At 71.1% G+C, this 57671-nt stretch carries 43 protein-coding genes and 1 pseudogene (1 of these 44 cut by a window edge); 27 read left to right on the top strand and 17 right to left on the bottom strand.

Annotated features, from left to right (window positions below; all coding sequences use genetic code 11):
• From A6A29_RS34915 to A6A29_RS34875, 9 genes and pseudogenes are all read left to right on the top strand, one after another.
• A protein-coding gene (locus A6A29_RS34915) for an acyl-CoA dehydrogenase family protein (protein ID WP_073726748.1) crosses the window boundary here: on the top strand, positions 1 to 1737 show its 3' portion. 210 nt of this gene lie to the left of the window's left edge; only the last 1737 of its 1947 coding nucleotides appear in the window; its start codon lies off the left edge, out of view; it ends in the stop codon at positions 1735 to 1737.
• A gap of 92 nt (positions 1738 to 1829) precedes the next feature.
• Positions 1830 to 3065, top strand: coding sequence for a 3-phosphoshikimate 1-carboxyvinyltransferase (gene aroA, locus A6A29_RS34910; protein WP_073726746.1), 1236 nt, complete (start codon positions 1830 to 1832; stop codon positions 3063 to 3065).
• A gap of 28 nt (positions 3066 to 3093) precedes the next feature.
• Positions 3094 to 3588: pseudogene (locus A6A29_RS34905) on the top strand (nucleotidyltransferase domain-containing protein); the annotation flags it as partial.
• A gap of 167 nt (positions 3589 to 3755) precedes the next feature.
• Positions 3756 to 5009, top strand: a complete 1254-nt coding sequence (dxr, locus tag A6A29_RS34900; protein ID WP_073727360.1) for a 1-deoxy-D-xylulose-5-phosphate reductoisomerase — start codon at positions 3756 to 3758, stop codon at positions 5007 to 5009.
• Positions 5006 to 6316 carry a M50 family metallopeptidase gene (locus A6A29_RS34895; protein WP_073726744.1) on the top strand — a complete coding sequence of 437 codons (1311 nt, stop codon included), beginning with the start codon at positions 5006 to 5008 and terminating at the stop codon, positions 6314 to 6316. Before dxr ends, A6A29_RS34895 begins: the two co-directional genes overlap by 4 nt.
• Before the next feature lie 203 nt (positions 6317 to 6519).
• Positions 6520 to 7674, top strand: a complete 1155-nt coding sequence (ispG, locus tag A6A29_RS34890; protein ID WP_073726742.1) for a flavodoxin-dependent (E)-4-hydroxy-3-methylbut-2-enyl-diphosphate synthase — start codon at positions 6520 to 6522, stop codon at positions 7672 to 7674.
• 181 nt (positions 7675 to 7855) lie between these two features.
• Positions 7856 to 8698 (top strand): GNAT family N-acetyltransferase, encoded by an 843-nt coding sequence (locus A6A29_RS34885; protein ID WP_073726724.1) that lies wholly within the window; start codon positions 7856 to 7858, stop codon positions 8696 to 8698.
• 29 nt (positions 8699 to 8727) lie between these two features.
• Positions 8728 to 9333, top strand: coding sequence for a GNAT family N-acetyltransferase (locus A6A29_RS34880; protein WP_073726722.1), 606 nt, complete (start codon positions 8728 to 8730; stop codon positions 9331 to 9333).
• 36 nt (positions 9334 to 9369) lie between these two features.
• Positions 9370 to 11073 (top strand): proline--tRNA ligase, encoded by a 1704-nt coding sequence (locus A6A29_RS34875; protein ID WP_073726720.1) that lies wholly within the window; start codon positions 9370 to 9372, stop codon positions 11071 to 11073.
• A gap of 155 nt (positions 11074 to 11228) precedes the next feature.
• On the opposite strand, the gene A6A29_RS34870 is transcribed toward A6A29_RS34875, so the two are convergent.
• The 3 genes from A6A29_RS34870 to A6A29_RS34860 are packed head-to-tail and all read right to left on the bottom strand — an operon-like array spanning position 11229 to position 13203.
• A complete protein-coding gene (locus A6A29_RS34870) occupies positions 11229 to 12152 on the bottom strand; it encodes an aminoglycoside phosphotransferase family protein (RefSeq protein WP_073726702.1) in 924 nt (307 codons plus the stop codon).
• Between the two features lie 29 nt (positions 12153 to 12181).
• Positions 12182 to 12691 (bottom strand): ferritin-like domain-containing protein, encoded by a 510-nt coding sequence (locus A6A29_RS34865; protein WP_073726700.1) that lies wholly within the window; start codon positions 12689 to 12691, stop codon positions 12182 to 12184.
• Positions 12688 to 13203, bottom strand: coding sequence for a hypothetical protein (locus A6A29_RS34860; protein ID WP_073726698.1), 516 nt, complete (start codon positions 13201 to 13203; stop codon positions 12688 to 12690). The genes A6A29_RS34865 and A6A29_RS34860 overlap by 4 nt, the downstream gene beginning before the upstream one ends.
• Positions 13204 to 13380: 177 nt before the next feature.
• Between A6A29_RS34860 and rimP the strand changes: the two genes are divergently transcribed.
• The 10 genes from rimP to A6A29_RS34810 all read left to right on the top strand — a co-directional run bounded on the left by rimP (position 13381) and on the right by A6A29_RS34810 (position 26905).
• Positions 13381 to 13887: a ribosome maturation factor RimP gene (rimP, locus tag A6A29_RS34855; RefSeq protein ID WP_073726696.1), complete on the top strand. Its 507-nt coding sequence runs from the start codon at positions 13381 to 13383 to the stop codon at positions 13885 to 13887.
• A gap of 2 nt (positions 13888 to 13889) precedes the next feature.
• Positions 13890 to 14930, top strand: coding sequence for a transcription termination factor NusA (gene nusA, locus A6A29_RS34850; protein ID WP_073726694.1), 1041 nt, complete (start codon positions 13890 to 13892; stop codon positions 14928 to 14930).
• Positions 14931 to 15043: 113 nt separating this feature from the next.
• Positions 15044 to 15322 carry a YlxR family protein gene (locus A6A29_RS34845; RefSeq protein ID WP_073726692.1) on the top strand — a complete coding sequence of 93 codons (279 nt, stop codon included), beginning with the start codon at positions 15044 to 15046 and terminating at the stop codon, positions 15320 to 15322.
• A 148-nt stretch (positions 15323 to 15470) separates the two neighbouring features.
• A complete protein-coding gene (infB, locus tag A6A29_RS34840) occupies positions 15471 to 18632 on the top strand; it encodes a translation initiation factor IF-2 (RefSeq protein ID WP_073726690.1) in 3162 nt (1053 codons plus the stop codon).
• Between the two features lie 174 nt (positions 18633 to 18806).
• Positions 18807 to 19100, top strand: a complete 294-nt coding sequence (locus tag A6A29_RS34835; RefSeq protein WP_073726688.1) for a DUF503 domain-containing protein — start codon at positions 18807 to 18809, stop codon at positions 19098 to 19100.
• 37 nt (positions 19101 to 19137) lie between these two features.
• Complete coding sequence (gene rbfA, locus A6A29_RS34830; protein ID WP_073726686.1) at positions 19138 to 19635, top strand: 30S ribosome-binding factor RbfA; 498 nt, start codon at positions 19138 to 19140, stop codon at positions 19633 to 19635.
• Entirely contained in the window at positions 19632 to 20534 is a 903-nt protein-coding gene (gene truB / locus A6A29_RS34825; protein ID WP_073726684.1) for a tRNA pseudouridine(55) synthase TruB, read from the top strand. The genes rbfA and truB overlap by 4 nt, the downstream gene beginning before the upstream one ends.
• 202 nt (positions 20535 to 20736) lie before the next feature.
• Positions 20737 to 24555 carry a trypsin-like peptidase domain-containing protein gene (locus tag A6A29_RS34820; RefSeq protein WP_073727358.1) on the top strand — a complete coding sequence of 1273 codons (3819 nt, stop codon included), beginning with the start codon at positions 20737 to 20739 and terminating at the stop codon, positions 24553 to 24555.
• A gap of 43 nt (positions 24556 to 24598) precedes the next feature.
• Positions 24599 to 25555: a bifunctional riboflavin kinase/FAD synthetase gene (locus A6A29_RS34815; RefSeq protein ID WP_073726682.1), complete on the top strand. Its 957-nt coding sequence runs from the start codon at positions 24599 to 24601 to the stop codon at positions 25553 to 25555.
• 123 nt (positions 25556 to 25678) lie between these two features.
• Positions 25679 to 26905, top strand: coding sequence for an XdhC family protein (locus A6A29_RS34810; protein ID WP_073726680.1), 1227 nt, complete (start codon positions 25679 to 25681; stop codon positions 26903 to 26905).
• Between the two features lie 93 nt (positions 26906 to 26998).
• Here A6A29_RS34810 and A6A29_RS34805 read toward each other — a convergent pair whose 3' ends face one another.
• The 8 genes from A6A29_RS34805 to eccE form a co-directional block, all read right to left on the bottom strand.
• The gene (locus A6A29_RS34805) at positions 26999 to 27997 is read right to left on the bottom strand and encodes an oligopeptide/dipeptide ABC transporter ATP-binding protein (protein WP_073726678.1); all 999 of its coding nucleotides are present in this window, start codon (positions 27995 to 27997) and stop codon (positions 26999 to 27001) included.
• Positions 27994 to 29127, bottom strand: coding sequence for an ABC transporter ATP-binding protein (locus A6A29_RS34800; protein ID WP_073726676.1), 1134 nt, complete (start codon positions 29125 to 29127; stop codon positions 27994 to 27996). The genes A6A29_RS34805 and A6A29_RS34800 overlap by 4 nt, the downstream gene beginning before the upstream one ends.
• Complete coding sequence (locus tag A6A29_RS34795) at positions 29124 to 30044, bottom strand: ABC transporter permease (RefSeq protein ID WP_073726674.1); 921 nt, start codon at positions 30042 to 30044, stop codon at positions 29124 to 29126. Before A6A29_RS34795 ends, A6A29_RS34800 begins: the two co-directional genes overlap by 4 nt.
• A complete protein-coding gene (locus A6A29_RS34790; protein WP_073726672.1) occupies positions 30041 to 31132 on the bottom strand; it encodes an ABC transporter permease in 1092 nt (363 codons plus the stop codon). The genes A6A29_RS34795 and A6A29_RS34790 overlap by 4 nt, the downstream gene beginning before the upstream one ends.
• A gap of 3 nt (positions 31133 to 31135) precedes the next feature.
• The gene (locus A6A29_RS34785; protein WP_073726670.1) at positions 31136 to 33013 is read right to left on the bottom strand and encodes an ABC transporter substrate-binding protein; all 1878 of its coding nucleotides are present in this window, start codon (positions 33011 to 33013) and stop codon (positions 31136 to 31138) included.
• Between the two features lie 198 nt (positions 33014 to 33211).
• On the bottom strand, positions 33212 to 36154 hold the full coding sequence (locus tag A6A29_RS34780) for an SCO5717 family growth-regulating ATPase (protein ID WP_073726668.1): 2943 nt from the start codon (positions 36152 to 36154) through the stop codon (positions 33212 to 33214).
• A gap of 377 nt (positions 36155 to 36531) precedes the next feature.
• Positions 36532 to 37254, bottom strand: coding sequence for a hypothetical protein (locus A6A29_RS34775; RefSeq protein WP_073726666.1), 723 nt, complete (start codon positions 37252 to 37254; stop codon positions 36532 to 36534).
• Positions 37254 to 38615: a type VII secretion protein EccE gene (gene eccE, locus A6A29_RS34770; RefSeq protein ID WP_073727356.1), complete on the bottom strand. Its 1362-nt coding sequence runs from the start codon at positions 38613 to 38615 to the stop codon at positions 37254 to 37256. The genes A6A29_RS34775 and eccE overlap by 1 nt, the downstream gene beginning before the upstream one ends.
• Before the next feature lie 226 nt (positions 38616 to 38841).
• Here eccE and eccB point away from each other — a divergent pair, with 226 nt between their 5' ends.
• The 4 genes from eccB to A6A29_RS34750 all read left to right on the top strand — a co-directional run bounded on the left by eccB (position 38842) and on the right by A6A29_RS34750 (position 42630).
• A complete protein-coding gene (gene eccB / locus A6A29_RS34765) occupies positions 38842 to 40386 on the top strand; it encodes a type VII secretion protein EccB (RefSeq protein WP_073726646.1) in 1545 nt (514 codons plus the stop codon).
• 46 nt (positions 40387 to 40432) lie between these two features.
• Positions 40433 to 41662: a type VII secretion-associated serine protease mycosin gene (gene mycP, locus A6A29_RS34760; RefSeq protein WP_073726644.1), complete on the top strand. Its 1230-nt coding sequence runs from the start codon at positions 40433 to 40435 to the stop codon at positions 41660 to 41662.
• 259 nt (positions 41663 to 41921) lie between these two features.
• Positions 41922 to 42272: a WXG100 family type VII secretion target gene (locus A6A29_RS34755; protein ID WP_073726642.1), complete on the top strand. Its 351-nt coding sequence runs from the start codon at positions 41922 to 41924 to the stop codon at positions 42270 to 42272.
• A gap of 52 nt (positions 42273 to 42324) precedes the next feature.
• Positions 42325 to 42630 carry a WXG100 family type VII secretion target gene (locus A6A29_RS34750; protein WP_073726640.1) on the top strand — a complete coding sequence of 102 codons (306 nt, stop codon included), beginning with the start codon at positions 42325 to 42327 and terminating at the stop codon, positions 42628 to 42630.
• Positions 42631 to 42748: 118 nt separating this feature from the next.
• On the opposite strand, the gene A6A29_RS34745 is transcribed toward A6A29_RS34750, so the two are convergent.
• From A6A29_RS34745 to eccCa, 6 genes are all read right to left on the bottom strand, one after another.
• The gene (locus A6A29_RS34745; protein WP_073726638.1) at positions 42749 to 42982 is read right to left on the bottom strand and encodes a DUF397 domain-containing protein; all 234 of its coding nucleotides are present in this window, start codon (positions 42980 to 42982) and stop codon (positions 42749 to 42751) included.
• A 93-nt stretch (positions 42983 to 43075) separates the two neighbouring features.
• Positions 43076 to 44092, bottom strand: coding sequence for a hypothetical protein (locus tag A6A29_RS34740; RefSeq protein ID WP_073726636.1), 1017 nt, complete (start codon positions 44090 to 44092; stop codon positions 43076 to 43078).
• A gap of 3 nt (positions 44093 to 44095) precedes the next feature.
• Complete coding sequence (locus tag A6A29_RS34735) at positions 44096 to 46387, bottom strand: hypothetical protein (protein WP_073726634.1); 2292 nt, start codon at positions 46385 to 46387, stop codon at positions 44096 to 44098.
• Positions 46388 to 46461: 74 nt separating this feature from the next.
• The gene (locus tag A6A29_RS34730; protein WP_073726632.1) at positions 46462 to 47160 is read right to left on the bottom strand and encodes a hypothetical protein; all 699 of its coding nucleotides are present in this window, start codon (positions 47158 to 47160) and stop codon (positions 46462 to 46464) included.
• A 71-nt stretch (positions 47161 to 47231) separates the two neighbouring features.
• Positions 47232 to 47684 carry a hypothetical protein gene (locus A6A29_RS34725; RefSeq protein ID WP_073726630.1) on the bottom strand — a complete coding sequence of 151 codons (453 nt, stop codon included), beginning with the start codon at positions 47682 to 47684 and terminating at the stop codon, positions 47232 to 47234.
• A gap of 221 nt (positions 47685 to 47905) precedes the next feature.
• On the bottom strand, positions 47906 to 51865 hold the full coding sequence (gene eccCa / locus A6A29_RS34720) for a type VII secretion protein EccCa (RefSeq protein WP_073726628.1): 3960 nt from the start codon (positions 51863 to 51865) through the stop codon (positions 47906 to 47908).
• Positions 51866 to 52049: 184 nt separating this feature from the next.
• On the opposite strand from eccCa, the gene eccD reads away from it, so the two are divergent.
• From eccD to A6A29_RS34700, 4 genes are all read left to right on the top strand, one after another.
• Positions 52050 to 53528 (top strand): type VII secretion integral membrane protein EccD, encoded by a 1479-nt coding sequence (gene eccD / locus A6A29_RS34715; RefSeq protein WP_073726626.1) that lies wholly within the window; start codon positions 52050 to 52052, stop codon positions 53526 to 53528.
• 177 nt (positions 53529 to 53705) lie between these two features.
• On the top strand, positions 53706 to 53996 hold the full coding sequence (gene rpsO / locus A6A29_RS34710; protein WP_003965855.1) for a 30S ribosomal protein S15: 291 nt from the start codon (positions 53706 to 53708) through the stop codon (positions 53994 to 53996).
• A gap of 272 nt (positions 53997 to 54268) precedes the next feature.
• Complete coding sequence (locus A6A29_RS34705) at positions 54269 to 56482, top strand: polyribonucleotide nucleotidyltransferase (RefSeq protein ID WP_073726624.1); 2214 nt, start codon at positions 54269 to 54271, stop codon at positions 56480 to 56482.
• Positions 56479 to 57671, top strand: a 1193-nt coding sequence (locus A6A29_RS34700) for a M16 family metallopeptidase (RefSeq protein ID WP_241838768.1), incomplete at its 3' end; no start/stop codon positions are given. The genes A6A29_RS34705 and A6A29_RS34700, both read left to right, overlap by 4 nt.

Genomic DNA, 57671 nt, shown 5'->3' with positions numbered 1-57671 from the left:
CGGACGTTCTGCGAGACGAGCGTCGACAGCGCCCTGATCGAGCGCGAGGCGAAGATCCCCGACGAGGTGGTCAACGGGCTCAAGGAGCTCGGCGCCCTCGGCATGAAGATCGACACGAAGTACGGCGGGCTCGGCCTCACCCAGGTGTACTACAACAAGGCGCTCGCCCTCGTCGGCTCGGCCAACCCCTCGCTCGGCGCACTGCTCTCCGCCCATCAGTCGATCGGCGTACCGCAGCCGCTGAAGATCTTCGGCACCCAGGAGCAGAAGGACACCTTCCTGCCCCGGCTGGCCCGCACCGACATCTCGGCCTTCCTTCTCACCGAACCCGATGTCGGCTCCGACCCGGCCCGGCTCGCGACCTCCGCCGTACCGGACGGGGACGACTACGTCCTGGACGGCGTGAAGCTGTGGACCACCAACGGGGTCGTCGCCGATCTGCTGGTCGTCATGGCCCGGGTTCCCGAGTCCGAGGGGCACCGGGGCGGGATCACCGCGTTCATCGTCGAGGCGGACGCCCCCGGCATCACCGTGGAGAACCGCAACGCCTTCATGGGGCTGCGCGGCATCGAGAACGGTGTGACCCGCTTCCACCGCGTCCGTGTCCCCGCCGCCAACCGGATCGGCCCCGAGGGTGCCGGTCTCAAGATCGCCCTCACCACCCTCAACACCGGGCGCCTCTCGCTGCCCGCGATGTGCGTCGGCGCCGGGAAGTGGTGTCTGAAGATCGCCCGCGAATGGTCGGCCGTACGCGAACAGTGGGGCAGGCCGGTCGCCCGGCACGAAGCGGTCGGCGCGAAGATCTCCTTCATCGCCGCCACCACCTTCGCGCTGGAGGCCGTCGTCGACCTCTCCTCCCAGATGGCCGACGAGAACCGCAACGACATCCGGATCGAAGCCGCCCTCGCCAAGCTGTACGGCTCCGAGATGGGCTGGCTGATCGCCGACGAACTGGTCCAGATCCGCGGCGGGCGCGGCTTCGAGACCGCCGACTCCCTCGCCGCCCGCGGCGAACGCGCCGTCCCCGCCGAGCAACTGCTCCGCGACATGCGCATCAACCGGATCTTCGAGGGCTCCACCGAGATCATGCATCTGCTGATCGCCCGGGAGGCCGTCGATGCCCATCTGAAGGTCGCGGGCGACATCATCGACCCGGACAAGCCGCTGTCGGCCAAGGCGAAGGCGGGCGCGAACGCCGCCGGGTTCTACGCCCGCTGGCTCCCGGGGCTGGTCACCGGGGCGGGCCAACTCCCGCGTACCTACGGTGAATTCCATCCCTCGGGCCACCCCGACCTCGCCGCCCATCTGCGCTTCGTCGAACGCTCCGCCCGCAAACTGGCCCGGTCCACGTTCTACGCGATGTCGCGCTGGCAGGGCCGTATGGAGACCAAGCAGGGCTTCCTCGGCCGGATCGTCGACATCGGCGCCGAACTCTTCGCGATGAGCGCCGCCTGTGTGCGCGCCGAACTCATGCGGACCGGCGGCGAACACGGACGCGAGGCCTACCAGCTCGCCGACGTCTTCTGCCACCAGTCCCGGATCCGGGTAGAGGAGCTGTTCACCCGCCTCTGGTCCAACACCGACGACCTCGACCGCCGGGTGGTCGACGGCGTGCTGGCCGGGAGGTACACCTGGCTGGAGGAGGGCATCGTCGACCCGAGCGGCGACGGCCCCTGGATCGCCGACGCCACACCGGGAGCGTCCACGAAGGAGAACCTCCACCGGCCGATCGGCTGAGCGCCGGTCCGCCGAGCGAGGTACGTGCGGGGCGCGTCCAGCGAGTGGACGCGCCCCGCCCGGCTGCCCGGCGCACGGCAGGATGGGGGACCGTGACCGTCATCCACATCCCCGGCTCCAAGTCCGTCACCGCGCGCGCCCTGTTCCTGGCCGCCGCGGCGGACGGCACCACCACCCTGGTGCGCCCCCTGCGTTCGGACGACACCGAGGGCTTCACCGAAGGGCTGACCCGCCTCGGATACGCGGTCACCCGGGAGCCGGACCGCTGGCACGTCGAAGGCCGCCCGGCCGGACCCGCCGCCACCGACGCCGACGTCCACTGCCGCGACGGAGCCACCACCGCCCGCTTCCTGCCGACGCTCGTCTCCGCCGCCGCCGGGGGAACCTATCGCTTCGACGCCTCCGCGCAGATGCGCCGCCGGCCGCTCGCCCCGCTCACCGAGGCGCTGCGCACGCTCGGCGTGGACCTGCGGCACGACGAGGCCGAGGGCCACCACCCGCTGCGCATCCACGCCGGTGGCATCAGGGGCGGCGAGCTGACCCTGGACGCGGGGGAGTCCTCCCAGTACCTCACCGCCCTGCTGATGCTCGGCCCGCTCACCGCTGAGGGCCTGCGCATCGAGGTCACCGAGCTGGTCTCGGCGCCGTACATAGAGATCACCCTCGCGATGATGCGCGCCTTCGGGGCCGAGGTCGCCAGGGAGGGGAACACCTTCACCGTCCCGCCCGGCGGCTACCGGGCCACCACCTACGGCGTCGAACCCGACGCCTCCACCGCGAGCTACTTCTTCGCCGCGGCGACCCTCTCGGGCCGTGAGGTCACCGTCCCCGGGCTCGGCACCGGAGCACTCCAGGGCGACCTGCGCTTCGTCGACGTCCTGCGCCGGATGGGCGCCGAGGTCCGCACCACGGCTGACGCCACGACCGTCCGCTCCGACGGCACCCTGCGCGGGCTCACCGTCAACATGCGCGACATCTCCGACACGATGCCGACCCTGGCCGCCATCGCGCCGTTCGCGGACGCACCGGTACGGATCGAGGACGTCGCCAACACCCGGGTCAAGGAGTGCGACCGGCTGGAGGCGTGCGCCGAGAACCTGCGCCGCATGGGCATCACCGTCCACACGGGGCACGACTGGATCGAGATCCACCCCGGCATCCCCCGCCCCACCGCGATCGCCACCCACGGCGACCACCGCATCGTCATGTCGTTCGCGGTCGCCGGACTGCGGACGCCGGGTCTGACGTACGACGACCCCGGCTGCGTACGCAAGACGTTCCCGGAGTTCCACGAGACCTTCGCCGGGTTCGCCGCGGAGCGAAAATGACCGGACCCGTCGGCCGCGGACGGCTGGCCTCGCGTCCATGATGTCCCGTGACGGCCTGCTGTCCATCCTCGAACTGCTGCACCGTGCGGGCACCGAGGTGGTGCTCGCCGGAGGCTGGGGCGTCGATGCCCTGCTCGGTGAGCAGACCCGTGAGCACCGCGATGTCGACCTGCTGCACCACCGCGACCAGGAGCCCGCCGTCGTCGCCGCGCTGACGGCGGCCGGCTACACGGAGACGCTGGACTGGCGTCCCGCGCGCTTCGTCCTCAGCCACCCGTCGGGGCTGGAGATCGACCTGCACCCGATGGAGTTCGCCCCCGACGGCTCCGCGCTCCAGTCCTCGCTCGACCCCGCCGAGCCCTACCACTATCCGGCCGAGTGCTTCGTCACCGGCACCATCGGGGGCACCGAGGTGCGCTGCGTCTCGGCCGAGCAGCAGGCGCTGTTCCACCAGGGGTACGAACCGGCCGACCGCGACCGCCACGACATGGAACAACTGCGGCTGAGGTTCGGCATCGAGACCCCCGTCCGACCACCGCCGCGGAGCCCGGCGGCCCGCTCCGGTTCCGCTCCACGACCCGCGGCCGCGGAACGGGCGGACAGCGGACGCGCAACGGAATTCCCGCGCCGCGCACAGCGGATCGGGACGCACTGTCCGACCACACAGGTGAAGCGGCAACAATGGGGGGCATGAGCGACAGCCCTGCCCCCCTCGCCGACCCGCATCTCGTCTTCGACGCCGCTGAAGGACGCCGGGATCTCGTGATCCTCGGCTCCACCGGGTCCATCGGCACCCAGGCCATCGACCTGGTGCTGCGCAACCCCGACCGCTTCCGCGTCACCGCGCTCTCGGCCGCGGGCGGCCGGGTCGCCCTCCTCGCCGAGCAGGCGCGGACACTGCGGGTGCGTACGGTGGCGGTCGCCGCCGAGGACGCGGTACCGGCCCTGCGCGAGGCACTGCGGGAGCGGTACGGGGCCGGCGAGCCCCTCCCCGAGATCCTGGCCGGACCCGAAGCGGCCACCCGGCTCGCCGCGAGCGACTGCCACACCGTGCTGAACGGGATCACCGGCTCCATCGGGCTCGCCCCGACCCTCGCCGCCCTGAAGGCGGGCCGCACCCTCGCCCTCGCCAACAAGGAGTCGCTGATCGTCGGCGGCCCGCTGGTGAAGGCGCTCGCCGCCCCCGGCCAGATCATTCCGGTCGACTCCGAGCACGCCGCGCTCTTCCAGGCGCTGGCCGCCGGGACCCGCGCCGATGTCCGCAAGCTCGTCGTCACCGCGTCCGGCGGCCCCTTCCGGGGACGTACGCGGAGCGATCTGGCCGACGTCACCCGGGAACAGGCCCTCGCCCACCCGACCTGGGCCATGGGCCCGGTCATCACGATCAACTCCGCGACCCTGGTCAACAAGGGACTGGAGGTCATCGAGGCGCATCTCCTCTACGACATTCCGTTCGACCGGATCGAGGTCGTGGTCCACCCGCAGTCGTACGTTCATTCCATGGTGGAGTTCACCGACGGCTCCACGCTCGCCCAGGCCACCCCGCCGGACATGCGCGGCCCGATCGCCATCGGTCTCGGCTGGCCGCAGCGCGTCCCGGACGCCGCACCGGCCTTCGACTGGTCGAAGGCGGCCAGCTGGGAGTTCCACCCCCTGGACAACGAGGCCTTCCCGTCCGTCGGACTCGCCAGGCACGTCGGTACGCTCGGCGGCACCGCGCCCGCGGTCTTCAACGCCGCGAACGAGGAGTGCGTGGACGCATTCCTCGCAGGACGGCTGCCCTTCAACGGAATCATGGATACGGTCACCGCTGTGGTGTCCGAACACGGCACCCCTGCCCCGGGAACTTCGCTGACGGTCGCGGACGTCCTCGATGCGGAGACCTGGGCCCGTGCCCGGGCCCGGGAACTCTCGGCGAAAGCGACAGCGGAGGCGCGCGCATGAGTCTGACCACGATCCTGTTGACGATCCTGGGGATCGCCATCTTCGCCGTGGGCCTGTTGTTCTCGATCGCCTGGCACGAGCTGGGACACCTCTCGACCGCCAAACTCTTCGGCATCCGGGTACCGCAGTACATGGTCGGCTTCGGCCCGACCGTCTGGTCGCGCAAGAAGGGCGACACCGAGTACGGGATCAAGGCCATCCCGGCGGGCGGCTACATCCGCATGATCGGCATGTTCCCGCCCGGACCGGACGGACGCATCGAAGCGCGCTCCACCTCGCCCTGGCGCGGCATGATCGAGGACGCCAGGTCCGCCGCCTTCGAGGAGCTCGAACCGGGCGACGAGACGCGGCTCTTCTACACGCGCAAGCCGTGGAAGCGCGTCATCGTGATGTTCGCCGGACCGTTCATGAACCTGGTCCTGGCGATCGCGATCTTCCTCGGTGTGGCGATGACCTTCGGCTTCCAGACCCAGACCACCGAGGTCGCGGGCGTCCAGAAGTGCGTGATTTCGCAGAGCGACAAGCGCGACACCTGCAAGAAGTCCGACCCCGTCTCACCGGCGCAGGCCGCCGGACTGCAGAAGGGCGACCGGATCGTCGCCTTCGACGGCAAGAAGGTCGACGACTGGGCGACGCTCTCCGACCGCATCCGCGAGACCATCGGCCCCGCCACCCTCACCGTGCAGCGCGACGGTCGGGAAGTGACCCTGCACGCGGTGCTGCGCGAGAACGCCGTGGCGAAGAAGGACTCCAAGGGCGAGGTCGTGCCCGACCAGTACATCAGGGCGGGCTACCTGGGCTTCGCCGCGCAGTCCGAGATCGTGCCGCTCTCCTTTGGCGACTCGGTCGACCGCATGGGCGACATGATGGAGAACGGCGTCCACTCGATGATCGCCCTGCCCTCCAAGATCCCGGATCTGTGGGACGCGGCCTTCGGCGACGGAGACCGCGCCGACGACTCCCCGGTCGGGGTGGTGGGCGCGGCCAGGATCGGCGGCGAGGTGATGACGCTGGACGTCCCGGCGCAGAACCAGATCGCGATGATGCTGTTCCTGCTGGCCGGTTTCAATCTCTCGCTGTTCCTGTTCAACATGCTCCCGCTGCTCCCGCTGGACGGCGGACACATCGCGGGCGCCCTGTGGGAGGCCGTGCGCCGCAATGTGGCCAAGGTCTTCAAGCGTCCCGACCCGGGCCCGTTCGACGTGGCGAAGCTGATGCCGGTCGCCTATGTCGTCGCGGGGATCTTCATCTGCTTCACCCTGCTCGTCCTGGTCGCCGACATCGTGAACCCGGTGAAGATCTCCTGACCGCACCGTCCGCCCCGGCAGTCGCTCAGGTGGCCGCCGGACACCCACCTGGTGTCCGGCGGGCCGTCACCGGATTGCCCTGGCGACGTGATGCGTCCGCCCCGGCTCCGGTGCCGTAACCTCGAAGGCCGGGGCCCGCCGATCCCGGGACCCCTGCCCACCTTGATCCGCACCTTGATCCACACCTTGGGGATGCTCAGCGCATGACTGCGATTTCTCTCGGAATGCCGGCCGTTCCGACCAAGCTCGCCGACCGAAGGGTCAGTCGAAAGATCCAGGTCGGATCGGTCGCGGTCGGCGGGGACGCACCCGTGTCCGTGCAGTCGATGACGACGACGCGTACGTCGGACATCGGTGCGACGCTCCAGCAGATCGCCGAGCTGACGGCCTCCGGCTGCCAGATCGTGCGGGTGGCCTGCCCGACGCAGGACGACGCCGACGCGCTGGCGACGATCGCGCGGAAGTCGCAGCTCCCGGTCATCGCGGACATCCACTTCCAGCCGAAGTACGTCTTCGCGGCGATCGACGCGGGCTGCGCGGCGGTCCGGGTGAACCCGGGCAACATCAAGCAGTTCGACGACAAGGTCAAGGAGATCGCGAAGGCGGCCGGTGACGCGGGTACGCCGATCCGGATCGGCGTGAACGCGGGCTCGCTGGACGCGCGGCTGCTGAAGAAGTACGGCAAGGCCACCCCCGAGGCTCTGGTGGAGTCGGCGCTGTGGGAGGCGTCGCTCTTCGAGGAGCACGGCTTCGGCGACATCAAGATCTCGGTGAAGCACAACGACCCGGTCGTCATGGTCAACGCCTACCGTCAGCTGGCCGCGCAGAGCGACTACCCGCTGCACCTCGGTGTGACGGAGGCGGGCCCGGCGTTCCAGGGCACGATCAAGTCGGCCGTCGCGTTCGGCGCGCTGCTCTCGGAGGGCATCGGGGACACGATCCGGGTGTCCCTGTCGGCGCCGCCGGTCGAGGAGGTCAAGGTCGGCCTGCAGATCCTGGAAGCGCTGAACCTGAAGCAGCGGCGGCTGGAGATCGTGTCCTGCCCGTCGTGCGGCCGGGCGCAGGTGGATGTGTACAAGCTGGCGGACCAGGTCAGTGCCGGTCTTGAGGGCATGGAGGTCCCGCTGCGGGTCGCCGTGATGGGCTGTGTCGTCAACGGTCCCGGTGAGGCCCGCGAGGCGGACCTCGGGGTGGCCTCCGGGAACGGCAAGGGCCAGATCTTCGTGAAGGGCGAGGTCATCAAGACCGTACCGGAATCGAAGATCGTCGAGACCCTCATCGAAGAAGCCCTGAAGATCGCCGAGCAGATGGAGAAGGACGGCATCCCGTCCGGCGAACCCGAGGTCTCCATCAGCTGACCCGCAGCTCCTTCCCGTTGCCGTGCCCCGCCGGACCCCGTGTCCCGCGGGGCGCGGCCGTCTCCGGGCGGGCCCGTGCCCGGAGCACCGCCCGGTCCCGTACCCCCATGCGAGCGGCGCCCCACAGCCTTGTTCGGTACAGTGCGGAAATCAGCAGACCGTATGGTGAGGCCCCCTCGTGTTGACGCAGACCACCACCCGGGTCCTCGAACCCAGCGACCTCGGCGCAGCGCTCGCCATCCTGGAGAGCGAGCCCGTGGCCAATGCCTTTGTGACCTCGCGCGTGCAGGCCGCCGGACTCGATCCCTGGCGCCTCGGCGGTGAGATGTGGGGCTGGTACGCCGACGGCAGGCTGCGCTCGCTCTGCTACTCCGGGGCCAATCTCGTCCCCGTCTGCGCCGGACCGGAAGCCGTCAGGGCCTTCGCCGACCGCGCCCGCAGGGCCGGCCGCCGCTGCTCCTCGATCGTCGGCCCCGCCGGGCCCACCGCCCAGCTGTGGCGCCTGCTGGAACCCGGCTGGGGCCCCGCCCGCGAGGTCCGGGCCAACCAGCCGCTGATGGTCACCGAGAGCCTGTCCGCCGAGGTGGCGCCCGACCCCTTCGTACGCCGCATCCGCAAGGACGAGATGGACATCGTGATGCCGGCCTGCGTGGCGATGTTCACGGAGGAGGTCGGGATCTCCCCGCTGGCGGGCGACGGCGGGCTCCTCTACCAGGCACGCGTCGCCGAACTGATCGGCTCCGGCCGCTCCTTCGCCCGTATCGAGGACGGCAAGGTCCTCTTCAAGGCGGAGATCGGCGCCACCACCACCCAGGCATGCCAGATCCAGGGCGTCTGGGTCGCCCCCGAATTCCGTGGCCGCGGCCTCTCCGAGACGGGCATGGCGGCCGTCCTGGCCCATGCGCTGGCCGATGTGGCACCGGTCGTCAGCCTGTACGTGAACGACTACAACACCCCCGCACGCAAGGCATACAGCCGCGTGGGCTTCCGCGAGGTCGGCGCCTTCATGAGCGTGCTGTTCTGACCGTGCGAACGGGCCAGTAGGGTTCGCGCATGGCAGCAGCAGTCCCCGGGAACGACCCCGGAATCCCCGGCATCGTGATCGGCCCGCTCGATCTGGCCGCACGGGTCGACGAAGCCCTGCTCGTCCAGGCCGTCGCCTTCGGCCTCAGCCAGGACGAGATCGACGTGCGCCGCCACATCGTCCTCAGACACCTCGACCATCCCTTCGCGCGGGCCCTCGGCGCCACCACCCCCACCGGGCGGCTCGTCGGCTTCGTCTACGGCCTGCCCAACAGCCGCACCCACTGGTGGTCCACCGTCGTCGAGCCCTATCTCCGGGCCACCGGCTCCGACGGCTGGCTCGACGACTCGTTCGTGATCACCGAGCTCCATGTCCACCCGGACCACCAGCAGCGCGGTATCGGCCGGGCCCTGATCACCACCATCACCGACGCCGTCGACCACCCCCGCTCCATCCTCTCCGCGATCGACACGGAGAGCCCGGCACGCGGTCTGTACCGCGCGCTGGGCTATCAGGACCTGGCCCGTCAGGTGGTCTTCCCGAGCGCTCCGCTGCCGTACGCGGTGATGGGAGCACCCCTGCCGCTGCGCCGCCCGGACCGAATCGATTTCCGCCCGCACGGGGCGCCCGGCTAATCTCGGCCACACCACCCTTGCGAGCAGGAGTTCACCATGGCCCAGGTCCAGCGCATGTCCCGATTGATGATCAAGACACTGCGCGACGACCCGGCGGACGCCGAGACGCTCAACCACAAGCTGCTCGTCCGGGCCGGATACGTACGTCGCACCGCCGCCGGCATCTGGTCCTGGCTGCCGCTGGGCAAGAAGGTCCTGGAGAACATCACCCGCGTCGTCCGCGAGGAGATGGACGCCATCGGCGGCCAGGAGGTCCTGCTGCCCGCGCTGCTGCCCAAGGAGGCGTACGACGCCAGCGGGCGGTACGAGGAGTACGGCGACCTGCTCTTCAAGCTCAAGGACCGCAAGGGCGCCGACTATCTGCTCGGCCCCACGCACGAGGAGATCTTCACCCAGGTCGTCAAGGACATGTGCTCGTCCTACAAGGACCTGCCCGTGATCCTCTACCAGATCCAGACCAAGTACCGCGACGAGGCCCGCCCCCGCGCCGGTGTGCTGCGCGGCCGCGAGTTCCAGATGAAGGACTCGTACTCCTTCGACACCACCGACGAGGGTCTGGCCGAGGCGTACCAGCTTCACCGCGACGCCTACATCCGGATCTTCGAGCGCCTGGGCCTCGACCACCGCATCGTCTCCGCCGTCTCCGGCGCGATGGGCGGCTCCGCGTCCGAGGAGTTCCTCGCCCCCGCCCCGGCCGGTGAGGACACCTTCGTCGACTGTCCCGCCTGCGACTACGCCGCCAACACGGAGGCCGTGACCTTCAAGGCCACCGCCGTCGACAGCTCCGCGACCGGCCCCGTCGAGGAGCTGGACACCCCCGACACCCCGACCATCGAGACCCTGGCCGCCCACCTCGGCGTCCCGGCCTCCGCCACGCTGAAGAACCTCCTGGTCAAGGTCGACGGCGAGATCGTCGCCGTGGGCGTCCCCGGTGACCGCGAGGTCGACCTGGGCAAGCTCGGCGAGCACCTGGCCCCCGCCGTGGTCGAGCTGGTCACCGCCGAGGACTTCGTCGACCGCCCCGACCTGGTGCGCGGCTACGTCGGCCCGCAGGGTCTGGAGAAGGTCCGCTACATCGCCGACCCCCGCATCGCCGCGGGCACCGCCTGGATCACCGGCGCGAACAAGCCCGGCACCCACGCGAAGAACGTCGTCGCGGGCCGCGACTTCGAGGTCGAGGACTACCTCGACGTCGTCGTGGTCGAGGCGGGCGACCCCTGCCCCAACTGCGGCACCGGCCTCCAGCTGGACCGTGCCATCGAGATCGGCCACATCTTCCAGCTCGGCCGCAAGTTCGCCGACGCCTTCCAGCTCGACGTGCTCGGCCGGCAGGGCAAGCCGGTCCGGGTCACGATGGGCTCGTACGGCATCGGCGTCTCCCGTGCGGTGGCCGCGCTCGCCGAGCAGACCGCCGACGACAAGGGCCTGTGCTGGCCCCGCGAGATCGCCCCGGCCGACGTCCACGTCGTCGCCGCGGGCAAGGCCCTCCAGACGGAGCTGGCCCTCGACGTCTCCGAGAAGCTCAACGCGGCGGGCGTCCGGGTCATGGTCGACGACCGCGCGGGCGTCTCGCCCGGCGTGAAGTTCACCGACGCCGAGCTGATCGGCGTACCGAAGATCCTGGTCGCGGGCCGCCGCTCCGCCGAGGGCGTCCTGGAACTGAAGGACCGCCGCACCGGCGAGCGCGAGGAGCTGACCGTCGACGAGGCGATCGCCCGCCTCATCGCCGACCAGGGCTGATCCGACCGCCCGCACGGACGACGAAAGCCCCCGCGCACCTCAGGTGCGCGGGGGCTTTTCGCAGCGATCGGGCGGCATCGGGGCCGGGACCCCGCCGGCCGGCAGGGCAGCGGGCCGGGGCGCACCCCCGGTCGGCGCCCTGCCGGGGCGGGTGCCTACAGCCACCCCGCGAACTCCAGCGTCAGCTCGCCCGTCTGCCGCCGTCCCTCGGACAGCGCCCGGGTGCCCGACTCCACCGCCCGGAACAGCGTCCAGCCGTGCAGCCGTTCCTGCTCCACATCCAGCGACTCCGCGAGCTTCTTGACCCTCCGGCGGGCCGTCACCGGGCCGCCGGGCGAGGCGATCAGATCCTCCACCCGGTCGCGCACCAGCCGCGCCAGGTCATAGGCGCGCTCACCCACCAGCGGCTCCGGTCCGACCGTCAGCCACGGCGCGCGCTCACCCGACAGCACCTTGCTCTGGCGGAAGTTGCCGTGCAGCAGCAGGAGTTCGGGGGCGTGGGCGACCAACTCCTCGCGAGCGGCCAGGGCCGCGGAGACGAGCGGGGCCAGTACCGGGTCCGCCTCGGCGGCGGCCCGCATCGGGCCCGCCTGACGGGCGGTCCGCTCGGTGACCGTCTCGAAAGCGTGTCCGGCGGGCGGTTCGACCCACAGCCGTCGCACCGTGCCCGCCGCCTCCAGCAGGGCCTTCGCCTCCTGCAGCGAACGCAGCGACACCTCGTGGTGCAGCCGCTCCAGCAGCAGCCCGCCGGACGGTGCCGCGCCGGCGCCCGGAAGGTCCAGGAGCTGTACCGCGCCCCAGCCGTTCCAGTGGGCCAGCGCCGCCCGTTCGTGCTCGGGCCCGGCCGCCGGCGGGGCGATCTTCAGCACGGCCGGGGTCCCGTCGGGCCGCCGCACCAGCAGCACCAGGCCGCTGCGTCCACCGGGGGCGACCGCCCGTTCGACGGACAGATTCCGTCCGTTCCCGGTCAGTGCCTCCTCGGTGAGTGCGGGGAGCCGGCCGAGCCAGTCGGCGGCGACGGCGTCCCCGTACATCTCACCGAGCGCTCGCACCAGACGCTGCGGCGGTTCGAAACCCATACGTGCCTTGTTCCCTTTCAGAGCCTTCTTCAGTGCGTCCCGTCGGCCCCGGCGGCCTCCACGGGCGCCGACGCGACCGGTTCGCGGCCGGTGGCCCGCTCGGCAAGCCCAGGAAAGGCTACGCCGCTGCCCCGCCAGCGGGCCGCGCGCACGGCGGCCTCGCGCAGGGCGCCCGCGGCCTCCCGCCGCAGCGGCCCCTCGGCGGCGCGTACGAGATCGGAGTAGACACCGGCGACCCGGTCCTCGAGCACCGCGGCCAGCCGCACCGCCGACGCCGAGTCCGCCACCGCGAACGGCAGAGCGTACGCGGCGTCCGCCGCGACCGGCGTACCGCCCAGGTCACGCACGGTGCGCACCAGTGCGTCACGGCGGGCCCGGTGGCCGTCGTGCGCCGCCCCGGCCTCGCCGCGCCGCTTCCCGGCGACCCGGCCGCCCAGCGCCCCGTAGCCGTACACCGCGGCGTGCTCGGCGGCGAGCGCGGCCTGTGCGGCGGCCAGGGCGGGTGCGGGCTTGTCCTCGTTCCCGGGCTGCGTGGTCATGACGAGGTCTCCTTGGCCAGTTCGGTGAGCAGATACGCGTGGGCCGCGGAGGCCGCGGCGACCGAGGCCAGCAGCCGGGCCAGCTCCGGCTCCGCCGTCAGCAGCGCCTTGGTGTGGGCGTCGGCTGCCCGCCGTTCCGCCGCGGCCAGCTCCTGCACCGCACTCTTCGCGTCGGTCACGGGGGGCGTCCTGACGAAGGAGAGCGACTGCGCCTTCCCGGCGCCCTCCAGGAGGGCCTTCACGTGTGCCCCCACGGCCGCCCGCAGGGGGGCGAGCCCCGCCGCGGTCGCCGGGTGGGCCGTGGCGACGTCCTCGTACCGGGCGAGCAGCTCGGCACCGGTCCGGGCGGCCGTCGCCCGCCGGGTCCGTTCGGCCCGGACCGCGGCGGCACTCACGGCGCCCCCGCGGCCCTCGGTTCCGCTGTCGCCGCCGCAGCCGGCCAGCACCGCTCCCGCTGCCAGCGCCCCCGTCGCGGTGAGCGCCCCCCTGCGCGTCGTCCCCGTGCGCCGCACTTTTCTCCTTCGAGCCGGGACCGGTCCTGACCGGATCTGTCCTGAAGTGATCACCGCAGGCGAGCGTACCCGTGGGAGGCGGGGCCGGCGGACGGCAACACCCCTCGGGACCGGATACCCTTTGACCTGACGCACGACGATCCCCACAACAGCACACGCGGCCGAGGAGTCACCCGGATGAGCACCACCCAGAGCGAGAGGCTGAGCGGACTGCTCGAACCACTCGTCAGCGCGAAGCAGCTGGATCTCGAAGAGATCGAGGTTTCCCGGGCAGGCCGCCGTCGCGTGCTGCGGATCATCGTGGATTCCGACGAGGGCGTGGAGCTCGACACCTGCGCCGAGCTGAGCCGCGAGATCTCCGAGAAGCTCGACGAGACCGACGCGATGGGCGAGGACGAGTACGTCCTCGAAGTGAGCTCTCCGGGCGCCGACCGCCCGCTGACCGAGCACCGCCACTACGTACGCGCCACCGGCAGGCTGGCCAAGTTCCAGCTGTCCGCCGAAGCGGGCGCCGACGAGCTGGTCGCCCGCATCCTGGCCGTCGACGACGAAGGACTCGACCTCGAAGTGCCGGGCGTCAAGGGCCGCAGGCCCACGTCCCGCCGGGTCGCCTTCGCCGACATCGCCAAGGCGCGCGTGGAGATCGAATTCAACCGCAAGGACAAGAAGGAAGAGGAGGCGTAGCCGTGGACATCGATGTGAAGCTTCTGAAGGGCTTGGCGCAGAGCAAGGAGATCCCCTTCGAGGTGCTCGTCGGGGCGATCGAATCGGCCCTCCTCATCGCGTACCACCACACCCCCCACAGCCACCGCCGGGCACGCGTGAAGCTGGACGACTCCGGCCACGTCACGGTGTGGGCGAAGGAGGACCCGGCCGACCTCGAAGAGGGCCAGGAGGCCAAGGAGTTCGACGACACCCCGTCCGACTTCGGCCGTATCGCCGCGTCCACCGCCAAGCAGGTCATCATGCAGCGGCTGCGCGACGCGGAGGACGACAAGACCTTCGGCGAGTACGCGGGCCACGAGGGCGATGTCGTCACCGGCGTCGTCCAGCAGGGCAAGGACCCGAAGAACGTCCTGGTCGACATCGGCAAGATGGAAGCGATCCTGCCGGTGCAGGAGCAGGTGCCGGGCGAGGAGTACACCCACGGCCTGCGCCTTCGCACGTACGTCGTACGGGTCGCGAAGGGCGTGCGCGGTCCGTCCGTGACGCTGTCGCGCACCCACCCCAACCTGGTGAAGAAGCTCTTCGCGCTGGAGGTCCCGGAGATCGCCGACGGTTCCGTCGAGATCTGCGCGATCGCCCGCGAGGCCGGCCACCGCACGAAGATCGCGGTCCGTTCGACCCGTTCCGGCCTCAACCCCAAGGGCGCCTGCATCGGTCCGATGGGCGGCCGTGTGCGCAATGTCATGGCCGAGCTGCACGGCGAGAAGATCGACATCGTGGACTGGTCGGACGACCCGGCCGAGATGGTCGCCAACGCCCTGTCGCCCGCCCGGGTGAGCGAGGTGGAGGTCGTGGACCTCGGTGCCCGGTCCGCACGGGTCACCGTCCCGGACTACCAGCTGTCGCTGGCGATCGGCAAGGAGGGGCAGAACGCCCGTCTCGCCGCCCGTCTCACCGGCTGGCGCATCGACATCCGGCCGGACACCGAGACGGACGCCGAGCGCGACATCGCCGACCGCGAGCGGGCCGAGCGGGCCCGGGAGCGCTCGGAAAGGCGTTGACCCGGACCCGCTCGACGGAATAGATCTGGGTGGCAAGCCGCTGAGATCACGACAACATCCGTTCGATTCTTGCCCCAAAGGGGTGGGGTCGTTACGGGGAGGTAGACTTAGCCGTGTCTGGCCGGACGCAAGCCCGCGCTTGCCCCGAGCGAACCTGTGTGGGATGCCGGGAGCGAGCGGCCAAGAGCGAGCTGCTGCGCATCGTGGTGGACGAGGGAGTATGCGTCCCTGATCCACGCGGTACGCTGCCCGGCCGGGGTGCTTATGTGCACCCCGCATCTGTCTGTCTCGACCTGGCGGTTCGCCGCCGGGCATTCCCCCGGGCCTTCAAGGCCAAGGGGCCGTTCGACTCCGCCGCACTGCAGCGGTTCGTCGAGCGGGTGACACCGTAGGAAAGTGAACGGCACGGGTCCCCGTGCGGTCAGGTACCTCGCGAGTTGGAAGTAGGTCGAGATTGCGATGAGCACTCGATGAGTACGCGATGAGTACGCCCATGAAGTAGCGACGGTCCGGCGGTAACCCGGACCTAAAAGGAGCGAAGTGGCTAAGGTCCGGGTATACGAACTCGCCAAGGAGTTCGGCGTCGAGAGCAAGGTCGTCATGGCCAAGCTCCAAGAACTCGGTGAATTCGTCCGTTCGGCGTCCTCGACGATCGAGGCGCCGGTTGTACGCAAGTTGACTGACGCACTGCAGGGGCCCGGCGGCAACGCCGGCAAGTCCGCTGCCAAGCCCGGCGCGCCCCGCAAGGCCGCGCCCGTAAAGCCCGCAGCGCCCTCCCCGGCCGCCGCGGCACGTCCCGCTGCCCCGAAGCCCGGCGTCCCGGCCCCCAAGCCGGCCGCAGCCGAGGCCCCGGCGAGCAGCACCCCCGCGAGCACCGCACCGGCAGCGCCTTCCGCGCCGTCGGCCGGCCCGCGTCCGGGCCCGAAGCCCGCGCCCAAGCCCGCCCCGGTGACTCCGGTCCCCGCTGCCGAGTTCTCGGCACCGGCTCCGGCTCAGCAGGCCGCGCCCGCGCAGCAGCAGGCCCCCCGCCCCGCAGGCGCCACCCCCGGCCCGCGTCCCGCCTCCCGTCCGGCTCCGGCCGGCGGTCAGCGTGACGGCGGCCGCGACGGTGGTCAGCGTGAGGGTGGTCAGCGTGACGGCGGCCGCGGTGGCGAGCGTGGCGGCGACCGCCCCGCACGTCCCGCCGGCCAGGGCGCCCCGCGCCCCGGTGGCGCACGTCCGGCGGGTCCCCGTCCGGGCAACAACCCCTTCACCTCCGGTGGCTCCACCGGCATGGCGCGTCCCCAGGCCCCCCGGCCCGGTGGCGCCCCGCGCCCCGGTGGCGGTCAGGAGCGCCCCGGCGCCCCGCGTCCGCAGGGCGGCCCCGGTGGCGCCCCGCGCCCGCAGGGTCAGGGTGGCGCACGTCCGAGCCCCGGCGGCATGCCCCGTCCGCAGGCTCCCCGTCCGGGCGGTGCCCCGTCCGGTAACCGTCCGAACCCCGGCATGATGCCGCAGCGTCCCGCTGCGGGTCCGCGTCCCGGCGGTGGCCCCGGCGGTGGCCGTGGTCCCGGTGGTGGCGGCGCAGGCCGTCCCGGTGGCGGTGGCGGCGCGGGCCGTCCCGGTGGCGGCGGCTTCGCAGGCCGTCCGGCCGGTCCCGGTGGCGGTGGCGGCGGCTTCGCCGGTCGTCCCGGTGGTCCCGGTGGCGGTGGCGGCGCAGGCCGTCCCGGTGGTGGCGGCGGCTTCGGCGGTCGTCCCGGCTTCGGTGGACGTCCCGGCGGCCCCGGTGGCCGTGGTGGCACACAGGGTGCGTTCGGCCGTCCCGGCGGTCCGGCGCGTCGTGGTCGCAAGTCGAAGCGGCAGAGGCGCCAGGAGTACGAGGCCATGCAGGCCCCGTCGGTCGGCGGCGTCATGCTGCCTCGCGGCAACGGACAGGCTGTCCGGCTGTCGCGCGGTGCCTCGCTCACCGACTTCGCGGAGAAGATCAACGCCAACCCGGCGTCGCTCGTCGCCGTGATGATGAACCTCGGCGAGATGGTCACGGCGACGCAGTCCGTCTCCGACGAGACGCTCCGGCTTCTCGCGGACGAGATGAACTACGTCCTGGAGATCGTCAGCCCCGAGGAGGAGGACCGCGAGCTGCTCGAGTCCTTCGACATCGAGTTCGGCGAGGACGAGGGCGGCGAAGAGGCCCTGGTCTCCCGTCCGCCGGTCGTGACCGTCATGGGTCACGTCGACCACGGTAAGACCCGACTGCTGGACGCGATCCGCAAGACGAACGTCGTTGCGGGCGAGGCCGGCGGCATCACGCAGCACATCGGTGCGTACCAGGTCTCCTCCGAGGTCAACGGCGAGGACCGCCGGATCACCTTCATCGACACCCCGGGTCACGAGGCGTTCACCGCCATGCGTGCACGTGGTGCGAAGTCGACCGACATCGCGATCCTCGTGGTGGCGGCCAACGACGGTGTGATGCCCCAGACGATCGAGGCGCTGAACCACGCCAAGGCGGCCGAGGTGCCGATCGTGGTCGCGGTCAACAAGATCGACGTCGAGGGTGCCGACCCGACCAAGGTGCGCGGTCAGCTCACCGAGTTCGGTCTGGTGGCCGAGGAGTACGGCGGCGACACGATGTTCGTCGACATCTCCGCGAAGCAGGGCCTCAACATCGAGGCACTGCTGGAGGCCGTCGTCCTCACCGCCGACGCCTCGCTCGACCTGCGGGCCAACCCGGAGCAGGACGCGCAGGGTATTGCGATCGAGTCCCACCTCGACCGCGGCCGCGGTGCCGTTGCGACCGTCCTGGTCCAGCGAGGCACGCTGCGGGTCGGCGACACGATGGTCGTCGGCGACGCCTACGGCCGAGTCCGCGCGATGCTCGACGACAAGGGCGAGAACGTCGAGGAAGCGGGTCCCTCGACCCCCGTCCTCGTGCTGGGTCTCACCAACGTCCCGGGCGCCGGCGACAACTTCCTGGTCGTCGACGAGGACCGTACGGCCCGTCAGATCGCCGAGAAGCGTGCCGCTCGTGAGCGCAACGCCAACTTCGCCCGCAAGGGTGTCCGGTTCTCCCTGGAGAACCTGGACGAGGCGCTCAAGGCCGGTCTGGTCCAGGAACTCAACCTCATCATCAAGGGCGACGCGTCCGGTTCGGTGGAGGCTCTCGAGTCCTCGCTGCTCCAGCTCGACGTCGGTGAAGAGGTCGACATCCGGGTCCTGCACCGCGGTGTGGGTGCGGTCACCGAGTCGGACATCGACCTGGCGACCGGCTCCGACGCCATCGTGATCGGCTTCAACGTGCGCGCCGCAGGGCGTGCCGCGCAGATGGCCGAGCGCGAAGGTGTGGACGTCCGGTACTACTCGGTCATCTACCAGGCGATCGAAGAGATCGAAGCGGCCCTCAAGGGCATGCTCAAGCCGGAGTACGAAGAGGTCGAGCTCGGTACGGCGGAGATCCGCGAGGTCTTCCGCTCGTCCAAGCTGGGCAACATCGCCGGTGTGCTGGTCCGGTCCGGCGAGGTCAAGCGCAACACCAAGGCGCGCCTGCTGCGCGATGGCAAGGTCATCGCGGAGAGCCTCAACATCTCCGGTCTGCGCCGCTTCAAGGACGACGTCACCGAGATCCGCGAAGGCTTCGAGGGCGGTATCAACCTCGGAAACTTCAACGACATCAAGATCGACGACGTCATCGCGACGTACGAGATGCGCGAGAAGCCGCGCGGCTGATCCGTACCTCAACAGTCGGGGCCGGTCGACGGGTCATATTTCCGTCGATCGGCCCCGGCCGTTCCGGTACGGTTCTGGTGTCCCGGCCGAGTACCGGCAGGGCACGCTGTGCCGGTCCGGGGGGTGGCCTCCGGGCCCTTTCCGAACCCGAACCGGCGGGACATCCGGACATACATGTATGTGGGGACACTGTCCTTCGATCTGCTCCTCGGCGACGTACGGTCGTTGAAGGAGAAACGCTCCATCCTCCGCCCGATCGTCGCCGAGCTGCAGCGCAAGTTCGCGGTGAGTGCGGCGGAGACGGGCGGGCAGGATCTCCATCGCAGGGCCGAGATCGGCCTTGCCGTGGTCTCCGGGGACACCGGACACCTCACAGACGTACTGGACCGGTGCGAGCGGCTGATCGCCGCGCGTCCCGAAGTGGAGCTGCTGTCGGTTCGACGGCGGCTGCACAGTGACGAAGACTGAACCGTAAGCAAAAACCAGAAGGAAGAGTGACGGACCGGTGACCGACAACGCGCGGGCCCGCAAGCTGGCCGATCGCATCCAGGTCGTGGTCGCGGAGACCCTGGACCGGCGTATCAAGGATCCGCGGCTCGGATTCGTGACGATCACGGACGCCCGTGTCACCGGCGACCTGCGGGAGGCCACGGTCTTCTACACGGTCTACGGCGACGACGAGGAGCGCGCGGCCTCCGCCGCGGCGCTGGAGAGCGCCAAGGGCGTCCTGCGCTCCGAGGTCGGCCGGCAGATCGGGGTCCGGTTCACACCGACCCTGGCCTTCGTCCCGGACGCCCTGCCGGACAACGCCCGCACCATCGAGGACCTCCTCGACAAGGCGCGGGCCAAGGACGCCGAGGTGCGCGAGGTGTCGACCGGCGCGAAGTACGCGGGCGACGCCGACCCGTACCGCAAGCCGGAGGACGAGGACGAGGCCGCCGAGGCCGAGGGGTCCGACGAGCCCGAGCGCCCCAGTGGGAACGAGGGCTCGGCCTCCGCATGACACAGCAGAACAACAGGACGCCGGACGGCCTTGTCATTGTCGACAAGCCGTCCGGCTTCACTTCGCACGACGTCGTCGCCAAGATGCGCGGCATCGCCCGTACCCGACGCGTCGGGCACGCCGGCACGCTCGATCCGATGGCGACCGGTGTGCTCGTGCTCGGCGTCGAGAAGGCCACCAAGCTCCTGGGCCATCTCGCGCTGACCGAGAAGGAGTACCTCGGCACGATCCGGCTCGGGCAGGACACCATCACCGATGACGCGGAGGGCGAGATCATCTCGTCCACCGATGCCTCGGGTGTGACGCGGGAGGGCATCGACGCCGGGGTGGCCGCGCTGAGCGGCCCGATCATGCAGGTGCCGTCCAAGGTCAGCGCCATCAAGATCGACGGCAAGCGTTCGTACGCGCGGGTGCGCGGCGGCGAGGAGTTCGAGATCCCGGCCCGTCCGGTGACCGTCTCGTCCTTCGCCGTCCACGACGTCCGCGAGGCGGTCGCCGAGGACGGGACCCCGGTCGTCGACCTCGTCGTCTCCGTCGTCTGCTCCTCCGGTACGTACATCCGCGCCCTCGCCCGGGACCTCGGTGCCGGGCTCGGTGTGGGCGGGCACCTCACCGCGCTGCGGCGCACCCGGGTCGGCCCGTACGGGCTGGACGCGGCGAGGACGCTGGAGGCGCACCAGGAGGAGCTGACCGTGATGCCGGTCGCGGAGGCGGCGGCCTCCGCGTTCCCCCGCTGGGACGTGGACGAGAAGCGGGCCAAGCTGCTGCTCAACGGCGTCCGGCTGGACATGCCCGCGTATCCGCCGGGACCGGTCGGGGTCTTCGGGCCCGACGGGCGGTTCCTGGTGCTGGTCGAGGAGCAGAAGGGCAAGGCCAAGAGCCTCGCCGTCTTCGTCTGACGGGCTCCGCCACCGCTTCACCGTGGAGCGGGCACAGCCCCGGTGCCCGCTCCACGATCCCCCTCCCGCGGTGGGCCCTGTCCATCCAGCCCCGCGAATTCACCCCAATGGACGGGCGCTCGGAGTGAACGAGGGGTGCGCAGGGGGGCGCTTTCGCCCCTTGCGCTTCTCGCGCCGATCGTTGCCGACCTACCGTCTGACCATGGGCAGCGGGGACCGGTCGAAGCTGGTAAGAATCTGCGATCAGGCCGGCCGGCCGAGAGGTACCGGATTCGTCGCGGACGATCGCGGGACGGTCGTCACCAGTCACCGGGCCGTCGCCTCCGACGTGCCTCTGGTGCTCCACGGGAGCGACGGCCGCACCTGTCCCGTCGGTCCCGACAGCATCACCGCACTGCCCGCGCTCGGCCTCGCCCTGGTGCGCACCGGCGGACCCGAAGCGCTCGGCACCGACCCGCTCCCCATCGCCGCACGGGACCGGATCGAGGCCGGGACCTACGTCCGCATCGCCGCGCACGGCTGGCGCGAGGCCCGGGTGCTCGGTACGGCCCCCGCCACGTACACCGCGGACGGCCGCGGCCACCCGATCGGGGCGGCGCTGGAACTGGCCCTCGGCACGGACGGGCGCGACGCGCTGCGCTCGGGCGGGGCGGCCGTCGGCGGCCCGGTGACCGACCCCCGGTCCGGTGCGGTCCTCGGTGTGCTCTGCACCGCTCTGCGCGCCGCCCATGAGGCGGCCGGGCTCGCCCTGCCGCTCGCCCCCGGCTCCGGCGGCGAGTTCGACGCCCTGCTGCGGCGCAACGCGATGAGCGTCCCCGGTTACGGACCCGACCTCAACCTCGCCGGTGCCCTCCAGCTCACCGCGACCTCGGTCGGCTCGGCGGGCGGCACGGGCGCCCGCACCGAACGGGTGGAGCGGGACGAGGTCCGGGCGGAGTTCACCGCCTTCGAGGACGGTACGGGGACGGTCCTGGGCCTCGTCGGGGCACCCGGCACCGGTCGCACCACCGAGCTGGCCGCCCTGGCCGCCCGCCGTGCCGGGGGCGAGGCGCCCGCGCTCACCCTGTGGCTGCGCGGCGCCGATCTGCTGGCCGACGACACCTCCGTCGCCGAAGCCGTCGCCCGTACCCTCGCCCGGTCCGCACGGATCGTCACCGCCGCCGGGGCCCGGGGGGACATGGGGACGGCCACCCCCGAGCGGGTGGCCGCGCTGGCCGTGGCGGCGGGACACCCGCTGCTCGTCGTGCTGGACGGCCCCGAGGAGATGCCCCCGCTGCTGGCCCACCGGCTGGCCGAGTGGACGGCGGGCACGGCCGACTGGCTGCGGCACCACGGGGCACGGCTCGTCGTCGCCTGCCGCCCCGAGCACTGGGAGCGGGCCGGGTCGTTCCACCCGCCGGACACGCTGCACCGCCCCGGGCGGCCCGCCCGGGGGCTGCCGCCCGCGCTGCGTCTGGGCGACCTGACCGCGAGCGAGGCCGAGCGGGCCCGGGAGCGCCACGGCATCCCCGCCGGAGCCCTCGCCCCCGGCCACGACCGGCACCCGCTCACGCTCCGGCTGCTCGCCGAGGTACGCGCGGCGCTGCCCCCGGACGTGGCGGGCCTGCCCGACACCGAGGACGTCTTCGGCGCCCACCTCGACCTCATGTGCGTCCGCGTCGCGGTCCGGATCGCGGCGGCGGCCGATCCGCAGCCCCGTGGCACCGCCGTACGCAGGCTGGCCGCCCGGGTGGCCGGGCAGGTCCACGAGGCGGCCCGGCGCTGTCTCGGGCCGGGCCAGGGGGAGCTGGACCGGGCGGCGTTCGAGGAGATCTTCCCCTGGCGCACCGGCTGGGCCTCGGCGGTTCTCACCGAGGGCCTCCTGGTTCCGGCGGGCGCGGGCTACCGCTTCGCCCACGAGGAGCTGGGGGACTGGGTGCAGGGCGCGCACCTCGACCTGGACGCGGCGCTGCGGTCGCTGGTCCACCGCTGGCACACGGGGGAGGAGCCGACAGCGGCGTCGGTCCCGGCGGCCTCGCCGACGGCCCCGGTGGGCCCGGTCGGCGCGGCGCCGGTGGTCTCCGGGCGGGGGTCTCTGCCGCGGCCCCGGCGGTCACGGCAGTCCCAGCCCCGTCAGCGGCCTCAGCCCCGCCGGCAGTCCCAGCAGCCCCAGTCTCCTGAGCAGTTCCGTGAGTCGCGGTCGGTGGGGTCGGCCCAGCAGCTTCATCGGCCCCCATTGCTGCAAGTGCCTCACCAACCCCAGCAGCCCCAGGCGCTTCAGGAGTCCCCGGCGTCCCCGGCGTCCCCGGAGACGCCGGAGCCCCGGAGCCTGCCCGTGCCGAGGCATCGCATCGGACCGGTGATCCAGGCGATGCTGCTGCTGGGCCGCCGTCAGGGCACCTCCGCGCTGGCGCACCGGATGGCCGACCTGATCGAGGCGCTGGACCGGCTCTCCCCTGACGACGGGCGGACGCGGGCGGACGAGGACGCGGGCTGGTGGGCCGCCCACCTCCTGGGCCAGTCACTGCTCGAAGTGCCCGACGCCCGCCCCTATCTGGGCGTGCTGCGGGTGCTCGCCGGACGGATCACCCGGCGGTCCGCCGCCGGGGCGGGACCGGCCGGGCTGGGGGCCTACACGGAGTTCGGGCCCTGGTTCTGGCGGCGGCTGCGGCTGCCCGAGGAGGACCGGATCGACCTCCTGCGGCGGCTCGTGCCCGCCGACGGAATCCCGCGCGCCGACGGGGACGAGCGGTATCTGGACGCCGTGGCCCGGCGGCTCGCCCTCGACCCGCCCACCGTGCAGCGGCTGCTGTGCCGCTGGTTCACCGACGAGCGCCCGCTGCCGGCCGGACAGGACGTGCCCCTGCGTCCCACGGTGGCCGCCGCCGCACAGGCTCTTCTGTACGCCCGCCGGGACCTGGCCGTGGACGAGCTGACCGACGCCCTCGTGGTGACGCCCCATCCGCGCGCCGCCGAACTCCTCGCCGCACTGGCCGAGGACGAGCCCGCCGCGCTCTGCCGGGCCGTGGAGCGCTGGGCGCGCGACGAGGACCGGCCGGCCCGGCGCCCGGCGGCCGCGCACTACGCCGTGCTGCTCGCGGAGCGCACCCTCGCCGGCACCGACCGGGCCCTCCTGCGCGCCGCTGCCCTCACCCTGCTGGCCCGCCGCTCCGACGACGCCCTGCACGGCCCGGCGCTCACCCTTCTCGTCCGGGACCCGGAGACCCGGGACCGGTATCTCGCCGAGGCCCTGCGGGTGTTCGCCGCGGCGGATCCCCGGCTGCCGGTGGCGCTGCTGGCCGAGGTGTTCCCGGCCCGCCCGGAGCCGGTGCTCGCCGCCCTGCGTACCCGGCTGGCCCGCCCCGGGGACGGTGCGGGCGAGGTGCTGCGGGAGCTGGCAGCGCTGGACGCGCCCGCCCTGGCGCTGCACGCCGCGGGGCTGGTACGGACGTACATCGACAGCCACCCCGACGACGGCACGTACGCCGGTGAGTACGTGGACCTGCGGCTGGAGCACGGCCCCGCCGCCCGTGCCCTGCTGCTGCCCCTGGTGACGGGCCTGCTGCGGGACCGCCCCGTACCGCCCGCCGTGCGCGGCGCGCTCGCCCGGGTGCTCGCGGGGCCCGGAAGCACCGCCTCCAGGCCGCTGCGGGCCGAGCTGCTGGAGGTCCTGCTGGAGTTCGAGCAGGACAGGGGGCGGGACCCGGAGGTGCTCGACGCGCTGCTGCGGGCCGCCGCGGCGGGGTCGGGCCACCGGCCGGAAGTACGGACGAGGGCGCTGGTGCACCGCACCGGAATGCTCCTGGTGCGGACCCCGGAGGGTGCGGCACGCTTCGACCGGAGCCTCGTCGAGCTCGCTCGTGACGTGCCCGGTTTCGCCGCGCTGGTCATCGGCTGGCTGGCCGACGCCCCGCAGGAATGGGCGGCGGTCGTGGGCCCGAGCGCGCGGCGGACGGTGGAGGCGCTGGAGGCATCACGGCCCGCGATCCCGATGCCGATGCAGGCCGCGGGACGTGAGCATGGCAGTCTTAGACCTGCGTAATCGACATACACACGTACACAGGTTCGGGCGAGGAGCGGTCACAGTGCAGCGCTGGCGTGGCTTGGAGGACATCCCCCAGGACTGGGGACGCAGCGTCGTCACCATCGGCTCCTACGACGGTGTGCACCGCGGGCACCAGCTGATCATCGGCCGGGCCGTGGAACGGGCGCGCGAGCTGGGCGTTCCGTCCGTCGTCGTGACCTTCGACCCGCATCCCAGCGAGGTCGTCCGCCCCGGCAGCCACCCGCCGCTGCTCGCCCCGCACCACCGGCGTGCCGAGCTGATGGCGGAGCTGGGCGTGGACGCGGTGCTGATCCTGCCGTTCACGACCGAGTTCTCGAAGCTGTCGCCCACCGACTTCATCGTGAAGGTGCTGGTCGACAAGTTGCACGCACAGGCCGTCATCGAGGGGCCGAACTTCCGTTTCGGCCACAAGGCGGCGGGGAACGTGGCGCTGCTCACCGAACTGGGCGCCACCTATGACTACACCGTCGAGGTCATCGACCTCTATGTGAGCGGTGCGGCGGGCGGCGGTCAGCCGTTCTCCTCCACGCTCACCCGCCGTCTGGTCGCCGAGGGCGACGTGGCGGGCGCCGCCGAGATCCTCGGCCGGCCGCACCGGGTCGAGGGCATCGTGGTCCGCGGCGCGCAGCGCGGCCGTGAGCTGGGCTTCCCCACGGCGAACGTGGAGACCCTGCCGCACACCGCGATCCCCGCCGACGGCGTCTACGCGGGCTGGCTGCACGTGAACGGTGAGGCGATGCCCGCCGCGATCTCCGTGGGCACGAACCCGCAGTTCGACGCCACCGAGCGGACCGTCGAGGCGTACGCGATCGACCGGGTGGGCCTGGATCTGTACGGGCTGCACGTGGCCGTGGACTTCCTCGCGTACGTACGCGGCATGCTGAAGTTCGACTCGATCGACGACCTCCTGGTGGCGATGGCCGCCGACGTGAAGCGTTGCAGCGAGCTGATCGCGGCGTACGACCGCACCGTCTGATCGCGCGTACGGCCACACCGCCGCCCGCGCGTACGGCCACACCGCCGATCGCGCTCACGACGGCACCGCGCGACCCCGTCCCGTCGTCGCGCGTTCCGCCGCCGGGCGGCGGATGCTGGCAGGGTGCGTGACATCCTTCCCGAACTCCGCGACTGGCACACGGCCGGTACGCCCTTCGCCCTGGCGACCGTGGTGGCCGTCCACGGCAGCGCGCCCCGCGCGCCCGGCGCCGTGATGGCGGTGAGCGCCGACGGCGCGGTGCTGGGCAGCGTGTCCGGGGGCTGCGTCGAGAGCGATGTGTTCGAGGTGGCCGGTGAGGTGCTCGCCTCGGGCCGTCCACAGCTGCGGTCGTACGGGATCAGCGACGACGAGGCCCTCGGTGTCGGTCTGACCTGCGGCGGCTCGATCGAGGTCCTGGTGCGGGCCTGTGTCTCGGCCGCCGACCGGGACCGGCTGCGGGAGGTCATGGATCTCGTGACCGCCCACGAGCCGGTGGCCGTGGCCACGCTCCTGCCGAGAGCCGCCCCCGACGGGAGCTCGGGCGCGGCACCAGGAGAGGCCGGGGCACCGGGAGAGGCCGGTGCGCCCGCGGCCACGCTGGTGGTCCTGGAGGACCGTACGGCGGGCTCCCTCGGCGCCGAGGGGCTCGACGCGGCCGTCACCGACGACGCCCGCGGACTGCTGGCCCAGGGCGTCACAGGGGTGCAGCGGTACGGGGCGCACGGACAGCGCCGGATGCAGGAGGTGTCCGTCTTCGTCCAGACGTACGCCCCGCCGCCCCGCATGCTCGTCTTCGGCGCCATCGACCATGCCGCGGCCACCGCGCGGATCGGATCGTTCCTCGGCTACCGGGTCACGGTCTGCGACGCCCGTCCGGCCTTCGCCACCCGGGAACGCTTCCCGGCCGCCGACGAGGTCGTCCGGGCCTGGCCCCACACCTATCTGGAATCGACCACCGTCGACGCCCGCACGGTGATCTGTGTGCTCACGCACGACCCGAAGTTCGATGTCCCCCTGCTGATCGCCGCGTTGCGGACGCCCGCCGCCTACATCGGGGTCATGGGCAGCCGCCGTACCCACCTCGACCGGACCGCCCGGCTGCGCGAGGCCGGGGTGGGCGAGGCGGAACTGGCCCGCCTCGCCTCACCCGTCGGCCTCGATCTCGGGGGCCGTACTCCGCAGGAGACGGCGGTCTCCATCGCCGCCGAGATCATCCAGCACCACTGGGGCGGCACCGGCCGTCCGCTGGGCGAGCTGGCGGGCGCCATCCACCACGGAGCCCCGGACGGCCCGGAAGCCCCGGACGGCCGGAACGGCCCGGACGGTTCGTCAGGCCCGTACGACGGCTGAGGGTTCCGCCCGCGCGCCGGTCGGGCCGGTCGCGCCGTCACGCCGGTCGCGCCGTCACGCCGGGCGCACACCGTCACGCCGGGCGCACCCCGGTCAGGCCGTGGACGTCGCCTTCGAGCCCGCCGCGGCCCAGTGGCACGCCACCTGGGTGGCGGCGCCCCCGTCGAGGACCGGCAGATCCTTTGTACGGCACGCGTCCGCCACTCCCGCCCGTTCGGCCTCGCCCGAGGCGAGGACCTGGCAGCGGGCGTGGAACCGGCAGCCCGACGGCACCCTGGACGGGTCCGGCGGCTCACCGGTCAGAATCACCGGCTCGCCCTCCGCCTCCGGCAGCACCGACAACAGGGCCTTGGTGTACGGATGCTGAGGAGCTGTCAGGATCTGTTCGACCGCGCCCGTCTCGACGATCCGGCCCAGGTACATCACCGCCACCCGGTCCGCGATGTTCCACGCCAGCCCCAGATCGTGCGTGACGACCAGTGCGGAGAGCCCCAGTTCGTCGCGCAGCCGCAGCAGCAGGGCCAGGATCTCGCCGCGCACCGACGCGTCCAGCGAGGCCACCGGCTCGTCGGCGACGATCAGTTCGGGTTCCAGGACGAGGGCGCCCGCGATGACGACGCGCTGGCGCTGACCGCCGGACAGCTCGTGCGGATAGCGCAGGAAGAACCGTTCGGGAGGCCGCAGCCCCGCCCGGGACAGCGCCTCGGCCACCGCGGCCCGCTCGTCACCGGCGTACCCGTGGATGCGCAGCCCCTCCGCCACCGCGTCGTACACCGTGTGCCGGGGGTTGAGCGAGCCGCTGGGGTCCTGAAGGACCAGCTGCACCCGCTTGCGGTACGCCTTGAGCGCGCGGCCCGAGTAGGCGAGCGGTGAGCCGCCGAACGTGACCCGGCCGGAGCTGGGCGGTACCAGGCCCAGCAGGGAGCGGGCCAGGGTCGTCTTGCCGCAGCCCGACTCGCCGACCAGGGCGACGATCTCGCCGGGCCGGATGTCCAGGTCGACGCCGTCCACGGCACGCGCGGTGGCCGCTCCGCGCCGGCCGGGGAAGGTGACCTTCAGCGCCTCGGCGCTGAGCAGGGGGGTGATGGTCATGTCGTGCTCCCGACTTCCTCGGCTCCGGGCCGGCCGGAATCCGCACCCGGCGCCGCCGACTCGGCCCCGGGCAGGCCCACCGGCGCCACGGACTCGGCACCCGGCAGGCCCAACGGCACCGCCACGGCCCCCGGTTCCACCAGCACACAGGCCGCCCGCCGCCCGGCCCCGGCGTCCCTCAGTTCCTGGTCCCCGGTGGCGCAGGAATCCAGCGCGACCGGGCACCGGGGATGGAACGTACAGCCGGACGGCAGCGCCGCCGGGTCCGGCGGGTCGCCCGGCAGCCCGCGCGGGGCGTGCCGGGAGGCGAGGTCGCCGATCCTGGGGAACGCGGCGGACAGGGCCTTGGCGTACGGGTGCCGGGCGTTCTCGTACACCTGTTTGGCCGGACCCTCCTCGACGACCCGGCCCGCGTACATCACGGCCAGCCGGTCACAGGTGTCGGAGAGCACCGCCAGGTCGTGGCTGATCATGATCAGCCCGAGGTCCTGTTCGGCGACGAGCTGTTCGATCAGCCGCAGGATCTGCGCCTGGATCATCACGTCGAGCGCGGTGGTCGGCTCGTCGGCGACGATCAGGCGCGGGTCGCAGGCCAGCGCCATGGCGATCATGACGCGCTGGCGCTGACCGCCGGAGAGCTCGTGCGGATACGCCTGCGCACGGGCCGCCGGCAGCCCCACCTGCTCCAGCAGCTCACCGGCCCGCTTCCTGGCCGCCGCGGCGGTGGACTTCTTGTGCAGCAGGATCGGCTCGGCGATCTGGTCCCCGACGCGGTGCACGGCGTTGAGCGAGTGCATCGCGCCCTGGAAGACGATCGACGCCCCGGCCCAGCGCACCGCCCGCAGCCGGCCCCACTTCATGGTGAGGATGTCCTCCCCGTCCAGCAGGATCTCGCCGGACAGGGAGGCCGAGGCGGGCAGCAGCCGCAGCAGGGCGAGCGCCAGCGTCGACTTCCCGCAGCCCGACTCCCCGGCGATGCCGAGCTTCTGGCCCGCCTCGACGCGCAGATCGATGCCGCGCACGGCGGGCACGGCCGAGCTCCCGGAGCCGTAGGTGACCCGCAGGTCCCGTACGTCGAGCAACGGCTGCCCGGCCGTGGGCTTCGTCGTGATGGTGGTCGTGGCGGTCAACGGGTCACCCCCAGCTTGGGGTTGAGCACGGTCTCGATGGTGCGGCCGCACAGCGTGAACGCGAGGGCGACGACCGCGATGGCGAGTCCGGGCGGGGCGAGGTACCACCAGTTGCCGGAGCTGACGGCACCGGCCTCACGGGCGTCCTGGAGCAGCCCGCCCCAGGAGACGATCGTGGGATCGCTGAGCCCGAGGAAGGCGAGGGTCGCCTCGGTGAGGATGGCGGTGGAGATGACCAGCGTGGTCTGGGCGAGCACCAGCGGCATCACATTGGGCAGCACATGGCGGGACATGATGTGGCTGTGGCCGCCACCGAGCGCCTTGGAACGCTCGATGTACGGCCGGGACTCGACGGACAGCGTCTGTGCCCGCACCAGCCGGGCGGTCGTCGGCCAGGTCGTCACGCCGATCGCCAGGATCGTCGTCCAGATGGACCGCGACAGGACCGTGGCCAGCGCGATGGCGAGGACCAGGGTCGGCATCACCAGGAACCAGTCGGTGATCCGCATGATGACGGTCCCGTACCAGCCCTTGAAGTGTCCCGCCGTGATCCCGACCAGGGTCCCGATGGCCACCGACAGGAACGCCGCGAGCAGTCCGACGGTCAGCGAGACCCTCGTACCCCACACCAGCAGCGCGAGCAGGCTGCGCCCGAACTGGTCGGTGCCCAGCGGGAACTGTCCGCTCGGTGACTCCAGGGGGCCGCCCGGCGCCTGGGTGACGCTCTGCGAGTCGGCGCCCACCAGCAACGGGGCGGCGAGCGCGATCAGGGCGATCACGGCGAGGACGGCCAGGCCGACGAGGCCCGCCCGGTGGCTGCGGTACTGCTGCCAGAAGGCGGCCGCCGCCCGGCGTCTGCGGGCCCGGTCAAGCGCGCGCGGGCTGCTGTTCTGCACGGCATCGGTCGAAGTCGTCATCGGCCCACCCGGGGATCGAGCAGCGGATAGATCACATCGGCGAGCATGTTCATGATGATCACCGCGGCGGCGAAGACGAAGAACAGCGCCTGCACCAACGGCAGATCGGGCACGCTCAGTGCCTGGTAGAAGAGCCCGCCGAGCCCCGGCCAGGAGAACACGGTCTCCACCAGGATGGCACCCGCGACCGTCGTGCCCAGGTTCACGAAGAGCAGGGTCACGGTCGGCAGCATCGCGTTCGGCACGGCATGGCGGCGGCGTACGAGGTCGTCGCGCAGCCCCTTCGCACGGGCCGTCGTCAGATAGTCGCTGCCCATCTCGTCGAGCAGCGAGGAACGCATCACCAGCAGGGTGCGCGCGTACTCGACGGCGACGAGAGTGACGACCGGCAGCACCATGTGGTGGGCGACATCGAGGACGTAGCCGAAGCCGCTCGTGTTGCCGGACTCCATGCCACCGGTCGGGAAGAGCCCGGGGATCGGGCCGATGCCCACCGACAGCGTGATGATCAGGAGCAGGCCGAGCCAGAACGACGGCACGGAGTAGAGGGTCAGCGCGAGGGCCGTGTTGGCGCGGTCCCCGACGGAGCCGCTGCGCCAGGCGGACCGGGCGCCCAGCCAGACGCCGATCACCGTGTAGAGCACGAAGGCGGTGCCGGTGAGCAGCAGCGTCGCGGGCAGCGCCTCGCTGATCTTGTCGATGACGGGAGCGCGGAACTGGTACGACGTACCGAAGTCCCCGGTGAGCGCCTTGCCGCAGTATTCGGTGAACTGCTGCCAGAGCGGCAGGTCGAGGCCGAACTCGCGGCGCATCGCGGCGATCTGCTCCGTGGAGACCTGCCGGCCGCCGGTCATCTGCTTGACCGGGTCGCCGGGAATCAGCCGGAACAGGAAGAAGCTCGTGACGAGTACGGCGAACAGGGAGACGGCCGCGCCGGCCAGCTTGCCCGCCACATAGCGGAGGTAGGCGGCCGTGCTGCGGGACCGCGGACCGCGGCCCGACGGCCCGGCCGGAGCCGGGCCGTCGGATTCCGCACGGTCCACGCCCGCCGCGCCCTTCATGAGCGCGGGAGTGCTTTCTGTGCTCATGGACTATTCACGGTCTTCCGCGGTGGAACGACGACGCATGGCGAACAGCAGTCCGCCACCGGCGAGGACGACGACGGCGACACCGACACCGATGAGCACCCCGGTGGAGCTGCCGCCGGAGTCGTCGGAGTCGGCGGAGGCGGCATCGGCCGGAACCGCCGACCACCAGCTCCAGTACCCGTCCTGGCCGTAGATGTTGCCCGCGTCCGAGGGCATCGTCGTGATCGACTTGATCTGGTCGGTGCGGTACGCCTCGACCGCGTTCGGGTACGCCATGACGTTCATGTACCCCGTGTCGTACAGCCGCGACTCCATCTGCTTGACGAGAGCGGCGCGCTCGACCGTGTCGTACTCGACGTTCTGCTTCTTGTAGAGCTCGTCGAACTGCTTGTCGCAGATGAAGTTGTCGGTCGCTGCCGACTCCTTCGGCTTGGACGGCAGCGCGGCGCAGGTGTGGATCGACATCACGAAGTCGGGGTCCGGGTTGACGGACCAGCCGTCGAAGGCGAGGTCGTACTCACCGGCGTACCAGGGGTCGGACACGTTGTCGATGCAGTCGACCTTCAGGCCGATGCCGAGGTCGCCCCACCACTCCTGGAGGTACTTGCCGACCGCCTTGTCGTTCGGGTCGGTGGCGTGGCACAGGATGCGGAAGTCGAGCGGCTTGCCGTCCTTGCCGACGCGCTTGCCGTCGCTGTTCTTCTTGTAGCCGGCCTGGTCGAGCGTGGTCGCGGCCTTCGCCGGGTCGTACGCCAGTTCCTGATCGGCGGCGGGTTTCCAGAAGTAGTCGGAGAAGCGCGGCGGGATGTAGCCCTCACCCTCCACGGCGTGGCCCTGGAAGACCTTGTCGATGATGGTCGCGCGGTCGACGGCCATGAAGAGCGCCTGACGGACCTTCTGGTCGAGCAGGGCGGGGTGGCCGTCGCCGAACTTCACGCCGTCCTTGGTGCGGGCGCCCGGGTTGACGGCCAGCGCGTAGAACCGCCTGCCCGGTGCGTCGTTCACCTTGATGTCGGCGGCGTTCTTGAGGGACGCCGACTGGGCGGGCGTCAGACTGGGACTGCCCGCGACGAAGGAGACCTCACCCTTGCGCAGGGCGGCGACGGCCGCGTCCTGGTCCTTGTAGTAACGGAAGACGATCTCGTCGAACTTCGGCGAACCGCGCCAGAAGTCCTTGTTGGCCTTCAGCTTCACATAGCTGTCGACCTTGTAGTCCGTGAGGATGAACGGCCCGTTCCCGACGATCGGGAACTCGGTGTCGTTGTTGAACTTGGAGAAGTCGGAGACCTTCTCCCAGACGTGCTTCGGGACGATCGGCACATCGAGCGCGGCCATCGTGGCCTGCGGCTGCTTCAGTTGGATGACCAGCTTGTCCGCACTGGGCGCGGTCACCTTCTTGAAGTTGGCGACGAAGTTGCCGTTGGCCGTGGCGGCGCCCTCGTCGGTCATCATCTTGTTGAAGGTCCATGCGGCGTCCTCGGCGGTGGCCTTCTGACCGTCGGACCACTTCGAGTCCGACCGGATCGTGTACGTCCAGGTCAACTTGTCCGCGGACGGCTCCCACTTGGTGGCGAGCCCCGGGATCGCGTGGTTGTCCTTGGGGTCGTAGTTGGTCAGGTAGTCGTACATAAGCCGGTAGACGCTCGTGCTGACCAGGCGCTGGGCGAGGAACGGACTCAGGGAGTCGACGCTCTGCGCGACCGCGACCGTGAGCGTCGTCCTGCCGCTGTCGGCGGCCTGCGCCTGCGGGGGCGCGGGTGTGAGGGGATTCCCGGGAACTACCGATCCGGCGGCGAGCGCCAGTGCGGCGGCGCCGGAGGCCAGAAGAACCCGCATGCGGCGGCGTGGCCGGGAGGAGCGTGGTGGAACTCTTGTGACCATGGGACGTGGACCTCGCGTCATGACTCGCTCGGAGAAGGCGGGTAGAGCTCTGGTTCGCCAGCTGGTGAAGCGAAGGTTTATCAGCGGTGGCCGAGTCGCGTCAACGGTCCGCCAAACCGCGTGTGGGCTGCGGGAATACGCGCAGGGCCCGCACCGTGGGAACGGTGCGGGCCCTCATTGGTTTAGACCTCTACTGCCTTACTGCTGGGGCGCCGGCGGTGGCTGCGGAGGAGTCTGCTGCCAGCCCGCGGGCGGTACGGGGCCCTGCAGTTCGCTCTGACCACCGGGCTGTCCGGCCGGCGGGGGCGGACCGGCCGGGCTCGCGCCCGACTGGGCCTGCGAGGGCAGCGACTGCTGCTGCCAGCCGTTCTGCTGCCAGTTCTGCTGGGCGCCGGGGCCCGGCTGCGGGGGATACGGCTGCTGCGGGGGCTGCTGCTGAGGGGCTTGAGGTCCCCCGTACGGCGGCTGCCCGCCATAGGGCTGTTGGGGGTACGGCTGTCCCGGCTGCGGCTGCTGCGGCGGGTAGGGCTGCTGTCCCGGCATGGGCTGCCCCGGCTGCTGCTGACCGGGCATCGGCTGTCCGGGCATGGGCTGACCGGGCTGCTGCTGTCCGGGCATCGGCGGGGCGAACTGCGGCGGCATGGAGCCGTCCGACGTCCACAGCCCCTGCTGCTGCTGGGCGCGCGAGAAGTCCTCGGCGACCATCGCGGAGAGGTGGAAGTACGCCTCGCGGGTCTTCGGCCGCATCATGTCGAGGTCGACCTCGGCGCCCGCGGACAGATGCTCGTCGAACGGTACGACGACGACGCCCCGGCAGCGTGTCTCGAAGTGCTGCACGATGTCGTCGACCTTGATCATCTTGCCGGTCTCGCGCACCCCGGAGATGACCGTGATCGAACGCTGCACCAGGTCCGCGTAGCCGTGCGCCGACAGCCAGTCCAGCGTGGTCGACGCGCTGGACGCGCCGTCGACGGACGGCGTCGAGATGATGATCAGCTGGTCGGCGAGGTCCAGCACTCCCCGCATCGCGCTGTAGAGGAGACCGGTGCCCGAGTCGGTGAGGATGATCGGGTACTGCTTGCCGAGCACCTCGATCGCGCGCCGGTAGTCCTCGTCGTTGAACGTCGTGGAGACCGCCGGGTCCACGTCGTTGGCGATGATCTCCAGCCCGGAGGGTGCCTGCGAGGTGAACCGGCGGATGTCCATGTACGAGTTGAGGTACGGGATCGCCTGCACCAGGTCACGGATGGTGGCCCCGGTCTCGCGGCGCACCCGGCGGCCGAGGGTACCGGCGTCCGGGTTGGCGTCGATGGCGAGGATCTTGTCCTGCCGCTCGGTCGCCAGCGTCGAGCCCAGCGCGGTCGTCGTGGTGGTCTTGCCGACACCGCCCTTGAGGCTGATGACGGCGATCCGGTAGCAGGACAGCACCGGAGTGCGGATCAGCTCCAGCTTGCGCTGACGCTCGATCTCCTCCTTCTTGCCGCCCAGCTTGAAGCGGGACACCCCGGACGGAGTACGGCTGCTCTTGGCCTTCTGCTTGCCCCGGACCAGGCGGTCGGAGGAGAGCTCGACGGCGGCCGTGTAACCGAGCGGTGCGCCGGGCACGGAACGCTCGCGCTGGTCATGGGTGACCGGCGTGGGCCAGGAGGTGCCGGTACGCGGGTCGACGGGCGGAGCCTGCGGACCGGGCTGCTGCGGTGCCTGTTGCTGCGGTGCCTGCTGCTGGGCCGGGAGGTGCTGCTGCGGCTGGTACGGCTCCGGCGGCTGCGGTGCCCTCGGGGCGATCGGCGCGGGCAGGTTGGGCGAGCCCTGCCCCGGCTGCTGCGCGGGAAGCGGGGCGGCCCCCTGGGCGGGGAACGAGGGGTGGGGCGCTTGGGGTGCCTGGGGCGCCTGGGGTGCTTGCGGTGCCTGAGGGAACCCGTATCCGCCCTGCTGCTGCGGGAATCCGTACCCGCCGCCGGCCTGCGGGGCCTGCGGCGGCAGCGGTGCGCCCTGGCCGGGGAACTGCTGGAACTGCTGGTGCTGCGGGGGCTGCTGGGGTGCCTGCTGCTGCGCCGGGAGGTGCTGGTGCGGCTGCGGTGCCTGGTGGGCCTGCGGTGCCTGGTGGGGCACCTGGGCGGGCTGCGCCGTCTGGGCGGGCCGGGGGAATCCGTACCCGCCGGGCGCCTCGTTCGCGGGTACCGGGGAGGGCCACTGCGCCGCGGACTGCGGTGCGGTGGGCTGTGGCGCCGCGGGCTGGAAGGCGGGCGGCAGCGGCGGCAGGGCGCCAGGGGCGGGCGGTGCGGGGGACCACGGCGCCGGAGCGGCGGCCTGCGGTACGTCCTGGGGCACCGCGTCCGTCACGGCGAGCGGGTGAGCGTCGGCCGGCGCCGTCGGGTCCGTCACGGCCGGGGCCTCGTCCGCCGGGGCGTCGGGGCTGTCGGCGTTCGCGGACTCCTCCGTGCCTCCGGCGCTCCTGAGGTCATCGGCCACCGCGTCGGCATCCGTACCCGAGTCGGGGGCGTTCTCGTCGCGGTCCGCCGCGCTCGTCGCGTCCGGCGCCCCGTTCTCCTGGGCACCGGCCTCGGCGGCCTCCCGCGTACCGCTGTCGGGAGCACCGCCGTCCGGCCCGGAGCCACCGGCATCCGGTGACGGGGCGGCCGCCGCCTCGCGCTCCGCGATCTCCCGCTTCAGCGCGGCGGGGGAGAACCGCATCGTCGTACCGCTCTCCAGATCACCGCCACCGCCCCCGGCCTCCTCGGAAGGGGCCGACGCGGACACCGGCGCGACAGGAGGGACGGCCTCGGGAGACGGCACCGAAGAAGTCGGCACCGAGGGAGGCGGCACCGAAGAAGCGGGCGCCGTAGGCGCGGGCACCGGAGGAGACGCCGCCGGAGCGGGCGGCGCGGGCGCCCAGTTGGGGTCGAAACCACCCGCGGCCGGCGGTCCCGGTACGGACACCGGCGCCCCGTGGGGCGGCGGAGGCGGCGCCAGATGCGAACCGGAACCGCCCGCCGAATCCCCCGTCGCGTTCTGCGTGTACCAGGCGGGCGGGGTGTAGTCGATGGTGAACTCACCCGTCATCTCGGCGGGATCCGCGTCGGACGACTCGTCGACGGGCGTGTTCCATCCCCCGCGGATCTCGTCCCGATCGCCGTTCACTTTGCCTCCTGGTGTGGTCGAGCACCCGTGTGCCGTGGGGGGTGGGGGTGTCCGTTCCCGGCGTTCGTTCCGCCCGGCTCTCCCCCTGGGACGCGCAATGCCTGTCCGCAGGTTCTGCTGCCACGCCCGGACCCACCCTAATCGCCATCGGGCGCTCTACGGCAGGCCGTACGGCAAGGCAAGGTCTGTCCCGTGCGTCACCCGCCATTCCTGAGTGCACAGGAAGGGATACGGGGCACGAACCGAAAGCGGTACGAATGCGGAACGTTCCGTGCAAGTCGATCGCGTGAATCCACGCCGTGCCGTGCAGTGCCAGGTCATCCGGCGAGGCATGACACAGCGCATCACCGCACAACACGGCACATCACGACCGGATATCAGTCCATCCGGCGGGCGCTGCCCAGCAGTCCGGTCTCGGCATCGGTCGCCTGCGTCATCACGAACTGCCGGTCCCGGTCGGTGCACCACAGCGTGACGCCGTCGGCCAGCGTGGACAGCGCCTGCGCCTCGGCGGGCTGCAGATTCATGATCCGGCCGATCTGCGCCGCTTCGTCCGGGGACACCCGCTGGATGCCGACGAGCGCCGACTTCTCCATCAGCCGCGGTGCCACCGGGCTGAGATAGGGCAGCAGCGTCACCACGGACTGCCAGGGCCCCGACACCACCCGGCCGCGCGGCGGCCGCATCCCGCAGTCACGCACCACGACGACCGGCGAACCGGCCGACGCGCCCTGCGGCGGCACCCGTCCCACGTCGTGCAGCGAGACACAGGGCTGCCCGCCGCCCGCCGCCTGGGCGAGCCCGGTCCAGGCCTGGGCCCGGCCGGTCTCCACCGCGATCCGCGCTCCGGTCGCGGCGGCGCGCAGCGCCAGTACCTGCGCCGTCCACAGCCCGCCGATCAGCGTGACCTCGTACGGAGTGGGCCGGTTGATGCCCAGTACCGCCGGGCGTCCTTCGGCGTCGACCCCGATCACCGTGCCGTCGTCGCCGACCGGCAGGCCGAGCGAGGCCAGTTCGTCGAAGGAGATGGCGTGCCGGCCGCGGCGCGGACCGATGAGCCCGAAACCCAGCCGGGTCCGATTGCCGGTAGAGGTGGACATCAGCGGGTTCCTCCGAGCGGCAGGGTGGCCAGCACACCGGGCAGCTGTTCACGGTCCAGCCGCACCAGCGCCGTCTTCACACCGCGCGCGGTGCGCTCCAACTCATGGCGGGCGCCCAGGAGTTCCTCGTCGCTGCGGCCCGTGATCCGGATATGTCCGGTGACCGAGACCTCCGAGCGGTCCCCGTGCCCGAGCGTCAGGCTGAACGTGGTGGCCAGCGCCGGGATCGAGGTGAGCAGGGCCACCAGCTGCGGCATCGACGCACCGCCGCCGCCCAGCTGCGGCCAGCGGCCCACCCAGTAGGTGGTGTGCCGCCGGTCGTCGCAGCGCCAGGTGCGCGAGGTCTCCTCGGTGCGCCGTCCGGGCGTCTCCGCCCGGCTGGCCTGTGCCATCGCCAGCGGGCTGACACACGCCGATGTCGCGATGGCCGACGTCAGCTCCTGCTCGGTGAGCACCGTCGCCCGGAATCCGGCCCCGGTCAGTCGGCTGGCCAGCTGATCGGCGGCCCGCACCACGCACTTCTGGGCGCCGACGATTCCGCCGCCCCGCGCCTGGACGGCCTCCGGGCACAGTTCCGGGTCCAGCTTGAGCGCGATCCAGGTGATCCGGAGCGCCGGGGAACCCGTCTGGGCCTGCAGCGGCGCGTAGTTGCGCGCGGCGACGGACTGCTGGGGCAGATGCGGCGCGGGCGCGGGCTGGGTGTGCTGGACGATCTGCGCGGACTCCAGCCGGATGCCGTCGACCTCCAGTACGTCCCGTACGAGCGTCAGGGGCAGCGGATGTGCCGACCGGTCGGGCCGCAGTGCCGTGGCGTCCGATTCGACCTGGACGAGCGCCGTGACGAACGTACCGTCACCGATCATGCCGACCGGCCGCCGGTCGCGGTCGCTGAAGGAGTAGGTGCGCAGCGCCGGGTCGCACTCGACGGCGGGCGCGAGTCCGGGCTCGGTGTCCGGGGGCAGCACGAGTGCGGCGGCCCGTCGGGTGCGGGCCCGCAGCGCGAAGACCGTACCCAGCCATTCCGGCAGCGAGCGGCGGTGTCTGCGGACCACGGCGAGCACCACCAGCAGCGCGGCGAGCACTCCGGCGGGGGCGAGCAGCAACGGCTCGATCACCCAGGCGGCGAGCAGCAGCGCTGCGGCGATTTCGATCAGTACGAACTGTTGCAATCGGAACGAACCGAAGTGTCCGGCACGTCCGTTCAGTCGTGGTGCGGCCGGTCCGCCGGACCCCGCGGGGTCACCGGAGGACCTTCGGGACGAGGAGCGCGAACCCCTGCGCGAGGCCGGTGGCTCCCCTGCTCCGGGGGCCCCGGAGGGCCCCCTGTTCCCGGCCGGACGTGTCCGCGTCGCGGAAGCCATCATTCCGGCATTCCCCCGTTCATAAGGCCCCCACTCAACCCGATCGCCCCTGTACCACCGGGGGCTTGGAGGCTGGATCACCCTACCCGCCCCACAGGCACTCGCCTTCAGCAGGCATAGTAGGGGGCCGGTCCGGCACCAGGGTCCGGTATCGGGGGTCCGGCACGGCGGCAGGGGTGTGTCCGCTCCTGGGCCGCGCGGGGAGACACGGGAGACAGACAGACTCATGGCATCACGGCGGGATGAGCTCAACGCGTACACCTTTGCGAAGAAGCGCACGGTCGCGGCATTCCTCCAACCGTCGCCCACAGGTACCGAGGAGGGCGCCCCGCGGCCGTTGCGGGCGGTCCTCCCGAGCCTGATCGTCGGCGCGCTGATCCTCGCGGGATTCGGGGCCTGGGGCATGTTCAAGCCCACGGCACCCAAGGACTGGGACAAGCCGGGCACCAAGGTGATCGTCGGCAAGAGTTCCACCACCCGCTACGTGGTACTCCCCACGGGCAAGGGCAAGAACAGGAAGAACCTGCTCCACCCGGTCCTCAACCTCGCCTCGGCCCGGCTGCTGCTCACCCCGCAGCAGTTCGCCGTGATCCAGGTCGCCGACAAGATCCTGGACAAGGGCCAGCCCCCGCGCGGGCCGATCCTCGGCATTCCGTACGCCCCCGACCGGCTCCCCGAGGCGACGGACGCGGGCACCGCCAAGCAGTGGGCCGTCTGCGAACAGCCCGGCGGCAAGGGCAACACGGTGCAGAAGGCGGCGTTCGTCCTCGCCAAGCGCGACCACAAGCTGACCGGTGGCAAGAAGCAGCTCGGCGGTGGACAGGTGCTGTACGTCCAGGGTCAGGACAGGACCCGCTACCTGGTCGACGCGAGCGGCACGAAGTACCGCGTCAACGAGGTGGCCACGGACAAGGGACACCTGACCAACGCCCTGGTCGGTACCAGGCAGCCGCAGTCCGTCACCGACGACTGGCTGGCCACCCTGCACGAGGGCAGCCCCATCGTCTTCCCGCAGATCCCCGGCACCATCGGCGCCCCCGCGCACATCGAGGGCCAGCTGTCCGCCGAGGAGAACAAGGTCGGGATGGTCCTCAAGACCCGTACCGGCGAAGGCACCGCCCACTACGTGGTGCTTGAGGGCGCGGTCCAGCCCATCTCGGAATTCACCGCCTGGCTGCTGATCAACTCCCCGCAGACCGCCACCCTGAACCTGGCCAGTGAGGCCCGCTCCGCCGATCTCCAGGACTTCGTCCCGGACGCCCGGACCTTCGCCGGACAGGCCCCGCGCTGGCCCGCCCACAAGGCCCAGCAGGTCAACTCGACCGGGGGCGGCGGCAGTCGGGACACCGTCTGCAGTGTGCTGCGCAAGGTCGACGACCGCGGCCGTACGACGCTGAGCACCTGGGCGGGCACCGAATACCCCGCCTCCATCAACGCCGGTGGCACCAGCACCTACGTCACCCCCGGCAGCGGCCTCCTCTACACCCAGGTCCAGGGCAAGCAGACCCGCCCCGACGGTTCGCTCTTCCTGGTCACCGACACCGGGCTGCGGTACGCGGTCCAGGCCAACGGCGACAGCGACGCGAAGCGCTCCGACATCGGCACCGGCGGCCAGCAGACCCAGGACGGCCGCCCCGAGGCCAGTCAGGCCCAGATCCGGCTCGGCTACGAGAAGGTCACACCCTCGCTCGTACCCATCGAATGGTCGGACTTCCTGTCCAAGGGCCCCCGGCTCGACACCAACAGTGCCCGCCAGCCCCAGGGCTCGTAAGCCACCCGTTCGACAGTCGCTCGCGGGACTCGGGGGAGAGGAACAGATGTTGTACCGGAAGACCGTGCTGTTGACGGCGGCGGCCGCCGCGCTGGCCGTGCTGGCGGGGCCTCAGGCCGCATACGCCGCCGGGGGTCCCGAAACACCGGGCGGCCTCGGGATAGACGGCAGCGGCGAATGCACCTTCCCGATGAAGGAGCAGTTCGAGGGCAGGCCCTGGCCGCTCCAGCGCGTCATGCTCGACGAACTGTGGCAGGACACCAAGGGCAAGGGCGTCCGGATCGCGGTCATCGACACCGGGGTGGACAACGCCAATCCGCAGCTCAAGTCCGCCGTGGACACCTCCGCCGGCCGCAATCTGCTCAAGGGCGGCAAGGCGGACGGCACCACCGACGAGGTCGGTCACGGCACCAAGGTCGCCGGCCTCATCGCCGCGCGTCCCGCCAAGGGCACCGGATTCGTCGGACTGGCTCCCGAGGCCACCATCATCCCGATCCGGCAGAACGACGAGAAGAACAGCGGCAAGGACACCACGATGGCCACCGCGATCGAGCACGCGCTCGCGAAGAAGGCCGATGTCATCAACATCTCCCAGGACACCACCAAGCCGCTGACGCCCGACTCGGCGCTGGGCGTGGCCGTGGCCAAGGCGATCTCCCGGGGCGTCGTCGTCGTCGCCTCGGCGGGCAACGACGGCATGGACGGCAAGCGGAAGAAGACCTACCCGGCCGCCTTCCCCGGTGTCCTCGCCGTCGCCTCCTCCGACCGCAACAACGAACGCGCCGAATTCTCACAGGCCGGTGATTTCGTCGGCGTCGCCGCGCCGGGCGTCGACATCGTCTCCACCGTCCCGGGCTTCGGCCAGTGCACCGACAACGGCACCAGCTTCTCCGCGCCGTACGTCGCCGGAGTCGCCGCCCTCCTGGCCGCCAAGTACCCCGCGTGGACGCCCGCCCAGATCATCGCCCGCATCGAGCAGACCGCCGAGCGGTCCGTCACCGGCCACGACGACTTCGTCGGCTGGGGCGTCGTCGACCCGGTCAGAGCACTCTCCGGGGACAAGGACGACATTCCGCAGGAGGCGGCCCGCCCGGACCCGGCACCGCCCAGGGCGCTCGCTCCCGAGCCGGCGCATCTGGCCATGACGGAGACTTCGCAGGAGCGCAGCGAGCGGTACGCCACCTATGTGCTGGCCCTGGCGGCGGTACTGGTCTCCGTGGTGGCGGGCACGGCGACGGTCGTCCGTGATGTCCGGCGACGACGCGTTTTGCGCTGAGAGCGCCGACGCGTGAAAGAGATCTCTCCTATAAACCGCAGTTGGGGAGAGATGACGAAGTGACTAGGGTGGTAGCAGACTTCACGTGTGTGACGGGGGAACGAGAAGTGGCCGAGTCCGATTCCAGAGCGTGGGAACACCGCCACGCGCTTCTTGGGCCTTGCACATACCCCACTCCTTATCCGGAGCACACGGGGGCAAGAGGAAGCCTGACCGCGCCCTGCGGACAGGCTCGGGAACTGAGAGATAGGACCTCCGGATGACCAACCCCGCCGCTGGTTTCGGACTCGCCGACGATCCGATCATCCAGGCGAAGAACAAGATCGTCGACACGGCCGACGCGGTGTCCAAGCAGGCCCGTGAACTGGCCGACATCCTGGCGACGGTCAGCGCGGGATGGACGGGTGTCGGTGCCTCGGGATTCACGACTGCGCAGGTCACGATCAACGAGGACCACGACGAGATCCGGCGCCTGCTCCAGGTGCTGCTCAACGCCGTGGGCCAGACCAAGAACCTCAGCAACGCCAACGACGACGAGGTCCGCGCGGCCTTCAACGCGGTGAAGGAGTCGGCGTCCTCCTCCAACACGTCCGGCCTGAACGGCGTCTGATCCGAACCGCCGCACCCCTTACCGCACACGCTGAGCACAGAGGAGAAGACTGATGGCTGGGGACCCGAACACCAAGGTCAGGTACGAGAGCGTCCAGGAGATGGCGAACCGCATCCGTGTGGTGTCGCGCAACATCATCAAGGACCTCGAAGAGATGGACGCCGCCCTCAAGGTCGTCACCGACACCTGGGACGGTGACGCTCACGGCGAGTACGTCAACCTCCAGAGCAAGTACAAGGGCCGGGCCGACCACATGCAGAAGCGGCTGGACCAGGTAGCCAAGATCATCGAGTCCGGCAAGGACAGCTACCGCTCCACCGACGTGAAGGCCTCGCGCTACTTCACCGAGGCGTTCTGACCCACGCGTTCCGGCCCGTGCGCCGCCGCGGCGCGCCCACGGCGGCACACGGGCTCCCACGCACGCGCGAGAGGGGCACGCTCCCACCCGAGCGTGCCCCTCTCGCGTCGCGCCACGTCTACTTCAGGTCGAACTCGCCGTCACGGGCGCCCAGCACGAACGCGGTCCACTCGGCCTCCGTGTACCGCAGCACGGTATCCGGATCCAGCGAGGACCGCATCGCCACGGCCCCGCCCGGCAGATGCGCGATCTCGACGCGCTCCTCCGCCTCCTCCGTGCCCGGGGCACTGAGCCACTCCACCCCCGAGATGTCGAGCGCGTACAGCTCGTCCTTCTCCGCTTGCGTGCCCATCAGTTGCCTTTCCTCTCGTGCGGCGGGAACGTGCTCCTCGCCCTGTGCAGGCTATCTCCGCACACCGGCACCGGGGGCGGGGTCGGACCCGGTTCACGGAGTCGTGGTGGAGCAGCCGAAGCTCTTGCCCGCAGTGGCGACGAAGTCGGCGAAGACAGCCCTGGGGGAGGGGGTGTCAGGCGATTCGAGGGCGGCTGTGTACGTGGGACCGAGCTCCATCGAGAAGTACGTCGGTGTGCCCGAGCAGTCGGCCACCACGTGCCGTTGGTCGAAGCCCGAGACACGCAGGCCCGCGATCCGTGGCTGCTTCCCGAAGCCGGGGGAGGAGGTGATCGCGTCCAGGACGCGCGGCTCCCGCGTCACGACGAAGGACGCGTGCCCGCTCACCTCGCAGGCCCAGGTGGGACCGGTCCGTCCCTGGACCGTCTGGCGTGCCGCTTCCCTTCCCGCGACCGGGCCGGGGAAGGCCAGTCCCTCGATGCCGCACACCGCGTCGTCCGGGACCTTCTGCGCGGCCGGGACGGCCGGGAGCGTGCCGGGTGCGGTGAGCGGCCGGTCCGGCGCGCACCCCGCCCGTTCCGCCGCCCTGTTCGCCACGTCGGTCAGGAGCCCGGCCAGTGCCGTGGGGTCGGAGCCCTGGGGCGCGTAGCCCTCGATGATGGCCGGGGCCGTCTTCGCGCAGTCGGCCGGCAGGAGCACCCAGCCGTGGTCCTTGCCCACTCCGCCGGTCGCCGGTCCGGAGAAGAAGGACACCGTGGCGGGAGTGGGCCAGCGGCCGTCCGTGAAGGCGAAGTCGCCCCGCTCGTGGGTCCCCGAGATCCTCAGGTGCCCCTTCTCCGCCCCGGGCAGGAGGGACGAGGACTCGACGGTGCAGGAGAATTCCCATGCGTCGCCCGGCCGGCCGTCCGGGCCGTCCCCGTCGGAGATACGGCCGCCCCCGGACAGCACCGAGTCGGCCCGCGCCGTCGACACGAGGCCCCCGCACACGTCGTCGTCGGCGAAGAGGTTGGTGTTCAGCCACACATGGACGGCCGCGAGCACGACACCGAGCGCCACTACCGGAGCGATCCACTTCCACCGGGGTGCCCGGTTGCCCTTGCCTTGTGTCATGTCCTACTTCCTCGTGCGCAGCGCCGAGTACGCGTCTTCGCGCCCGGTGATGTAACTCTGCTTGGCTTCGCCCTTGGCATGGTCGTGCGCGTCCGTGCCCGCGAAGCCTCGTTCGTTCCCCCACGCGTCGAGGAGCTGGTTCGTGCCCGCGATCCCCGCCGAGGTGTTGGTGCTCTCCTTGGCGCGGGCGGCGTCCTCCGCCTCAGCGGCGACGTCCTTCGAGTACTCGTAGGTGGCCGCGTCGACCATGCGCTGGATGGGGTCGCCCACGACCGGGATCTGTGTGAAGAGGCCGCCGACGCCGTGGTACGTGTAGCGCATCTCGTCGTTGAGGTTCCCGATCTTGGTGTCGCGGTCGTCGAGGGTCATGTCGGAGCCGATGGCGTTCATCGCCCCGTACACCTCGCCGACGTGGCGTGCCTTGTTGTCCCAGTCGCCGACGACATTGCCCACCTGCTCCGGTGGAGCGTCCTTCGCGGTAAGGAGGTACTCGGCCGCGTACCGCTTCTCGTTCTCGTACAGCATGTCGTAGACGAGCACGGGCTCGCCGTCGGCCGTCTGCCCGTACGCGGCGTCCGAAACGCCACGCATCACACGCAGAAGGCTGTGCTTGGAATTGGTGATTCCGGACTCGTCGCCGCGGGCGGTGATCGCGTCGCCACCGGTGGGGCTGCCCGGGGCGGTACCGCTGAGGATGGCGTGGGTGTCGACGGTGTAGTCGGACAGTGCACGGCCGAGGGGCACCTTCAGGTTCTGCGGGATCGTGTCGCCCTTGGAATCCTGGTCCAGGACGCTGATGGTCTCCTGCATCACCCGGGCCTGCGCCTCCGAGTGGTGGCCGAACGAAGCGCCCCCGGTGTTGGGTTCGCGGCCCGTTGTCGCCGCCTCCAGGGCAAGACCGAGGCCGATCTTGGACGTCGGGTCGTCGAACGTCGTGATGCCGTAGCCGGTGACCGTGTTCTTCGGCCAGTCGCGAGCGTCGTCACCGCCGCCGAGCAGGTAAGTCAGGTGGTCGTTGGACACCCTGTCGCCGGCCGCACCGTTGCCCTGCGAGTCGAAGAAGGCGGTGGCGGCGTCCGGGTTCTTGCTCATGACACCGAGGAGGCCATCGATCGGGTCGCTCTCGATGCCCTTGCGACCGCCGCCCCACAACGTGAAGATGCCGTCCTGCTTCTTCTCGGCGGCGATGAGATCATCGCCCAGCTCGTACAGGAATTGATCGTCGAACTTCGTGTCCGCGTGCTGCATCATGCTGACGAACGACTGGTAGCCGTAAAGCGGCTGGGTGTTCGAGCCGAAGTTCTTGGTGCCGGAGCTGTCGAGTTTGTCCGTCCACTCCCGGTAGAACCTGCCCTCGTCGGATGCCTTCCACCTCTTGAACGCCTCCGATCCGGGCGGTGCGTCCTTGACGCTTCCCGGCACCTGGGTAGCGGTGGCGGCGGAGTTGGCCAGGCCCTTCTGGATCTCCAGGTACTGGTCCTTGTTCTTCTTGTCCGAGTCGTAGGCGCGGTCGTTGAGCTTGTTGTTGACCTTGATCAGCCCGTCCGGGCCCAGCCCGTTGAGAAGCGTCTGGGAGAAGGCCTTGTCGTGCGAGTTGTCCCGCACCGAGCGCTGGAACTCTGCCATGTCGGCCGCGGAGACCTTGTCACCGTTGTTGATACGAGTGGCGATGTCCTTGGTGTTCTCCGCCTCGTACTTCTCCACGTCGCCCTGGGCGTGCGCGTTGAAGCCGGTGCCCAGCGTGTTGTCGTTCCTGTCCCCGTACCCGTCCTTGGTGACGGCCTCCAACGCGATCTTCACGCCCTGGTCGGCGTCGTCCACCGCCTTGACGCAGTCGTCGATCGCTTTCGACCAGGACGCCACGGATTTGCGGATGCTCTCCGCGTAGTCCGGGTCGTGCCGGGTGGCCGCGAGTTCGCCTTCCGTGAGTTTCGCGTAGTCGTAGGTGGCCACGCCACCCTCGGAGATCTTCATGCCCGCTGTGACCGCTGCGGCGCACTGGTTCTCCAGGTTCTTCTTCAGCCGTACGAAGTCGTTGTGCGCGTCCCGCAGCAGCGAGGCTATGGCCTTGGCCTGGGTCTGCGCGGCGGCGTACTCGTAGCGTGTGGCGGCGAAGTTCATCTGCGCGGTGTTCGCGCTCAGCCCGGACCAGGACTGGCCGAGCGTGATGCACTGAACGCTGTCCTTGTACCGGTTCTCGACCTTCTTGATCTCTGCGGCCGCGTCGTCCCACTTGTCCGCGGCCGCGGTCAGCTTGCTCAGGTCGGTCGTCATGACCTCGCTGTAGGTGAGCATGTTTTCCCCCTGGTGCTGTGTTTGTCGAAGCGGCCGGTCGGCGCGGCCCGGCCCTGCGTGGTGGCGGCCGGATCTCAGGCGAGCTGCGCGTGCAGGGCCAGGGCGAGGCCCGAGAGCTTCTCGCGGCCGGGTCCGGGCCTTCCGGCTTCGCCCGCCGTCACCACCAGCGAGGCGTCGCCGCCATCGGTGGGCTTCACCCGCACGGTGACGCAGTCGCCGTTCTCGGAGGCCACCGCCTCGCCCGGCGCGCCCGTCCCCGTGCGCTTGAGGTACGCGGTCAGCTGCTCGGTCGAGAACCCGCCGGCAGCCATGATCACCGGGGCCAGCAGGTTCTCGGCCGACGCCGATTCCGCGGCGATCGTGTGTACTTCCACGGTGCCGGCGCCCACATGGAAGAGGCAGCTGACCAACGCCCCGGGGTTGGCCGCGAATCCGCCCGGCCCCTCAGTGCCGCGCCCGTTCTCGGCGGTGACGGCAGACGCGTCCGCGTCGCCGCCCGCGGCGGCACCGGCACCCGTCTCCCCGGACAGCCCCGCCGCCTTGGCCGCGCGGGCGATGTCGTACGGGAGCGGGCAGTCGTCCGCCCCGTCCGGCCCGACCTTGTCCGCGGCCGCCCGGAGCGCGGAGACGCTCACGGGACCGGCCGCCTTCCCCGTCCCCGCGTCGGAAGCGCTGGATCCACCGTCACCATCGCCCTGCTGGCAACCGGTCAGCAGCGCCGTCGCGAGCAGCAAGGTCAGGGCGGCACCGCGCCGGAGTCGTGTGCGTTCCATGGCGCCGGGGCCTTTCGTCCTGTGGGTACGGGGGAGGGGCAACGGGTGCCGGGTCATGATCTGCTTCCGCCCTATACCCCGCCGAGGCCGGACGCCCACGGCCCGTACTGCGGCTTGAGCAGCGGCGAGAACTGGGAATTGATGTCCAGGTCGGTGCGGGCGAAGCCGTTGGCCGCTCCGCGCAGGCCGTTCTTTTCCGAGCTGAGCCGGCCCATTAGCGTCTTGACCTGTTTGTCCCAGGTCTCGCCCAGCTTGGTGATGGCTGGACCGGTGGCCCAGTCGGTGAACTCCCTGGCCGCCGCGGCCGACGACTCGTCCGCCCAGTTGGTGGACTTCTGGGTACTGCCCTCCAACTCGTTCTGGATGGTGTTCGCGGCGGCTGCCTTCTCCGCGGGCGTCGAGGCCAGGACCTGCCCGCCGAGGCCGGGCGGCGGGCCGTCGTCGGCGCTGTTCAGCCGCATACTCGTGCTCTGCCGTTGAGTGGCCTCCGCGCGCAGCGTGGCCCACTCGTCGTCGAAGCCCATCAGATTCCCCCGTATCGCATGCCTGTGGACGGTGCCGCCGTGTCCGGGCGCACCGATGGATCACCCACTCGACGCTAATACATGGTGGCTACCGGTCACGGTCCGGCCCCGCCCCCGCAGGCCCGAAACCTGCGCCCGCGAACACCCCCGACCCCCGGAACGCACCGGGGCCCCCGCGCACACATCGCGCGGGGGCCCCGGTCGACACCGACGGCACTGTCTCAGTGCTGCTCCGGCAACCGCCCGATCTGCACCAGCGGCGTACCGCGCCTGCGTGACGCGAAATACCCGCGCCCCGGCGGCATCACGTGGCCGCGCACCGACCCGATCAGCTCGCCCTCGCCCGGATCGCCGGACAGGACGACGCCCTGCGCGCCCAGTTCCTTGATCCGCTGCATGAACGACTCGTACATCGACCTCGACGCCCCCGCCGAGTTGCGGGCGATGATGAACCGCACCCCGGTGTCCCGGGCGAACGGCAGATACTCCGCCAGCGGAGCCAGCGGATTGCCCGCGTTCGTCGCCACCAGGTCGTAGTCGTCCACGATGATGAAGATCTGCGGACCGCTCCACCAACTGCGGTCCCGCAGCTGCTGAGGAGTCACATCCGTCGGCGGCTGGCGCCGCGCGAACACCCCCGACAACGCCTCCATGTGCATCTGCATGGAGCTGGCCATCGGCGCGTACTCCAGCAGATGGGATTCCGGCAGCGCGCCCAGCAGCGCCCGCCGGTAGTCGCCGACGACGAGCTTCGCCTCGTCGGGGGAGTACCGCTCCGCGATCTGCTTGGCGATCAGCCGCAGCAGGTTGGTCTTGCCGGACTCGCTCTCGCCGAAGATCAGGAAGAACGGGTCCGTCTCGAAGTTGACGAACACCGGCTCCAGCGCCGTCTCGTCGATCCCGATCGCGATGCCCCGCTCCGGGAACTCGAAGCCCTTGGGCAGCTGGTCCGCGGGCAGCTTGCGCGGCAGCAGGCGCACCGCGGGTGCGGAGGGCCCCGACCAGTTCGCCTTCACCGCCCCGACGAACGCCGCGGTGCCGTCGGAGAGATCCGCGCCGCTGCTGACGGAGTCGATACGCGGCAGAGCGCCCATGAAGTGCAGCTTCTCCGGCACCTGACCACGGCCGGGCACCCCCGCGGGCACGTTCGAGGCGACCTTGCGGTCGAACTCGGAGTCCATCACATCGCCCAGCCGCAGTTCGAGCCGGCCGAGGATCTGGTCCTTCAGCGCCGCCCGGACCTCCATGTACCTGGCCGCCGTGATGATCACATGGATGCCGTACCCGAGACCGCGCGAGGCGATGTCGGTGACGGTCTGCTCCAGCATCTCGTACTCGGCCCGGAAGCCGCCCCAGCCGTCGATCACCAGGAACACATCGCCCCACGGCTCGCCGGGCAGCTCACCCCGGGCGCGCTTGCGCCGGTAGGTGGCGATCGAGTCGATGGAGTGGGCGCGGAAGAACTCCTCGCGCCGGTTGAGGACCCCGGCCACCTCGGCGACCGTACGGCGCACCCGCTCCGGGTCCAGCCGGGAGGCCATCCCACCGACGTGCGGCAGCTCCGCCAGCGACACGAGACCGCCACCACCGAAGTCGAGACCGTAGAACTGCACCTCGTGCGGGGTGTGGGTGAGCGCGAACGAGGAGACCAGCGCCCGCATCATGGTCGACTTCCCGGACTGCGGACCACCGACCACCATCATGTGACCGGCCGCACCGGAGAAGTCCCGGTACAGCACCTCACGCCGCTGCTCGAACGGCTTGTCGATCAGCCCCAGCGGTACGGTCAGACCACCCGGACGCGTGTACTCGGTCGAGGAGAACCCCCGGTCCGACGTCGGCGCGAGCCCCGGCAGCAACTGGTCCAGCGTCGGCGCCCGGTCCAGCGGCGGCAGCCACACCTGGTGGGCCGGCACCCCCTGGCCCTCAAGACGCCGCACGATCACATCGAGCACCGTGTCGGCCAGCGCGTCGTCGTCCGCCGCCGAACGGGCCGCCGCCAACTGCGCCGGATCCGGGGCCGCGTACACCACCGGCACCGGAGCGGCACTGAACACCGCGGGCCGCCGCTCGATCGGCAGCTGCCCCACCGACAGATCGGGGCCGCCCGTGCGGTACGTCCCCGACACGTACGCCGCCTTGAACCGGGTCATCTCGTCCGTACCGAACTTGAGATAGCCGGAACCGGGCACCGACGGCAGGTGGTACGCGTCCGGCACACCCAGCGCCGTACGCGACTCCGCGGCCGAGAAGGTCCGCAGACCGACCCGGTAGGAGAGATACGTGTCCAGACCGCGCAGCTTGCCCTCCTCCAGACGCTGCGAGGCCAGCAGCAGATGCACACCCAGCGAACGGCCGATGCGGCCGATCTGGATGAACATGTCGATGAAGTCCGGCTTCGCGGTGAGGAGTTCGGAGAACTCGTCGATCACCAGGACCAGCGAGGCCAGCGGCTCCAGCGCGGCACCCGCGGCCCGCGCCTTCTCGTAGTCGTGCATGTTGGCGTAGTTGCCCGCCGACCGCAGCAGCTCCTGACGGCGCTGGAGCTCACCGCGGATCGCGTCACCCATGCGGTCCACCAGCGTCAGGTCGTCCGCCAGGTTGGTGATGACCGCCGCCACATGCGGCATCTGCGACATCCCCGCGAACGTCGCGCCGCCCTTGAAGTCCGCGAGGACGAAGTTCAGCGTCTCCGACGAGTGCGTGACCGCGAGCCCCAGCACCAGCGTCCGCAGCAGCTCCGACTTGCCGGAACCGGTCGCACCGACACACAGCCCGTGCGGCCCCATGCCCTCCTGCGCGGCCTCCTTCAGGTCCAGCATCACCGGCTGGCCGTCCTCGCCGATACCGATCGGCACCCGCAGCCGCTCCGACACCGAACGCGGCCGCCAGGTACGCGCCACATCGACCGAACCCGCGTCCCCCAGATTCAGCAGATCCGTGAAGTCCAGGTTGGCCAGCAGCGGTTCGTCGTCGTCGCCCCCGCCCACCCGCAGCGGGGCGAGCTGCCTGGCCAGCGCCTCGGCGGCCGGCAGCGACATCCCGTCCGGCAACCCCTCGTACGCGAGCCTCGCACCGGACTCCAGCCTCAGCAGCCCCGGCCGTACCACCACCGAAAGGCCACCGCGCTGCTCGTCCAGCTCACCGGAGACCACCTCGACGATCGTCACGCCCTGCAGACCCTCGGCCGCCGCGAACAGCGAATCCGGCGGCACCATCCCGCCGTCCAGGACCACCACGACATGCGGCTGGTCCAGCACCGGCTGGCTCTCCCGGCCGAACCGCGGCCGCCCGTCCAGCCGGCTCGCCAGCAACTGCTCCAGCTCGCCCAGATCATCACCGAACAGCCGCTTCGTACCGGCCCCGTCGACCTGCCCGGGAACCTGCGTGTGCGGCAGCCACTTCGTCCAGTCCCAGCGTGCCACCGCACTCGGCGCCGCCACCACCGCGACCATCAGATCCTCGGGGGAGTGCAGCGTCACCAACTGCGCCACCAGCGAGCGGGCCGTCGACTGCGCCGCCTCCGGCTGCCCGGAGACCGTCACGTGGTAGAAGGCCCGCATCGAGACCGCCATCGGCAGCCCGTCCAACGACCCGTGCACCGCCAGGAACTGCTGCATCGCACCGGCGCACATCGGCTCCAGCTCATCCACCGGCGCGGTGTCCGGAGCGGCCAGCGGCGTCGACAGCTGCTGCGCCCCGAGCCCGACCCTGACCTGCGCGAAGTCCTTGTCCCCGACGCGCCGTTCCCAGACCCGGCTGCCCTCGGCGACCACCGACCACAGCTGCTCCGGCGCGGGGTGCAGATACAGCTGCACATCGCGCTGCGAGCGCGCCGTCCGGCGTACCGTCCGCCGCGTCTGCGCCAGGTACTTGAGGTAGTCGCGCCGGACATCTGCCATTTGCCCCTGCGTACCACGACGATGCCGGACAAGCTGGGCGACCACCATTCCGACGGTCGAAACCAGCATCAGCACACCCATGATCCGCATGAACGGAGGTGCCTGCGGCGAGAAGAAGAAGACCACCGAGGAACCCATGCCGAGCACCGGCAGGATCTGCATCAGCATGCCCTCCTGCTGCCCGCGCGGCAGTTCGGGAGGAGCCTCCAACGTCAATTCTTCCGTGGGTACTTCCGGCGGCAGAGACCGCGGAGGTCGTTTCACGACGATCTGGCTCACCGGAACATCAATCCCTCAATACGGACGGGCGGAAGGCCGGTCTGGTCCGCACCGACGCCCCCGTGGCTGCGTGTGCGCGGACTTCCCTCCGCGCGACGGCGATCCTACTTGCAGATGACCCGCCCACCTCCCGGTAGGGTGGCGCGCGCACTGTGCGCAACCGCGAATCAGGGGGACCAGACACGTGAGTACGACCGCAGCGACGGGTTTCTGCCGCGTCACTGTCGTGGCGCCCGACAGCCGGATCGACGTCGCCCTGCCGGAAGACATCGCCGTCGCCGACGTCTACCCGGAGATCCTGCGTCTCACGGGCCAGACGCAGGCGGCCGGAACGCCGACCGGCTTTCACCTCGTACGCCGCGACGGCACGGTCCTGGACGGCGCCAGAACCCTTGCCGCCCAGCAGGTGCTCGACGGCGAACTGCTCAGCCTGCGCCCGTTCGCGCAGTCGCTGCCGCCCGCCGTCTTCGACGACGTCTCGGACGCCGTCGCCTCGGCCGTCACCCGCGACCGCCATCTGTGGAGCGACGAACTCCTGCGCGGCGCAGGCCTGGTCGGCGGCGTCCTGCTGCTCGTCCTCATGGGCTTCGTGCTCTGGTTCGCCGACCCGGTCCGGCACGACATGCACAGCCTGCCCGGCATCATCGCGGGCTCCGCGGGACTGCTGCTGACCGCCTTCGCCGGCGTACGCGCCCGGGTCTACACGGACCGCGCCACGGCCGTCGCCCTCGGCCTGGGCGCACTCCCGCTCGTCCTCATCGCCGGCTCCGGCATCGTCGGCCCGGACGCCGGCCAGGGACCCGGCCGGCTCCAGTTCCTGCTCGGCTGCGTCGCCGTCCTGCTCGCCTCGGTCGTCCTGGTCGCCCTCACCCCCAGCGGTGACGCGCCCTTCGTCGCGGCCACCTTCCTGGCCACCGTGGGCACCCTGGCCACCTTCCTCGCGATCCTCACCGAGGCATCGGCCACCCAGACCGCCGCCGTCTGCGCCCCGGTGGCACTCGGTCTCGTCGCCTTCCTGCCCGGCCTCTCCGCCCGCTTCGCCCGGCTGCCCATCGGTTACGCCTCACCGCGCACCGCCCCCGGTGGTTACGAGGACGACTTCGCCGACCCGAACGCCCTCACGGGCGACCCCGAGCCCGTCGACGCCGAGCGCATCGCCGCCCAGGCCCGCCGAGGCCACGAGATGCTCCTGGGCCTGGTCGGCGGCTGCGCCGCCGTGGCCGTCGGGTCCGCCGCGGTCCTCGGCTTCTCGGACAACATCTGGGGCCAGATCCTCGCGCTCGCCGCAGGACTCGCGATGCTGCTCCGCGCCCGCCTGTTCCGCTACACCTCCCAGGTCGCCTGCGTCCTGGTGGCGGGCATCGGCGCCATCACCCTGCTCGTCCTCGGCCTCTCCCTGAACCCGCCGACGGACCTGCTGTACGACCTGGTCCGCTACGGTGACCGCGGCTCCCTGGACATCCGTACGATCTGGCTCTCCGCGGCCGTGGCCGCGGGCGCGGCCCTGTTCACCGCGATCGGCCTCGTCATCCCGCGCAAGGGACTCTCACCCTTCTGGGGCCGCCTCCTCGACCTCACCGAGAGCGCCCTGCTGCTCTCCCTGGTCCCGCTCTGCCTGGCCGTGCTCGACGTCTTCGCGAAGGCCAGGGCCCTCACCAGCTGAGGCCCGGCAGGAGCGCTCCGAATGGCTGGTACTCTGGCTGGTGGCCGTTTGTGTACGCGTCTCCGGATCATCCTGGGGACTGCGCTCATCGGACCTTCGCCTCCGAGTCATGGAAGCTCTCCTGCGATCAAGACCAGGAGCACTCGTGGGCGCATCGAACATCACAGAGGAGTACGCGTGCCGCTCGACGCCGCTACGAAGAAGCAGATCATGTCCGAGTTCGCCCAGAAGGAGGGTGACACCGGTTCCCCCGAGGTTCAGGTCGCCATGCTCTCCCGCCGGATCTCGGACCTGACGGAGCACCTCAAGACGCACAAGCACGACCACCACTCCCGTCGTGGTCTGCTGATCCTGGTCGGCCAGCGTCGCCGCCTCCTGCAGTACCTTGCCAAGAAGGACATCCAGCGCTTCCGTGCGCTCGTCGACCGCCTCGGCATCCGCCGCGGCGCGGCCGGCGGCGCCAAGTAAGGACGCTGTGAAAGGGAGCGGTTCCCGTCTTCTGGGGGACCGCTCCCTTTGCCGTACGTGCACGACCGGTGTCAAGCTCAGTAATCTGGGCGTACGACACCAGAACGAGGAGAGGCGCAGCGACGCCGCCGCCGGTCCTCGGTAGTGGCCCCCGGGACAACGCCCGGGAGCTTCGATCGAAGACCGGCCCGCACACACGGTGCGCTTCTCCTGCACCGTCCCCCGCCACACGGGCAGGGGGACGAAAGACGACGAGTATGGAGAAATCACTAGTGGAGAACGAGACCCACTACGCCGAGGCCGTTATCGACAACGGAACCTTCGGCACCCGCACCATCCGCTTCGAGACGGGCCGCCTGGCCAAGCAGGCCGCCGGCTCCGCCGTCGCGTACCTGGACGACGACACCATGGTGCTGTCGGCCACCACCGCTTCCAAGCGGCCCAAGGACAACCTCGACTTCTTCCCCCTCACGGTGGACGTCGAGGAGCGGCAGTACGCGGCCGGCAAGATCCCCGGCTCCTTCTTCCGTCGTGAGGGCCGGCCCTCCGAGGACGCGATCCTCACCTGCCGCCTGATCGACCGCCCGCTGCGCCCCTCCTTCAAGAAGGGCCTGCGCAACGAGATCCAGATCGTCGAGACGATCATGGCGCTCAACCCCGACCACCTGTACGACGTGGTCGCGATCAACGCCGCCTCCTGCTCCACCATCCTGGCGGGCCTGCCCTTCTCCGGCCCGATCGGCGCCACCCGCGTCGCCCTGATCAAGGGCCAGTGGGTCGCGTTCCCGACGCACACCGAGCTTGAGGACACCGTCTTCGACATGGTCGTCGCCGGTCGCGTCCTGGAGGACGGCGACGTCGCGATCATGATGGTCGAGGCCGAGGCCACCGAGAAGACCATCCAGCTCGTCAAGGACGGCGCCGAGGCTCCCACCGAGGAGATCGTCGCCGCCGGTCTGGACGCCGCGAAGCCCTTCATCAAGGCGCTCTGCAAGGCCCAGTCCGACCTGGCCTCCAAGGCCGCCAAGCCGGTCGGCGAGTTCCCGGTCTTCCTGGACTACCAGGACGACGTCTTCGACGCGCTCTCCAGCGCCGTCACCTCCGAGCTGACCCAGGCGCTCACCATCGCCGGCAAGCAGGACCGCGAGGCCGAGCTGGACCGCGTCAAGGAGATCGCCGCCGAGAAGCTGCTCCCGGCCTTCGAGGGCCGCGAGAAGGAGATCTCCGCCGCGTACCGTTCGCTGACCAAGAAGCTGGTCCGCGAGCGCGTCATCAAGGACAAGGTCCGCATCGACGGCCGCGGCGTCACGGACATCCGTACGCTCGCCGCCGAGGTCGAGGCCATCCCGCGCGTGCACGGCTCGGCGCTCTTCGAGCGTGGCGAGACCCAGATCCTGGGCGTCACCACCCTCAACATGCTCCGTATGGAGCAGCAGCTGGACACCCTTTCCCCGGTGACCCGCAAGCGCTACATGCACAACTACAACTTCCCGCCGTACTCCGTCGGTGAGACCGGCCGCGTGGGCTCGCCCAAGCGCCGCGAGATCGGCCACGGCGCACTCGCCGAGCGCGCGATCGTTCCGGTCCTGCCCTCGCGCGAGGAGTTCCCCTACGCGATCCGCCAGGTCTCCGAGGCGCTGGGCTCCAACGGCTCGACGTCCATGGGCTCGGTCTGCGCCTCCACCATGTCGCTGCTGAACGCCGGTGTGCCGCTCAAGGCCGCCGTCGCCGGTATCGCCATGGGCCTGATCTCGCAGGAGATCGACGGCAAGACGCACTACGTCGCCCTCACCGACATCCTCGGTGCGGAGGACGCCTTCGGCGACATGGACTTCAAGGTCGCCGGTACGAAGCAGTTCGTGACCGCGCTCCAGCTCGACACCAAGCTCGACGGCATCCCCGCCTCGGTCCTGGCCGCCGCGCTGAAGCAGGCCCGTGACGCGCGTCTGCACATCCTGGACGTCATGAACGAGGCCATCGACGTCCCGGACGAGATGTCCCCGAACGCCCCGCGGATCATCACCGTCAAGATCCCGGTGGACAAGATCGGTGAGGTCATCGGCCCCAAGGGCAAGATGATCAACCAGATCCAGGAGGACACCGGCGCCGACATCACGATCGAGGACGACGGCACCATCTACATCGGTGCCCAGCAGGGCTCGCAGGCCGAGGCCGCGCGCGCCACGATCAACGCGATCGCCAACCCGACCATGCCGGAGGTCGGCGAGCGTTACCTGGGCACGGTCGTCAAGACCACCACCTTCGGTGCGTTCGTCTCCCTCATGCCCGGCAGGGACGGCCTGCTGCACATCTCGCAGATCCGCAAGCTCGCCGGTGGCAAGCGCGTGGAGAACGTCGAGGACGTGCTCGGCGTCGGTGCCAAGGTCCAGGTCGAGATCGCCGAGATCGACTCCCGCGGCAAGCTCTCCCTGATCCCCGTGGTCGAGGGCGAAGAGGCCGACGAGAAGGACGACGCCGCCAAGTGACGTCCCGTAGTTCCGTGACGACGGCCCGCACCTCTTCCAAGGCGCGGGCCGTCGCCCGTACCCAGACGCTTCTCAAGGGCACCAACGGCATCGGTACGGTCCGCCGCACCGTCCTCCCGGGCGGTCTGCGCATCGTCACCGAAACGCTGCCCTCCGTACGCTCCGCCACCTTCGGGATCTGGGCCAACGTCGGATCACGCGACGAGACCCCCACCCTGAACGGCGCGACGCACTACCTCGAACACCTCCTCTTCAAGGGCACGGCCAAGCGCAGTGCCCTCGACATCTCCGCCGCGCTCGACGCGGTCGGCGGCGAGATGAACGCCTTCACGGCGAAGGAGTACACCTGCTACTACGCCCGGGTCCTCGACACGGACCTGCCACTGGCCATCGATGTCGTCTGCGACATGCTGACAGGCTCGCTGATCAACCCCGAGGACGTCGACGCCGAGCGCGGAGTCATCCTCGAAGAGATCGCGATGACGGAGGACGACCCGGGCGACTGCGTGCACGACCTGTTCGCGCACACCATGCTCGGCGACACCCCCCTGGGCCGCCCGGTCCTGGGCACCGTGGACACGATCAACGCGCTGAACCGCGGCCAGATCGACCGCTTCTACAAGAAGCACTACGACCCCACGCACCTCGTCGTCGCCGCGGCGGGCAACGTCGACCACGCCACGGTCGTACGTCAGGTCCGCAGGGCCTTCGAGCGCTCCGGCGCCCTGTCCCGCGCCGACGCCGTCCCGATGGCACCGCGCGAGGGCTCACGCGCCCTGCGCACCGCCGGCCGGGTGGAACTGCTCAACCGCAAGACCGAGCAGGCCCACGTCGTCCTCGGTATGCCGGGTCTCGCGCGCACCGACGAACGCCGCTGGGCGCTCGGCGTACTCAACACCGCCCTCGGCGGCGGCATGAGCTCCCGCCTCTTCCAGGAGGTACGGGAGAAGCGCGGCCTGGCCTACAGCGTGTACTCGTACACCTCGGGCTTCGCCGACTGCGGGCTCTTCGGCGTGTACGCGGGCTGCCGGCCCAGCCAGGTGCACGACGTCCTGAAGATCTGCCGCGACGAGCTCGACCGCGTCGCGGCCGACGGCCTCAGCGACGAGGAGATCGGCCGAGCCATCGGTCAGCTCTCCGGTTCCACGGTCCTCGGCCTGGAGGACACCGGCGCGCTGATGAACCGGAT

The organism is Streptomyces sp. TSRI0281, assembly GCF_001905125.1.
Lineage (GTDB): Bacteria > Actinomycetota > Actinomycetes > Streptomycetales > Streptomycetaceae > Streptomyces.
The sequence above is the reverse complement of the archived record's forward strand: the minus strand, read 5'-3'. Positions and strand labels throughout refer to the sequence as shown.

Bases quoted from the DNA above. Each gene is read 5' to 3' on its own strand.
- A6A29_RS34895 (WP_073726744.1), top strand. From the start codon at position 5,006: ATGAGTCTGACCACGATCCTGTTGACGATCCTGGGGATCGCCATCTTC.
- A6A29_RS34875 (WP_073726720.1), top strand. From the start codon at position 9,370: ATGGCCCAGGTCCAGCGCATGTCCCGATTGATGATCAAGACACTGCGC.
- A6A29_RS34820 (WP_073727358.1), top strand. From the start codon at position 20,737: ATGGGCAGCGGGGACCGGTCGAAGCTGGTAAGAATCTGCGATCAGGCC.
- dxr (WP_073727360.1), top strand. From the start codon at position 3,756: ATGAGCGACAGCCCTGCCCCCCTCGCCGACCCGCATCTCGTCTTCGAC.
- A6A29_RS34725 (WP_073726630.1), bottom strand. From the start codon at position 47,684: ATGGGCTTCGACGACGAGTGGGCCACGCTGCGCGCGGAGGCCACTCAA.
- rimP (WP_073726696.1), top strand. From the start codon at position 13,381: ATGAGCACCACCCAGAGCGAGAGGCTGAGCGGACTGCTCGAACCACTC.
- A6A29_RS34785 (WP_073726670.1), bottom strand. From the start codon at position 33,013: ATGGTCACAAGAGTTCCACCACGCTCCTCCCGGCCACGCCGCCGCATG.
- A6A29_RS34835 (WP_073726688.1), top strand. From the start codon at position 18,807: ATGTATGTGGGGACACTGTCCTTCGATCTGCTCCTCGGCGACGTACGG.
- ispG (WP_073726742.1), top strand. From the start codon at position 6,520: ATGACTGCGATTTCTCTCGGAATGCCGGCCGTTCCGACCAAGCTCGCC.
- A6A29_RS34740 (WP_073726636.1), bottom strand. From the start codon at position 44,092: ATGACACAAGGCAAGGGCAACCGGGCACCCCGGTGGAAGTGGATCGCT.
- A6A29_RS34735 (WP_073726634.1), bottom strand. From the start codon at position 46,387: ATGCTCACCTACAGCGAGGTCATGACGACCGACCTGAGCAAGCTGACC.
- A6A29_RS34755 (WP_073726642.1), top strand. From the start codon at position 41,922: ATGACCAACCCCGCCGCTGGTTTCGGACTCGCCGACGATCCGATCATC.
- A6A29_RS34750 (WP_073726640.1), top strand. From the start codon at position 42,325: ATGGCTGGGGACCCGAACACCAAGGTCAGGTACGAGAGCGTCCAGGAG.
- A6A29_RS34805 (WP_073726678.1), bottom strand. From the start codon at position 27,997: ATGACCATCACCCCCCTGCTCAGCGCCGAGGCGCTGAAGGTCACCTTC.
- A6A29_RS34745 (WP_073726638.1), bottom strand. From the start codon at position 42,982: ATGGGCACGCAAGCGGAGAAGGACGAGCTGTACGCGCTCGACATCTCG.
- mycP (WP_073726644.1), top strand. From the start codon at position 40,433: ATGTTGTACCGGAAGACCGTGCTGTTGACGGCGGCGGCCGCCGCGCTG.
- A6A29_RS34730 (WP_073726632.1), bottom strand. From the start codon at position 47,160: ATGGAACGCACACGACTCCGGCGCGGTGCCGCCCTGACCTTGCTGCTC.
- eccB (WP_073726646.1), top strand. From the start codon at position 38,842: ATGGCATCACGGCGGGATGAGCTCAACGCGTACACCTTTGCGAAGAAG.
- A6A29_RS34880 (WP_073726722.1), top strand. From the start codon at position 8,728: ATGGCAGCAGCAGTCCCCGGGAACGACCCCGGAATCCCCGGCATCGTG.
- A6A29_RS34865 (WP_073726700.1), bottom strand. From the start codon at position 12,691: ATGACCACGCAGCCCGGGAACGAGGACAAGCCCGCACCCGCCCTGGCC.
- A6A29_RS34790 (WP_073726672.1), bottom strand. From the start codon at position 31,132: ATGAGCACAGAAAGCACTCCCGCGCTCATGAAGGGCGCGGCGGGCGTG.
- truB (WP_073726684.1), top strand. From the start codon at position 19,632: ATGACACAGCAGAACAACAGGACGCCGGACGGCCTTGTCATTGTCGAC.
- eccE (WP_073727356.1), bottom strand. From the start codon at position 38,615: ATGGCTTCCGCGACGCGGACACGTCCGGCCGGGAACAGGGGGCCCTCC.
- A6A29_RS34775 (WP_073726666.1), bottom strand. From the start codon at position 37,254: ATGTCCACCTCTACCGGCAATCGGACCCGGCTGGGTTTCGGGCTCATC.
- A6A29_RS34870 (WP_073726702.1), bottom strand. From the start codon at position 12,152: ATGGGTTTCGAACCGCCGCAGCGTCTGGTGCGAGCGCTCGGTGAGATG.
- A6A29_RS34795 (WP_073726674.1), bottom strand. From the start codon at position 30,044: ATGACGACTTCGACCGATGCCGTGCAGAACAGCAGCCCGCGCGCGCTT.